27 protein-coding genes and 1 tRNA gene (2 of these 28 running past the window's edge) are annotated in these 57671 nt (G+C 35.5%); 23 read left to right on the forward strand and 5 right to left on the reverse strand.

Annotated elements, in window-relative coordinates:
• From ERX46_RS01825 to ERX46_RS01860, 8 genes are all read left to right on the forward strand, one after another.
• A protein-coding gene (locus ERX46_RS01825) for a cell division protein FtsX (RefSeq protein ID WP_130092125.1) crosses the window boundary here: on the forward strand, window positions 1–780 show its 3' portion. It extends 111 nt beyond the left edge of the window; 780 of the gene's 891 nt are visible here — the last part of the coding sequence; its start codon lies beyond the left edge, outside the window; its stop codon occupies window positions 778–780.
• A 12-nt stretch (window positions 781–792) separates the two neighbouring features.
• Entirely contained in the window at window positions 793–1056 is a 264-nt protein-coding gene (locus ERX46_RS01830; RefSeq protein WP_130092126.1) for a DUF3098 domain-containing protein, read from the forward strand.
• A gap of 16 nt (window positions 1057–1072) precedes the next feature.
• A complete protein-coding gene (gene truB / locus ERX46_RS01835; RefSeq protein ID WP_130092127.1) occupies window positions 1073–1792 on the forward strand; it encodes a tRNA pseudouridine(55) synthase TruB in 720 nt (239 codons plus the stop codon).
• A gap of 9 nt (window positions 1793–1801) precedes the next feature.
• Window positions 1802–3691: a TIGR00341 family protein gene (locus ERX46_RS01840; protein WP_130092128.1), complete on the forward strand. Its 1890-nt coding sequence runs from the start codon at window positions 1802–1804 to the stop codon at window positions 3689–3691.
• 126 nt (window positions 3692–3817) lie between these two features.
• Window positions 3818–4867, forward strand: coding sequence for a tRNA preQ1(34) S-adenosylmethionine ribosyltransferase-isomerase QueA (gene queA, locus ERX46_RS01845; protein ID WP_130092494.1), 1050 nt, complete (start codon window positions 3818–3820; stop codon window positions 4865–4867).
• Window positions 4868–4946: 79 nt separating this feature from the next.
• A complete protein-coding gene (locus ERX46_RS01850; RefSeq protein WP_130092129.1) occupies window positions 4947–5609 on the forward strand; it encodes a 2-C-methyl-D-erythritol 4-phosphate cytidylyltransferase in 663 nt (220 codons plus the stop codon).
• A 74-nt stretch (window positions 5610–5683) separates the two neighbouring features.
• The gene (gene metF, locus ERX46_RS01855) at window positions 5684–6634 is read left to right on the forward strand and encodes a methylenetetrahydrofolate reductase [NAD(P)H] (RefSeq protein WP_130092130.1); all 951 of its coding nucleotides are present in this window, start codon (window positions 5684–5686) and stop codon (window positions 6632–6634) included.
• A gap of 13 nt (window positions 6635–6647) precedes the next feature.
• Window positions 6648–7193 (forward strand): hypothetical protein, encoded by a 546-nt coding sequence (locus tag ERX46_RS01860; RefSeq protein ID WP_130092131.1) that lies wholly within the window; start codon window positions 6648–6650, stop codon window positions 7191–7193.
• A gap of 306 nt (window positions 7194–7499) precedes the next feature.
• On the opposite strand, the gene ERX46_RS01865 is transcribed toward ERX46_RS01860, so the two are convergent.
• Window positions 7500–8087, reverse strand: a complete 588-nt coding sequence (locus ERX46_RS01865; RefSeq protein WP_130092132.1) for a riboflavin synthase — start codon at window positions 8085–8087, stop codon at window positions 7500–7502.
• 14 nt (window positions 8088–8101) lie between these two features.
• Window positions 8102–8956 carry a pantoate--beta-alanine ligase gene (panC, locus tag ERX46_RS01870; protein WP_130092133.1) on the reverse strand — a complete coding sequence of 285 codons (855 nt, stop codon included), beginning with the start codon at window positions 8954–8956 and terminating at the stop codon, window positions 8102–8104.
• Between the two features lie 105 nt (window positions 8957–9061).
• Between panC and ERX46_RS01875 the strand changes: the two genes are divergently transcribed.
• The 11 genes from ERX46_RS01875 to ERX46_RS01925 all read left to right on the forward strand — a co-directional run bounded on the left by ERX46_RS01875 (window position 9062) and on the right by ERX46_RS01925 (window position 49542).
• Entirely contained in the window at window positions 9062–9886 is an 825-nt protein-coding gene (locus ERX46_RS01875; RefSeq protein ID WP_130092134.1) for a glycogen/starch synthase, read from the forward strand.
• An 86-nt stretch (window positions 9887–9972) separates the two neighbouring features.
• Complete coding sequence (locus ERX46_RS01880) at window positions 9973–11211, forward strand: DUF4270 domain-containing protein (protein WP_262708074.1); 1239 nt, start codon at window positions 9973–9975, stop codon at window positions 11209–11211.
• A 27-nt stretch (window positions 11212–11238) separates the two neighbouring features.
• Entirely contained in the window at window positions 11239–13086 is a 1848-nt protein-coding gene (glmS, locus tag ERX46_RS01885; protein WP_130092136.1) for a glutamine--fructose-6-phosphate transaminase (isomerizing), read from the forward strand.
• A gap of 6 nt (window positions 13087–13092) precedes the next feature.
• A complete protein-coding gene (locus tag ERX46_RS01890; protein WP_130092137.1) occupies window positions 13093–13875 on the forward strand; it encodes an SDR family oxidoreductase in 783 nt (260 codons plus the stop codon).
• A 684-nt stretch (window positions 13876–14559) separates the two neighbouring features.
• Window positions 14560–22008 carry a fibronectin type III domain-containing protein gene (locus ERX46_RS01895; RefSeq protein ID WP_165366119.1) on the forward strand — a complete coding sequence of 2483 codons (7449 nt, stop codon included), beginning with the start codon at window positions 14560–14562 and terminating at the stop codon, window positions 22006–22008.
• A 1009-nt stretch (window positions 22009–23017) separates the two neighbouring features.
• Window positions 23018–28591: a fibronectin type III domain-containing protein gene (locus tag ERX46_RS01900; RefSeq protein WP_165366120.1), complete on the forward strand. Its 5574-nt coding sequence runs from the start codon at window positions 23018–23020 to the stop codon at window positions 28589–28591.
• A gap of 179 nt (window positions 28592–28770) precedes the next feature.
• On the forward strand, window positions 28771–33222 hold the full coding sequence (locus ERX46_RS01905; RefSeq protein WP_130092140.1) for a fibronectin type III domain-containing protein: 4452 nt from the start codon (window positions 28771–28773) through the stop codon (window positions 33220–33222).
• A gap of 453 nt (window positions 33223–33675) precedes the next feature.
• Window positions 33676–37899, forward strand: coding sequence for a GEVED domain-containing protein (locus tag ERX46_RS01910; RefSeq protein ID WP_130092141.1), 4224 nt, complete (start codon window positions 33676–33678; stop codon window positions 37897–37899).
• A 1181-nt stretch (window positions 37900–39080) separates the two neighbouring features.
• Window positions 39081–41825: a GEVED domain-containing protein gene (locus tag ERX46_RS01915; RefSeq protein WP_130092142.1), complete on the forward strand. Its 2745-nt coding sequence runs from the start codon at window positions 39081–39083 to the stop codon at window positions 41823–41825.
• Window positions 41826–42237: 412 nt separating this feature from the next.
• Entirely contained in the window at window positions 42238–45744 is a 3507-nt protein-coding gene (locus ERX46_RS01920) for a GEVED domain-containing protein (protein WP_130092143.1), read from the forward strand.
• Window positions 45745–45948: 204 nt separating this feature from the next.
• Window positions 45949–49542 carry a GEVED domain-containing protein gene (locus tag ERX46_RS01925; RefSeq protein ID WP_130092144.1) on the forward strand — a complete coding sequence of 1198 codons (3594 nt, stop codon included), beginning with the start codon at window positions 45949–45951 and terminating at the stop codon, window positions 49540–49542.
• Window positions 49543–49932: 390 nt separating this feature from the next.
• Here ERX46_RS01925 and ERX46_RS01930 read toward each other — a convergent pair.
• The 3 genes from ERX46_RS01930 to ERX46_RS01940 all read right to left on the reverse strand — a co-directional run bounded on the left by ERX46_RS01930 (window position 49933) and on the right by ERX46_RS01940 (window position 52559).
• Window positions 49933–50014: transfer RNA gene (locus ERX46_RS01930), tRNA-Leu, on the reverse strand.
• 188 nt (window positions 50015–50202) lie between these two features.
• Window positions 50203–50829 carry a porin family protein gene (locus ERX46_RS01935; RefSeq protein ID WP_130092145.1) on the reverse strand — a complete coding sequence of 209 codons (627 nt, stop codon included), beginning with the start codon at window positions 50827–50829 and terminating at the stop codon, window positions 50203–50205.
• 308 nt (window positions 50830–51137) lie between these two features.
• Window positions 51138–52559 carry an SDR family oxidoreductase gene (locus ERX46_RS01940; RefSeq protein ID WP_130092146.1) on the reverse strand — a complete coding sequence of 474 codons (1422 nt, stop codon included), beginning with the start codon at window positions 52557–52559 and terminating at the stop codon, window positions 51138–51140.
• A gap of 659 nt (window positions 52560–53218) precedes the next feature.
• Between ERX46_RS01940 and ERX46_RS01945 the strand changes: the two genes are divergently transcribed.
• The 4 genes from ERX46_RS01945 to ERX46_RS01960 all read left to right on the forward strand — a co-directional run.
• Window positions 53219–53644, forward strand: a complete 426-nt coding sequence (locus ERX46_RS01945) for a MarR family winged helix-turn-helix transcriptional regulator (RefSeq protein WP_130092147.1) — start codon at window positions 53219–53221, stop codon at window positions 53642–53644.
• Window positions 53645–53721: 77 nt separating this feature from the next.
• Window positions 53722–55035 (forward strand): TolC family protein, encoded by a 1314-nt coding sequence (locus ERX46_RS01950; RefSeq protein WP_130092148.1) that lies wholly within the window; start codon window positions 53722–53724, stop codon window positions 55033–55035.
• Window positions 55036–55239: 204 nt separating this feature from the next.
• Entirely contained in the window at window positions 55240–56376 is a 1137-nt protein-coding gene (locus ERX46_RS01955; RefSeq protein WP_130092149.1) for an HlyD family secretion protein, read from the forward strand.
• 70 nt (window positions 56377–56446) lie between these two features.
• Window positions 56447–57671, forward strand: partial view of an MFS transporter gene (locus ERX46_RS01960; RefSeq protein WP_130092150.1) — the 5' portion only. 338 nt of this gene lie beyond the right edge of the window; only the first 1225 of its 1563 coding nucleotides appear in the window; the start codon lies at window positions 56447–56449; its stop codon lies beyond the right edge, outside the window.

Genomic DNA, 57671 nt, shown 5'->3' on the forward strand with positions numbered 1-57671 from the left:
TACTTTGGATTGGAGCATACTCAAAATGCGGCCAAAGAAAATATTGAAATTGATTTATTTTTCAACCCTGAGTTGAACGATTCTGATATTAAACTCATTGAACAAGAACTTAAAGGTTGGGAGAATATCAAATCTGTTTGGTTTGTTTCGCCAGAACGTGCGTTGGAGGTTTTTCAATCAAACGAAGTGGAAGCCAATGAAATTAAAGCAATATTCAATGATAAAAGTCCTTTTCCCCCTTCTGTTTCTTTCAATCCTATTGGAAGTATAGTTGATAAACAAGGATTAGATGCAATCAAGCAAAAAATTCTTTCCACTTACCCTGAACAGGTTGCTGAGGTGAATTATGATGAAAACAGAGTTGCACAAGTAAATCTTGGATTTCTACAATGGATTTATTTATTCGTTGCAATTGGAGTTTTACTTACTGTTATTGCTTTTGCAATGATTAACAATACTATTCGATTAGCACTTTATTCAAAACGTTTCACCATTAAAACAATGCAATTAGTAGGGGCAAAATCAGGATTTATTAGGAAACCATTTCTATGGAATTCGATTATACAAGGATTTTTATCTGCAATAATTGGAATGTCATTGCTGATGGCTGTTTTCTTCGCTTTAAAACGTTACATGGAAATCGTGAGCTCAACTTATAACTTTGAAACATTTTTGTTACTTTTCGGAGTTCTAATTTGTTTAGGTGTTCTAATTAGTCTACTTTCAACTTGGTTTGCATTAAATAAATACCTTAGAAAAAGACTAGATAACTTATACTAGAATATATTCATTATGGAAAAAGAAAAAACGAAATTCCTCTTCAATAAATCAAATTATACGCTCCTTATTATTGGTGTGGTATTGAATGTTGTAGGTTTTTTATTGATGATCGGAGGTGCCGCAGAAAATTTAGATGATTTTAATGCAGATGAATTGTTTTCACCTGTAAGATTAACTGTTGCACCAATATTAATTTTACTGGGTTACATAGTGATCATTTTTAGTATCATGAAAAAGCCGAAAATTACAAAGGACCCAAATTCAACGGAGAATTAAATTCCTTTATATCTGAATGGAGAATACAACTTATCAATTTCGAAAAGGTGAAGTTTTATTGGTCGATAAGCCTTTAGATTGGACCTCTTTTGACGTGGTGAATAAACTACGTTGGAAACTGAGTAAAAAATATGGTATCAAAAGATTTAAAGTAGGTCATGCCGGAACATTAGATCCTTTAGCTTCTGGATTATTGATTATTTGTACTGGGAAAAGCACAAAAATAAGTCAAGATTTAACTTCAGAAGACAAAACCTACACAGGTACTTTTTTATTAGGAAAAACAACACCTAGCTATGATTTAGAAGAGGAGTTCGATCAAGAATTTCCAATTGATCATATAACCGAAGAAGCAATAAAAGAAACTGCGGTTAAATTTACTGGTGAACAAAAACAAACTCCACCAATTTTTTCAGCCAAAAAAGTTAATGGTAAACGTGCCTATGAATCTGCAAGAAAAGGAGAAACTGTCGTTTTAAAAGAGAATGATATCCTTATTCATTCATTTACTATTACAGCAATTCGTTTTCCAGAAGTAGATTTCGAAATCAAATGTTCAAAAGGAACTTATATTCGTTCTATCGCTAATGATTTTGGAAAAGCATTAGACTCAGGTGCTACCCTGATTGCTTTGAGAAGAACGCAATCAGGAGATTTCCTACTAGAGAATGCTAAGTCTGTTGAAGAATGGGCTGAAATTATTGAGGTAAGCGAGATGGTGGATGAGTTAAACTAAAACAACTATATGGTGACCAATGAAAATATCTTTGTGCTTGCAGATCTTGAAGTATTAGACCAAGAGAGTGAAAAAACCAAAGAGTTTTTAAAGGAGAATTGTCCAAATATTCTAGATTTCAGTTTTTTTGATCTAAAATCTCTTAACGATACTGATCGTGTTTTTCTATTCTTAAGCGATGTTCAAATTAAAGAATACCTTCCAAAAGTAGCCGTAACAAATTGTGCGATTGGTTTTCTGCCTCATCCAGACGGGGCTCAAACTCGTTCGGGTTATCAAGTTCCAAAAGATTTTAAAGAAGCATTTAAAGAACTGGTTGAATCAAAGCGCGTTGTGGAAACCGGAATACTAAATTGTAATGGTGAACTGGTTCTTAATTATGTTGTAATAGGCACCATAGTTACATTTCTTACTAAAAAAGCAAAAAGCAGTAACATCTTTTACAGGTTAGGAAGGTTCTTTCGCTACCTAAAACGATTGGTAAATATTCGTTCTTTACCCTTTACAATTCAAACTGAAGAGAGAGAGCCTATAGTGACAGCTGCTTCTGACATCATGATTGTTCAGTATGCTCATAATTCAGTTGTATCTCGAATTTTTGCGACCAATGAACTTTCTAGTGAGAAACTATTTCATACATTCATTTTTGCGCCAAGAAGCGTTTTGCAATTGGTTAGGGCTTATATCATGAAGCTTTTACTAGGTGATGGTCAAAAAAACAAAGCTTTTACATTTTTAAGTAGGTTGAAAACAGAAGATTTAACCATTTCTTCTACTCAAGAATTCAATTGTCACATTGATGGTAAACACAATTCCGTTAAAGAATTAGTATTTTCATTTCAGCAAAGTTTTAATCAAATCCCTAGTGATTCCATTACTTATGAAATAGAGTCTAAAGACTCCAAAGGATCAAAAAGTTTTCAAACCAAATATCTTCCAAAAGGGAATTTGATTCAAGAAATGGTGCGCAAGAACTTGCCTTTTATTTCACATGCATCTGCTGATGAGTACAAGGAGTTGTTTAAGCAGTTAAGAGAAAATGCTAAGCCGACTCAGAATTATGTTGTGCTTATGATTCTATCTATCATTTTAGCAACACTTGGAGTTTTTGCTAACTCTTCTCCAGTAATTATTGGGGCAATGATTCTGGCTCCGCTAATGGCTCCAATCATCTCTTTTTCGATGGGTGTTTTAAGGCAGGATCGCCAATTGATGAAAAATAGCTTTATTACAATGTTGGTGGGGATAGGAGTAGGGTATTTGTTTGCCATAATTTTTACGCTCATAACTCCTTTAACACAAATCAATGCAGAAATCACATCTCGTATAAAACCCAATATCATTGATTTAGGAATAGCTGTCGTTTCTGGAGCTGCAGGAGCTTATGCGTATTCTAAGGAAGAAATTGCTAAAACACTCGCTGGAGTTGCTATTGCTGTAGCTTTGGTTCCACCATTGGCCGTTTCTGGAATTGGTATCGCTTGGCTTAATTTTGATATCTTTTTTGGAGCCTTTCTTTTACTGATTACCAATCTTACAGGAATGGTTTTGGCAGCGGCTTTAGTGTTTTTACTCACCGGATATAGCCCTTTTCAATTGGCAAGAAAAGGACTGTTGATTTCTTTGTTTGTTGTACTCTCAATAAGTATTCCTTTAGGTTACGGTTTTTTTAAAGTTGTTGAAGAAAACAAAATTATTCGTTCATTGAATGATACCGTGGTTAAAGGTATAACTTTAGAAAAAGTAGTTATGGAATCTAGGAAACCAATGGTTATTTCTTTAGACTTTGTGGTAGATCACACACCAAGTAATGAAGAAATTGATAACGTTAAAAATAAAATTGAAAAAATGCTAGATGAAGAAGTTACCCTCAAAGCTGCCATTAGAGTGAAAAGATAGTGTATTTATCACTCAATTTGTAGCCTTATATTACTATCTTGTACATTTGAAATTAGATTAGCAGAATATCATGGATATAATTGTTACATTTGTAACCCTTTAAAAAAAGAGTACGATTTGAATAAAATGAAACTTTCTGAGTTCGACTTCGAATTGCCCGAAGAGCTCATCGCAAAACACCCTGTTGAAAATAGAGACGAGTCTCGCATGATGGTTATACATCGTGAAACAGGTGAAATTGAACATAAATTATTTAAAGACGTCATCAATTACTTTGGTGAAGGTGACGTTATGGTGCGCAACAACACCAAAGTTTTTCCTGCTCGTTTGTATGGAAACAAAGAAAAAACTGGCGCTAAAATTGAAGTTTTCTTATTGAGAGAACTAAACAGAGAATCACTTCTTTGGGATGTTTTAGTTGATCCAGCTCGAAAAATCCGTATTGGTAACAAGTTGTACTTTGGAGATGATGAATCTCTTGTAGCAGAAGTTATCGACAATACGACTTCTAGAGGACGTACTTTGCGTTTTCTTTATGACGGATCTTACGAAGAATTCAAAAATAAAATTGATGAATTAGGTGAAACACCATTGCCTAAATATATCGATAGAGAAGTTGAACCAGAAGATGCTGAACGTTTCCAAACGATTTATGCTAGTGAAGAAGGAGCTGTTGCAGCACCAACCGCTGGAATGCACTTTTCTAAACAACTATTGAAAAGACTTGAGCTTAAAGGTATCGAGTTTGCAGAAATCACTTTACATGTTGGTTTGGGTACATTTAGAGCTGTAGAGGTAGAAGACCTTACAAAGCACAAGATGGATTCGGAACAAGCTGAAGTGACGCAGGAAAATGCAGATATCGTAAATAAAGCTAAAGAGAAGAAAAAACGTGTGTGTGCTGTTGGAACAACTTCAATGCGTACTATCGAAACTTCTGTTTCTACAGATGGAATGTTGAAACCTTACGAAGGATGGACAAATAAATTTATTTTCCCTCCTTATGATTTCAGTATTGCTGATTCAATGATTACTAACTTTCATATGCCTTCTTCAACTTTATTGATGATGGTGTCTGCATTTTTAGGTCATGAATTGATGTTGAGAGCATACCAAGAAGCAATTAAAGAAAAATATAGGTTCTACTCTTACGGAGATGTGATGTTGATCATATAACGCTATCGTAAAAGAACATATTTAAGAAATAATTTAAGTCCCGACGTAACTGTCGGGACTTTTCTTTTATCTTCGTTTTATGAAGCAATCTGTGATTATTACTGCTGGAGGAATTGGGAAACGCATGAAAAGCGATTTACCAAAGCAATACATTTCTGTTCAAGGACTTCCTGTGCTAATGCATACGATCAATAAGTTTTATGCATACGATGCGGAAATGCAAATTGTTATTTCACTGCCTAAGGATTTTATTCAAATGTGGAAAGACTTATGTGAAAAGCATGAATTCAATATTCCGCACGAAATTACAGAAGGAGGAATAGAGCGCTATCATTCCATTAAAAACGCATTGCAAAAAGTGAAGGGCGAAATTGTGATGGTTCATGATGCAGTTAGGCCTTTAGTAAGTATACAAACGATTTCAAATGTAACTGAAAAAGCAAAATCTAAAGGAGCTGCAATTCCTGTTTTGCCAATAAAAGATACTTTAAGAAAAGGCGATAGCGAAAATAGTCAGCACCAAGACCGATCAGAGTTTTGGATTGTTCAGACTCCACAAGCCTTTAAGTTAGATTTACTTCAGGAAGCTTATCAAATTCCATATTCGTCTGCTGTTACAGATGATGCTAGTCTGGTGGAGGCAATGGGGAAACAAGTTTTTCTAACTGAAGGGAACGAAGAAAATATTAAAATCACAACTCCATTCGATTTAAAGTTGGTGGAATTTCTTTTGGAAAAATAAGTATATTGATTTTAAATAAAACACCTATATTCTCAAGGCTATTCTTAATTTTGCCTTGCTAAAATTATTTAAATATGAAGGTAATAGATCACATTAATGAAGCTAAGGATACATTGTTTTCGTTTGAGATTCTTCCTCCACTAAAAGGAAAGAGTATTCAATCAATCTATAATGGTATCGATCCGTTAATGGAGTTTAAGCCGAAGTTTATCAATGTAACTTATCACCGTGAAGAATACGTTTATAAGGAACGCGACAAAGGTTTACTAGAAAAAGTTTCCATTCGTAAAAGACCAGGAACTGTTGGGATCTGTGCCGCAATCATGAATAAATATCATGTTGATGCTGTTCCTCATCTTATTTGTGGTGGATTTAGCAAAGAAGATACTGAAAATGCTTTAATCGATTTGCAATTTTTAGGTATCGATAATGTTCTTGCATTAAGAGGTGATCCCATAAAAACAGAGGTGACTTTTAAAGCGGCCAATAAAGGACATAAGTACGCCGTAGAATTGATCGAACAAATTCAAAGCATGAACAGAGGTCAATATACCATGGATGAAATTCAATTAGAACCCACCGATTTTTGTGTTGGAGCTGCTGGATATCCTGAAAAGCACTTCGAAGCGATGAATATGGCAACAGATTTGCAATACCTGAAACAAAAAGTGGATATGGGAGCAGATTATATTGTGACCCAATTGTTTTATGATAACAGTAAGTATTTTGAATTCGTTAAGAAATGCCGAGAAATTGGAATTACGGTTCCAATTATTCCAGGACTAAAACCAATTTCTAACTTGAGACATATTTCATTTCTGCCAAAGTTTTTTAATATAGATTTACCTTTGGAGCTTTCGACTGAATTGTTGAAATGTAAAACCAATGAAGACGTAAAACAAGTAGGAATAGAATGGGGAATTCAGCAATCAAAAGAATTAAAAGCTGCTGGTGTACCATGTATCCATTATTATACAATGACCAATTCTACTGAAGTAAGAAAAATTGCTTCTGAATTATTTTAAAATTATGAAAACCATGAAGAATTTATTTTTGATTACACTGTCAGCTATGTTTTTAAGCCTCAATATGTGGGCGCAAGAAGCTGAGCCTCTAAATCTTAGGAATGTACTAGTTGTCGGACAACAAGATGATTTATCAGACCGATATATTCTTGAAGTAGGGCTTTTGCAATTGTTTAGTGAATATAAAATCAAGACCAAAGCATCTTTGAATGTTGTGAAACAAAGAGGAACGGATGAACTTTTATTGAATGATTCAATCCATCAAAAATTAAAATCTGAAGGAATTGATACTTATTTATTGGTTTCAATTAGAGGGTATAATAAACGTTTCAAACCTTCAGATAATGCAAATCCAATCGAAGAAGAAATAAACGCTGGACATTTGTATCCATTGTACAGAGAGAGTGCATCAACAGTAACGTTTTCATTCACTTTTTATCGCGATATGAAGCCTGTTCATTATGAATTAATTAAAACTGGAACAGTTGGTTCTAAAGAAGCCGTGATGAAAAAACTGCTTAAGAAGGTTGAAAAGAGATTAGAGAAGGAGTGGTTGTAAAAATAGGTAGTATGCAATTGGCCTTAGGCTATGTACCTTATCTTCAGTTTAATAGAGTTTATTTGTTGAATCTCTAATAATTCATTGGATGTGGGATTTGCGAATTGACACTTCACAAATCTTTTAATTATTTATTGGATGTTGTTTAAATTATTTGAGTCTTTGAATAAAAATCATCATTCACAATGGAAATGGACGGTTTGCTAATCGTCCCTAAATTGTATATTTGATTGATTGTTATCTTTGATTTTTTAATCTTTAAATCCATTGAATTTTTCAATTCCTAATTAACCATTCGTAATTGAACTATTCGGCATTCCTTCTAAACATCTTTGCAATGTATTTCCCTAAAATGTCAAATTCCAAATTCACGGTATCACCAACCCTCAATGCGTGAAATTGAGTATGTTCATACGTGTAAGGAATAATATGCACAGAAAACTGATTGTCTTTTGAATCTACGACAGTCAAACTCGCTCCATTAACTGTAATCGATCCCTTTTCAACTGTCATATCTTCTGATTTATATTGAAACGTGAATACCCAGCTGCCGTCCTTTTCTTCGACAGCAATGCACTCGCCTGTTGTGTCAACATGTCCTTGAACGATATGTCCGTCAAAACGACCGCTTGCTGGCATGCAGCGCTCCAAATTAACTTTGTTGCCAATCTTCCAGCTTGAAAGATCCGTTTTATTCAAAGTTTCATCAATTGCAGTAACAGTGTAGTCTTGGTTGTCGATTTTAACTACTGTCAGACAAACACCATTATGGGCCAAGCTTTGATCAATTTTTAATTCACTAACAAACGAACATGTAAGGGTGAAATGAATATTAGTTCCTTCTCTTTCAATGTTCTTTATTTCTCCAAGATCTTCGATTATTCCAGTAAACATAAGCGTTTTTTATTTTAATTTTCTTCAGTGGAAACCATTTCCATATTGTCAATAAGCCTCACTTCTCCACAAAATGCAGCAATACACGCTGTTGCTCCAGGAACCCAATATTGGTTCAAATCATTTAGGGTTTCAGGGTGAACAATTTGTAAGTATTCCAATTTCAAAGCGCTGTCTTCGAAATAACGTTTCATTTTTTCCAATGTAACTGCTGGCGAATATGTTTTTGCCCAAGACTGACCTTTATTCAGTACTTGTGATATTACAACAGCTTGCTCAAGTTCTTGTTCACTCAATCTTAAATTTCTACTGCTCATTGCTAAACCACTTGGGTTTCTCATGGTATCTACAACCACTATTTTTACCGGTAATTTCAATTGTTTTACCATTTCAATTACAACAGCAACTTGTTGAAAATCCTTTCTTCCAAAATATGCTCTTGAAGGTTGAACCAATCTAAAAAATCTAGAAACAATATTTACAACTCCATCAAAATGTCCAGGTCGGTGTTTTCCCTCCATCGTGTTTTCGATGTGATCAAGATCAACTTTTTCAGCTTTATAATCATCAGGATACATTTCTGATACCGCAGGAAGAAAAACAAAATCGCAGCCGTTTTTCTCCAAAAGTGCAATATCTTCACTTTCAGTCCTAGGGTATTGTTCTAAATCTTTAGGGTTATTAAACTGTGTAGGGTTAACAAAAATACTCACAATTACAAAGTCGCATTCTGCTTTTGCTTGCTTGATTAATGATATGTGTCCCTCGTGCAAAGCGCCCATGGTAGGCACAAAGCCAATTTTACGGTTTTTTTCTCTTAACGGTTGAAGATGGCCGTCAAGTTCATTTATGCTGTGTAATTTTACCAATATTTCTCTGACTAGATTAAATCTAAATCAACAAAACTATCTTTTTATGCTGAAATTCCGAATTTTTTTTTATATTTTTGTAAACGTTTTACCAAAATACATTTCATGGAGAAGAAGAAAATCCTTTTTGTTTCGCAAGAGATTAAACCATTTTTACCAAAGTCTGAAGTATCTACTGCAGCCCGTAAACTACCACAAGGAGTTCAAGAGAGTGGCAAAGAAATTAGAGTTTTCATGCCTCGATTTGGAGTGATTAATGAAAGACGTCACCAATTGCATGAAGTAATTAGATTGTCTGGAATGAATCTTATTGTGGATGATATGGATCATCCTCTAATTATCAAAGTGGCTTCTATTCCAACAGCTCGTATGCAAGTTTATTTTATAGATAACGAGGAGTACTTTAAGCGTAAGGGTGTTTTCTCTAACGATAAGGGGGAAGAGTTTGAAGATAATGACGAACGTTCGATGTTCTTCTGTAGAGGAGTTCTTGAGACGGTTAAGAAATTAGGCTGGAAACCAGATATCATTCACTGTCACGGTTGGATGACTTCTTTAATGCCTATGTACGTTAAAGATATTTACAAAAATGATCCGCATTTCTCAGATACCAAGGTTATTTACTCATTATACGATAATGAGTTTAACAAAAATTGGGAAGGAAGATTTGATGAAAAACTTAAATTTGAAGGCTTTAGCGATGAGATTATCGATTCGATAAAAGCAGGTGATTATACCAGTTTAAACAAAGCTGCAATTAACCACTCTGATGGAGTAGTTATGGGGAGCGCGTCTGTTAACGATGAGTTGAAAAAAGCTTTTGAGGAAACTGAAGCTTTTAAATTAGAATTTGAATCTGAAGAGATTCAACCTAAGGTGATGAGTGAGTTTTTCGATAAAGTGATAGACGAAGAAGCATTGATTCAATGATGATAAAGAATACAAAGATTAATAAACTTAAAACGTGGCGAAAAGTAGCAGTACTTTTCGCTGCTTTTTTTTGTTTAAGCATAGTGATGTCCTCTTGCAAGAAGAAAAGGAACCCTGTTGGTTCTAGTGCCCTTTCATCTGAGACACTAATGAATTCCAGTAGTGTAGATACTTTTCAGTTGAAAACATATACCGTTGAAGAAGATTCTATTTATTCAATGGATCCTAGTTTCAACCTTATCGGTAGTTACGTTGATGAGATCTATGGAAGAGTAGAAGCTAATTTCTATACGCAATTGACACTTTCTGGTTTTTCACCAGATTTCGGGAATTTAAGTGAAGTAGCAATTGATTCAGCAGTGATGGCATTTGAATACGGAGGATATTACGGTAATCTAACGGAACAATTATTTGAAGCTTACGAAATTTCAGATGAGTTGACACGTGATTCCAGTTATCTGAGAACCTCAGTTGCGGGTGTTATACCACAACAATTAGTGCCAACGTTGAATAACGAAGGATTAATTACACCAAATCCATTGAAAGCTTCTGTTGTTGGTTCAGATACCCTTAATCCACAATTAAGAATACCAATGGATACCGTTTTTGCTCGTAACCTTTTGTCACTGGCACAAAATTCAACCAATGATGCAGATTTCTTACAAAGCTTTAAAGGACTTCATTTTAAGGTGAATAATGGAATGCAGTCCGCTGGTGAAGGAACAATTCTTTATCTTTCAACAACAAAGCCCGCTTCGAAAATGACGGTTTATTATACCAAAAACGGAGAAAAGGGGAGTTATGATTTTATCGTGAATGGATCAGCAATTGATTTCAATCATGTTGAAACCGATTATTCTGGAACAAAAGTTGAACAATTGATCAATGATTCAACATTGGGTGAAACTGAGTTTTATGCACAGTCATTTTCTACAAGAGCAAAAATTGAATTTAGTTCAATAGATTCTCTTCCTAAAAATATTATTATTCATCAAGCAACTTTAGAGTTACCAGTAAACTATTATAAAGGCAGTAATTTTTACCCTAGTTCGGAAATAATTGCAAGTAGTGAGCCTTTTGGTAATGGTATAAAGTATTCAATTTATGAGGGTAAAACTAGTGTGCTCTATAATTCAACAAAGAAATCTTATGTCTTAGATTTAAGGAAACATATTCAAGGAATTATACAGGGAAAAATTCCAAATTCAGGTATATTTATTTCTCCTAAAAATTATAATTCAACAGTTGAACGTATTGTATTTAATGGTGTTAACACCCAAAATAAAAAGAAACCTAAATTAAGTATTGTTTACACGGTGCTTTAGTATTGATTAACTTAATAAAATTTAACTATGTGTGGAATCGTCGCTTATATCGGAAAAGAACAAGCTTTTCCAATCATCCTAAAAGGTCTTAAAAGATTAGAATATAGAGGTTATGATAGTGCTGGAATTGCAGTGCTAAATAATGAGCCAGCACTTAATAATTATAAACGTTCTGGTAAAGTTTCTGAATTAGAGGATTTTGCTTCTGATAAAGATACTTCTGGTACAATCGGAATAGGACATACACGTTGGGCAACTCATGGTTTGCCTAACAATACAAATGCTCACCCTCATGTTTCTACTGATGGAGAAATGGCATTAATTCACAATGGTATCATTGAGAATTACGATTCATTGAAAGAAGAATTGATGTCAAGAGGATATGTTTTTCAAAGTGAAACAGATACGGAAGTTCTAATTCACTTAATAGATGACATAAAGAAAAAAGAAAAAGTAAAGACAGCAGAAGCGGTTCGTATAGCACTAAATAGTGTTGTTGGCGCTTATGCAATTGTTGTTTTAAGTAAAGATAATCCAGATCAATTAATAGCTGCCCGTAAGTCAAGTCCTTTGGTTGTTGGAATTGGAAAAGACGGTGATTTCTATTTGGCATCTGATGCAACACCAATAATCGAGTATACAAATGAAGTTGTATATATGGAGGATGAGGAAATTGCAATAGTTGATAGAAATGAAGGGTTAAGAATTTTTAGTATACAAGATCAAGAAAAAGTTCCATATATCCAGCACTTAGAACTTCAATTAGAAGCAATAGAGAAAGGGGGATACGAGCATTTTATGCTTAAAGAAATCCATGAACAACCTCGTTCTATTAAAGATTGCTTTAGAGGTAGACTTAACGTTGATGAAGGTTGGGTAAAACTTGGAGGAATAAAAGATTATGAGACTAAATTAGCGAACGCTAAGCGTATTATCATGATTGCATGTGGTACTTCATGGCATGCTGCTTTAGTTGGTGAATATCTATTTGAGGATTTAACAAGAATCCCGGTAGAGGTAGAATATGCTTCTGAATTTAGATACAGAAATCCAATCATAAACGAAGACGATATTGTAATTGCAATTTCTCAATCTGGAGAAACAGCAGATACAATGGCAGCTTTGAATTTAGCTAAATCAAAAGGTGCAACAATTTTAGGGATATGTAATGTTGTAGGTTCTTCTATCTCAAGAATTACAGACGCAGGATCATATACTCATGCTGGACCAGAAATTGGAGTGGCTTCAACAAAAGCTTTTACGGCTCAAGTTACTGTTCTTACTTTAATGGCTTTAGCGATTGCACGTAAAAAAGGCACATTGGATGATTCACGTTTTAGAAGAATTATTACAGAATTGGAGCTTATTCCAAATAAAGTAGCCAAGATTTTAGAGAAAGCTCCAAAAATTGAAGAAATTGCTGCAGTATATAAAGACGCAACCAACGCATTGTATTTAGGAAGAGGAAACTCTTTCCCAGTTGCTTTGGAAGGTGCGCTTAAGTTGAAAGAAATTTCATATATCCATGCAGAAGGTTATCCAGCTGCGGAAATGAAACATGGTCCAATTGCTTTAATTGACGAGGAAATGCCAGTATTTGTTATTGCAACAAAAGGGCCGTCTTACGAAAAAGTAGTAAGTAATATCCAAGAAGTTAAAGCACGTAAAGGAAAAATAATTGCTGTAATTACAGAGGGCGATACGCAGGTGAAAGCAATAGCTGATCACTATATAGAAATACCGGATACAGATGAAAATTTGACACCGTTATTAACAACTATTCCTTTCCAATTAATCTCGTACTATGTTGCGGTAATGAGAGGTGCAAACGTTGATCAACCAAGAAATTTAGCTAAGTCTGTAACTGTAGAATAATAGAATATGAACATTGATTTAACAGGTAAACACGCAGTTGTTTGCGGAAGTACACAAGGAATAGGAAAAGAATCAGCTTTGGCATTGTCTAAGCAAGGTGCATCAGTTACTTTGGTAGCAAGAAATGAAGCCAAACTAAAAACTGTTCTTGCTGAATTAGAGCCAAATGCTAAAAACGATTATATCGTTGCAGATTTCTCGAATCCAAAAGATTTAGAAAAAAAAATTAAAGCTTGGGCTTCTAAAAATAAAGCTCACATTTTATTGAATAATACTGGTGGACCAAAAGGAGGACCGATTAGGAAAGCAAAAGTTGAAGAATTTACTGATGCTTTTACAAATCACCTTATTTGTAATCATGTTTTAGTTCAAGCGCTTTATCCTGGGATGAAAGAAGAAGGCTACGGTCGTATCATAAACATTATTTCAACAAGCGTTAAACAACCTTTGGATGGACTAGGTGTTTCTAACACAATACGCGGTGCAGTTGCTAACTGGAGTAAAACTTTGGCCAATGAATTAGGTCAATACAATATTACAGTAAACAATGTACTTCCAGGAGCAACAAACACTGTAAGATTGCAATCTATTGCTGAAAATAAAGCAGCGCAATCATCAGGTTTAAATTACGAAGAGATTCTAGGAAATATGGCTGCACAGTCTCCTATGAAAAGAATAGCTCAACCAGAAGAAATCGCTAATGCAGTTGCGTTTTTGGCAAGTCCAGCAGCAAGTTATATCAACGGAATAAATGTACCAGTCGACGGAGGAAGAACAAAGTCTTTATAGTACAATAAACTAATATTTAAGAAAATGAGTGTGCTTCGGTACGCTCATTTTTTGTTTTAGATACTTGCGATATGGTTTGTTCGTTTTTATTGGTCTCATAAATAGTTTAAAGTATGTGCTTTAGTGGATCTAGCTTTAGCTTCTGAAATATATTATATCAACAATAAATGTTAGATAAAACACAAAAAGTCTAATATCTAAATATTTTGATAACTACAAAATTTTATTCTCATTTTAACTATGGTACTTTCAGGCCGTAGTGGGTCAGTTTTGTAGCTTTTTTTAATATAAAATCTAAATCATATTCAGCGTAGAATTAACATAATTATTCTTCCCTAATAACTCTGTGTCCTTTGGTATAACCCTTTTTTATCGTGCAAGGAGTTGGAATTGAATAGTGTGATTACTAATAAAAGTTAAATTAACACTTGTTTAACAGATTTTTAATTTCTACATTGTACCACATTTAATCTAAACCAACACCTTATGAAAAATGTATTTCCAAATTTGAATTCAAATAAATCTGCTCATAATATGAAGCGATGGAAAACTTTTTCTAATCTCTTTCCCCCAATATTTCTAACAGGAAAGTTTAACAAAACTAGAGAAATTCGTACTACTCAAGAAGAGAGTGGTATGGTAAAAAATAATTTTACATCATCCCTAACCTATAAATCTAAATTTATGAAAAGTTTTATTCTCTCTATTTTTTCTATTTTAATTCTAACAATAGGAAACACCCAAGTTTTAACAGAAGGATTTGAAAGCGGTATTCCTGTGAATTGGTCTCAAGAATATGAATCAGGGTCTGCAGATTGGGTGCAAGCAGCTCAAAATAGTAATAATACTATTGCTCCACGCACAGGAACGGGTATGGCTCATTTTCAAACTAACAATTACACTAGTGTTACAAAACTCGTCACTCCAGAGTTAGACTTAACATCTTTAACAGTTCCAGAGTTGTCCTTTTACTTTGCTAACGTGAGTTGGGGGAGCGACATAACTGAGTTAAGAATGTATTATAAAAACACTGCTGGAGGTGCTTGGACTCAATTTGGATTGTCTTATACAACAGCCCATACTAGCTGGACACAAGTAGAAATTATATTGCCTAATCCTAGCAGTACATATTATATTGCTTTCGAAGGGTCTTCAAATTATGCTAGAGGATTAGAATTAGATGATATAATTGTTATAGAAGCTCCATCTTGTATAGCACCAACTGCTCTGACGACAACAAATATCACAGCTACATCTGCTGATTTAGGCTGGACGGATAATAATTCTGCTACAGCATGGAATGTTGAATATGGTGCAGCTGGATTTGGCCAAGGAGGAGGAACAATGGTAACTGGAACTACAACAAATCCTCATTCATTATCAGGTTTATCTGGAAACACTGCTTATGACTTTTATGTTAAGTCAGATTGTGGTGGTGGAGATGAGAGTGCATGGTCAGGACCTTTTAGTTTTACAACAAGTTGTTCAGCGGCAAGTGTGCCTTACACTCAGGATTTTGAATCTGTAACTATTCCTGGTTTGCCATCATGTACTTCACTTGAAAATACAGGAATTGGAAATGATTGGAGGACAGGTAATCCAACAGGATTTACGGGACAAGTACTAAACTATTCTTATCATGGTTCATCTCCTGCCGGTACAGCTAATTCTTGGTTTTATACGCAAGGAATTGATCTTGATGCTGGAGTAGCTTATTCAATTTCTTATAAATACGGAAATAATAGTACAACTTGGACAGAAAGTTTGAAGGTTGCTTTTGGTGCATCTCCAGTTGAATTGTCAATGACAAATTCTTTAGCAGATTATCCAGCTATTAATACTAGTACCCCTATCGATGCCAATATTACTTTTACGGTGGCTACAGACGGTGTATACTATTTTGGGTTTAATTGTTATTCAATTGAAAATCAAAATCAATTATATGTAGATGATATACTAGTTGATGTGGTTCCAACTTGTTTAGCCCCTTCTACACTAACAGCTGCCAACATTACCGCTTCATCAGCAGAATTAGGATGGACAGATAATGCATCAGCAACAACATGGAATGTTGAGTATGGTGCAGATGGATTTGCGCAAGTTGGTGGAACAACCATAACTGGAACGACTACTAACCCTTATTCATTATCTGGCTTATCAGCTAGTACAGATTATGACTATTATGTGCAAACAGATTGTGGTGGTGGAGATTTGAGCACTTGGGAAGGGCCTTTTAGTTTTACAACGCCTTGTGCAATTGAAGTACCTGATTATACAGAAGATTTCACAACCTTTTTAAATCCTTGCTGGAGTAAAGCAAAAGGACCAATTTCTGGGCCTACCTCTTTCGGTTCTTCCCAGTGGGTTTCTGATAACTTTGGGAATACAGGTTCAAACAATAGCGCAAGATTTAATTTATATAATACAGGAGGTCAAGAGTGGTTGATTACCCCAATGTTTGATTTAACAGGAGGTGGTTTTGAAATCAATCTTGATGCAGCACTAACTCCATGGTCAGGTACCGCGAGCTCAATAATTGAAGCAGATGACGCTGTTTATGTAATGCAATCAATTGATGGTGGTGCTACATGGACAACGATATATACTTGGGATGCGGCTAATTCGCCATCCAATATAGGTGATAATATTACTATAGATATTAGCGCTATAATAAGTGCAACAACACAGTTTGCTATTTTCGCTTTAGAAGGAAATACTTCAGGTGGTGATTACAGGTTCTTTATAGATAACTTTAAAGTGAGAACACCGCCTTCATGTAATGCTCCTTCTGCACTAACAGTAACAAATTTAACAGCTATATTAGCAGATTTAGGTTGGACAGAGAATGGAACAGCAACAGCATGGAATGTTGAGTATGGTGCAGATGGTTATACCCAAGGTGGAGGAACAATGGTTACTGCAACTACAACAAAACCGCATTCAATTTCTGGTTTGTCGGCAAATACTGCTTATGACTTTTATGTACAAGCAGATTGCGGGGGTGCTGGAACAAGTACTTGGTCTGGTCCTTTTAGTTTTACAACACCTGCTTCTTGTCCTGCTCCTTCAACTTTAACAGCAACAAACTTAACAGCAACGTCAGCTAGTCTAGGTTGGACAGAAAACGGTACAGCAACAACATGGAATGTTGAGTATGGTGCAGATGGATTTGCGCAAGTTGGTGGAACAACCATAACTGGAACGACTACTAACCCTTATTCATTATCTGGCTTATCAGCTAGTACAGATTATGACTATTATGTGCAAACAGATTGTGGTGGTGGAGATTTGAGCACTTGGGAAGGGCCTTTTAGTTTTACAACACCATGTGGTAGCATTACTCCAGATTATTCAACTGATTTCACTTCGTTTCTGCCATCCTGTTGGGATGAAGCGAGTTCAGGTACGCTTACCACAGGACCTACTTCAATTGGAACTGGATCATGGCATCAATCCGTTACTAGAGCTCGTATTAATCTTTACTCTAACAATACGGAAGATTGGTTATTAACGCCAGCATTTGACTTGTCGGTTGGTGGCTATGAGTTAGTTATTAATACAAATGCAACGGATTATGGTTCTACTACTTCATTTAGTGATATGGGGTCGGATGATGAGGTACAAATAGTTGTTTCAACTGACGGCGGTACGACATGGACTGCTATTTATACCTGGGATAATACAAATCCTTTACAATTAGCAGCCAATGATGTTTCCATTGATTTAAGTGCTTACACTGGCGCTAATACCTTGTTTGGAATTTGGGCTTATGAAGGTACTGTAAATGATACGGAAGACTATTATATATATATTAATAACTTTGAGATTAGAACACCTCCTTCTTGTTTAGCTCCTTCTACTCTAACAGCAATAAATATAACTTCTACATCTGCTGACTTAGGTTGGACAGAAAGCGGTACAGCAACTACATGGAATATTGAATATGGAACTTCTGGATTCATTGCAACAGGAACACCAAGCATCACAGGAACTACAACAAATCCGCATTCAATTTCTGGTTTATCAGCAAATACTGCTTATGACTTTTATGTGCAAGCAGATTGTGGTTCAGGAACAAGCACTTGGTCAGGACCTTTTTCTTTTACTACACCTTGTGGTGTGCTCACTCCAACTTATACTCAGGATTTTGCATCATTCTTGCCAGACTGCTGGGAAGAAGCTAAAGGAATTTTAACTGCCTCAACAATACTTACAGGAACTTCTTCTTCATGGATAGCTGATGGTTTCGCTAACGCTGGTTCATCTGGTGCAGCTAGAATGAACATTTATGCGACAAATCAAAATGAATGGTTGATTTCTCCTTCTATGGATTTAACAGGTGGACCATTTCAGTTAAAGTATGATGTTGCATTAACAAAATTTTCTGGGAATACAGCTTCAACAATGGATCTAGATGATTCTTTAGTTGTCGTTATTTCTACAGATAATGGTGCAACTTGGTCTGATGCAAACATTCTTAAAGTATACACAAGTGGCTCAGAACCATCGAATACTGGAAGTTTGGAAATATTAAATCTTTCCGCATATACTGGGACTATTAAAATTGGTTTCTATGCCTATTCTTCGCAAAACCTTAGCGTGGATAATAATGTATACATAGATAATTTTGTTGTGGAATTAGTACCGTCTTGTTCTGCTCCATCTACGCTAACAGCAACAAATATCACTTCATCATCAGCAGATTTAGGTTGGACAGAGAATGGAACCGCAACAACATGGAATGTTGAGTATGGTGCTTCTGGATTCATTGCAACAGGAACACCAACTGTAACGGGAACATCAACTAATCCTTATTCAGTTACTGGATTAAGTGCAACCACTACTTATGATTTTTATGTACAGTCTGATTGCGGTGGAAATCAAAGTTCTTGGACAGGTCCGTTTTCAGTCACTACTCCATGCGGAACATATACTCCTGATTACGCACAAGATTTTGCATCATTCTTGCCAGACTGCTGGGAAGAAGCTAAAGGAATTTTAACTGCCTCTACAATACTTACAGGAACTTCTTCTTCATGGATAGCAGATGGTTTCGCTAACGCTGGTTCATCTGGTGCAGCTAGAATGAACATTTATGCGACAAATCAAAATGAATGGTTGATTTCACCTGCTATTGATTTAACTGGTGGTCCATTCCAATTAGAGTATGATGTAGCATTGACTGTATATTCAGGAACTGGAGCAACAACATTAGATGCGGATGATTCATTGGCTGTAGTTATCTCTACTGATAATGGAGCAACTTGGTCAAATGCTAATATTCTTAAAACTTATACTTCAGGATCAGAGCCTTCAAATGCTGGTGAACATGCGACTATTGATTTGTCTGCTTACTCAGGTGTTGTTAAGTTTGGATTTTATGCAACTTCAACAGTAAACCTATCTGTAGATAACGATATTTTTATAGATAATATTCTGGTAACTAGTTTTTGTGCTTCAACTTCCGGAACAGACACCCAAGCTGCTTGTGAAACTTTCGATTGGATTGATGGAAATACATACACATCATCAAACAACATTGCAATGCATACATTGACAAATGCAGCAGGTTGTGATTCTATTGTAACACTAGATTTAACGATTAACAATTCAAATACTGGAACAGACACCCAAATTGCATGTGACAGTTATACATGGATTGATGGAAATACATATACAGCATCAAACAATACTGCAACACATACTTTAACGAATGCAGCAAATTGTGATTCAGTTGTAACGTTAGCTTTAACAATCAACAATTCATCAACTGGAACAGACACGCAAATTGCATGTGACAGTTATACATGGATTGATGGAAATACATATACAGCATCAAACACAACTGCAACGCATACATTAACCAATGCAGCAAATTGTGATAGTGTTGTAACTTTAGCTTTAACAATCAATAACTCAAGTTCTGGAACAGACACGCAAGTAGCATGTGATAGTTATACTTGGATTGATGGGATGACTTACAATTCATCGAACAATACTGCAACACATACATTAACCAATGCAGCAAATTGTGATAGTGTTGTAACCTTAGCTTTAACAATCAACAATTCCACAACTGGAACAGACACTCAAGTTGCTTGTGTAAGTTTGACTTGGATTGATGGAGTGGTTTATACGGCAGATAATAATACTGCAACACATACAATAGTTGGCGGTTCAATGCATGGTTGTGATAGTGTTGTTACTTTAAATTTGACGATGAACAATATAGTAACAGGAACAGATACACAAGTGTCATGTGATAGTTATACATGGATTGATGGAATGACTTATACTTCATCGAATAATTCAGCGATTCATACAATAGTTGGTGGATCAACTCAAGGTTGTGATTCAATTGTAACGTTAGATTTAACAATCAACAATTCAAATACTGGAACAGATACGCAAGTTGCTTGTGATAGTTATATTTGGATTGATGGAAACACCTATACTGCATCAAACACAACTGCAACGCATACATTAACCAATGCCGCAAATTGTGATAGTGTTGTGACTTTAGCTTTAACAATCAACAACTCAAATACTGGAACAGATACGCAAATTGCTTGTGATAGTTACACTTGGATTGATGGAAATACTTACACTGCATCAAACACAACTGCTACGCATACATTAACCAATGCAGCAAATTGTGATAGTGTTGTCACTTTAGCATTAACAATCAACAATTCATCAACTGGAACAGACACACAAATTGCTTGTGATAGTTACACTTGGATTGATGGAAACACTTACACATCTTCAAATAACACTGCAACGCATACTTTAACCAATGCAGCGAATTGTGATTCAGTGGTGACTTTAGCTTTAACAATCAACAATTCCACGACTGGAACAGATACACAAGTAGCATGTGATAGTTACACTTGGATTGATGGAAACACATACACATCTTCAAATAATACTGCAACGCATACTTTAACCAATGCAGCGAATTGTGATTCAGTTGTGACTTTAGCTTTAACAATCAACAATTCAACAACTGGAACAGACACACAAATTGCTTGTGAGAGTTATACTTGGATTGACGGAAACACTTATACTGCATCAAACAATACTGCAATGTTTACTTTAACCAATGTAGCGAACTGTGATTCAATTGTGACTTTAGATTTAACAATCAACAATTCAACAACTGGAACAGATACACAAACTGCTTGTGAGAGTTACACTTGGATTGATGGAAACACTTACACATCTTCAAATAACACTGCAACGCATACTTTAACCAATGCAGCGAATTGTGATTCAGTGGTGACGTTAGCTTTAACAATCAACAATTCATCAACTGGAACAGACACACAAATTGCTTGTGAGAGTTATACTTGGATTGACGGAAACACTTATACTGCATCAAACAATACTGCAATGTTTACTTTAACCAATGTAGCGAACTGTGATTCAATTGTGACTTTAGATTTAACAATCAACAATTCAACAACTGGAACAGATACACAAACTGCTTGTGAGAGTTATACATGGATTGATGGGATGACTTACACTTCGTCAAACACTGCAGCAATGTTTACAATAGTTGGTGGAGCAGCAAATGGATGTGATTCAATTGTGACCTTAGATTTAACAATTGATGACCTGAATTTTGCTGGAAATGATACTTCAATAGTTATTTGTATTAATCAATCAGTTGATTTAGGTACTTTGTTGAGTTCAAACGCTCAATTAGGAGGTACTTGGTTAACTCCTGCTGGAATTCCTATTTCAGGTACTGTTATCACTTCAAATGTGGCTAATGTTTTTGATTATAGTTATGAAGTTTCTTCGTTGGCTTGTCCAACAAGTGTGGCGACTATTTCAATAACAGTAGACCCAGGATGTGACCATTTATCGATCATAAAAGAAGCAATGGTGGATATATCAGTATATCCAAACCCTGCATCAAGTGTCTTGACGATTCTTAATCCATCTAATGTTTCATCTTTAAGAGTGGAAATGTTAGATATGAATGGTCGATTAGTGTTAGTTGAAGACAAAGCGTTGAATAATGCAACTAAAGCTACATTAGCAATTGATCGTCTTGAAACAGGAGTTTATACATTACGTGTATACAATTCCGAATCACAGAGAATCTTCAAGATTGTGAAAAGATAGTAGAATAACAATTGGTTTATAGTTTAAAGCGCTTCTCAATTGAGAGGCGCTTTTTACTTGATCTCTTTTCTTGCTCTCAGAAATAGTTGAAAATATGCACCTTAGTGTATCTCGCTTTAGCTTCTAAAAACCTTTATATCTAACATTAGATTTTGATATTAGAAAAAAGACAAAAAGTCTAATAACTAAATATTCCCTAGATATATAATTTTATTGGGCTACCAATATAGGTCGTTAATCCCTAATTTTAACGATGTGTTTTTTCAATAATACAGCCGATAATCGCATTGATTAATTTTACCCCACCCAAGCCAACGAAAACCTGTCATTCCGATGGAGTGAAACGACGAGGAATCTCTTTTTAAATAATAACGACTTAGCTTGGTAACCCAATAATTTTATTCTCAAATGAACCTATGGCAATTTTAGTCCATAATGATTCAGTTTGCGTGTTATCTTATATTCCAATTTTATCTTTCCAACACCCCATAGCTTTAGCTTTTTCACTTCCTCATTTCACAGAATAAATTAAACCTGCCGTTAAGTTTTGTAGCATCGGCGTAAATAAACATATTCTTTATGTGTCATTTGAAAGATATTTAGGGATTTGAAGTGGTTCTGTATCGTTCTATGAAATCATTTTCACACTCTTTTTTACTTCTACATAAAAATAGGTTGTGAAACTTTCCTTATGTACAGCTTGTAATAGTTTTCCAAAATATGTTACAAAGCGCATTCCGAAATGCCATTTTAATTACCATTCTAAATTGAAGATTAATGGTGATGGAGAGTTTGTAACAACATTTTTTTTAAAGTAAAGCATCATAAATGCATTTAATTCTAATCTTCCAATTATTTCTTGAGATTTATTTTTTGTTGAACCGCTGTATTTTCGGCTTGTCTCTTGATTTTAAGTGAGAAACAGTTTTTATTTTAAGTCATTTGATTTTTTGAACAAAAAATTAATTATGTTTGGAGCTAAAATTATTACTAATTAAAACTAATGAAAATGAATGCTTTATTCTTAAAAGGTATTTTGATTCTAACCGCTTTTTTTTGGGGGATCAACCTAAATGCCCAGTACTGTATGGTTTCAACGACCTCGTCAGGCGATTATCTATCCGCAGTAAGTTCTGTTGGAGCAACTTCAAATATTAACTATACAGCGTCATCTCAACCTGTTGGTTCTTATGCTGATCAAACAGCTCAGTCGCTTGTTACCTATGGGACTCAAACATTTGATGTTATTACTACCTATGTAGGAGGTAGTAACGGTGTAAATATTTGGGTAGATTGGGGTAACGATTTTACTTTTGATGCTACTGATTTAATAGCGTATCAAGCTAGTTCAGCTGCAACAAAGACCTTTACTATTACTGTACCAACTGGAATTCCGGCGGGTAGTTATAGAGCGAGAGTAAGAGGTCAGTATGGAGCTAATGCAAATCCAGCAGCGTGTGGAAGTGTGAATTTTGGATCTACTGTTGATTTTACAATAACGATTTCTACTCCTCCTTCTTGTCTTACACCAACAAATTTATTGGTGAGCAGTATCGTAGGAACAACCATGAATTTAGGTTGGACAGAAAATAATGCAGCAATTGAGTGGGAACTGGAATATGGTTCACCTGGTTATACTGCAGGAACTGGAACGACAATAAATGTTACTTCCAATCCTTATGCATTTACTTTTACGCTTGGAACTGAATATGACTTTTATGTACGTTCAATTTGTGGGCCTGGTGATGTTAGTTTTTGGTCCTCTCCGCTTAAATATTCGTACTGTGGTGTTGCTACAACAAATACAGGTGACCGTTTAAGTGTGGTGAATTCATCTGGAGCTGTATCGAATGTTTCTTATACTGCATCGGTTTTACCTCCAGGTTCTTATGCTAATGAAACAGCACAGTTGTTTGAGTCTTATGAAACACAAACGTTTGATATTAACACCACTTATGTAGGTGGTGGAAACGGTGTGAATATTTGGGTAGACTGGAATAAAAATATGGTTTTTGACGCTGGTGAACTAGTAGCAAGTCAAGTTAGTTCGGCTGCTTCAAAAACTTTATCAGTAACTGTTCCAGCTGGAACGGCTCAAGGAGATTATAGAATGAGAGTACGTGGTCAATATGGTTCTGCTGCAAATCCACCAGCTTGTGGGAGCGTAGCTTATGGAACAACTGTTGACTTTAAGTTGACAATTGGAACGCCTCCTTCTTGTTTATCACCTACGGCTTTTGTTGCGTCAAATATCTTTGGAACTTCAGTAGATTTAGATTGGATTGAAAGTGGTACGGCTACCGCTTGGAACATTGAATGGGGTTTATCTGGATATACTCCTGGTTTAGGAACTAATGTTCCTTTAACAGCAAATTCACATACATTGTCTGGATTGTCTACTTCAACTGGTTATGACATATATGTTCAAGCAAATTGTGGGGGTAGTTTAAGTAATTGGACAGGTCCTATTTCTATTACTACTGCATGTGGAACATTTACTGCTCCTTTCTATGAAGGATTTAATGCAGCCATACAACCAAATTGTTGGTTAAATGTTTCTTCAGGTACCGGTACAGGTATTAATAATACTTGGAACTTTAACAAGCAAGGTGAATATGGAGCGTTAGCAAATGGAAGAGCTATAGGGACATTTGTTAGTTCGGATGGTTCTACACCAAATCCAGACAGTATGATGTTAACTACACCTTGGATTGATCTTTCTGCACTTACTGTACCGGAATTAACTTTTGAATGGTTCAGTAACAATACAGATACACCAGGAGATAATGTGCCATTGCATATTGACATTAATAATGGAACAGCTTGGACAAATATAGCTACTTACCAAGGAGATAACCCACTGTGGCAAGATGAATCAATTATTCTATCAGCTTATGCTGGAGGTACAATTCAAATTCGTTTTAGAACGGATCAATCTGTTCCAGGTGTTGCATATCACAATGATATCTTATTAGATGAAGTGAGTGTAATTGAGGCTCCAACATGTCCTCAACCTGCTTCATTAATGGCATCAAGTATTACAGCTAATTCAGTAAATTTAAATTGGACGGAAACAGGATCAGCTACATTATGGAATTTAGAGTATGGTCCAGTTGGATATACTCAAGGTTCAGCTGCAGGGACTAATGTGCCTGCCAATTCCAATCCTTTTACTTTAACAGGATTAAACCCTGCAACTGATTATGATGTTTATCTTCAGTCTGAATGTGGAGTTGCTGATTTAAGTACGTGGGAAGGTCCATTTAGCTTTACCACATTGTGTTTAACGCAAATGGCCGGAAGCTATACTGTTGGTACTGGAGGTGATTTTATTGATTTTACAGCAGCGGTATTGGAATTGAATACATGTGGTGTCTCAGGTGCTGTAATAATCACAGCATTGACTGGTTCTGGACCATATAATGAGCAATTAATCATCGAAGAAATTGTAGGTGCAAGTGCTGTTAATACTGTTACTTTAGAGGGTAATGGAGAAACATTAACTTCTGTAACTACAACAGGCGATAAGAGCTTGATTTTACTTGATGGAACTGATTATACGACAATTAATAACTTTAATTTAGTAACACAATCTATAACAGATAACTATGTGATTCAATTAATCAATGATGCTGATTTCAATACTATTTCAAACAACAATATAGATCTTACATCTACATTGACAAGCACGAGTACTAGTAATGCAGGTGTTGTTGTTTCGGGAAGTTTGACAAGTGCAACTGGAACAACAGGTACATCAGGTTCTGACAACTCAATTACTGCTAACACGATTATAGGTGGTTATTATGGTATCACTGTGGTTGGTCAGTCTAGTAACCTTACTGAGAATAATATAATTTCAGATAATATACTAGAAGATTTCTATTACTATGGTATTTACTTACCTTATGGAAAGGACAACGTTGTTGCTAATAATGACCTCAGCCGTCCTAATAGAACATCAGTTTCTTCTTTTTACGCACTTTATTTTTCATCTGGTGGTGAAGGACACACAATTTCTGGAAATAATATCCATACTCCTTTCGGAGGAATAACTTCGGCATCAACAAGTGCGGGTTACGGTGTTTATTTTACAGGTATAGATTCTCCATTAGGGAACGAAAGTAAGTTGTATAATAACATCATTAACCTAAGTGGTAACAATGGTACAATGTATGGGATTTACAACAGCAGCAGTGATGGAGTTCATTATTACCACAATACAATTGTGATGGATGATGCTAGCTCAACCTCTGGAATCACTAGAGGTTTCTATCAAACATCTACTGCAACTGATATTGAATTTAAGAACAATATTATCAATATTACAAGAGCGGGTTCAGGTGCTAAACAATGTATGTATTTTAGTACAGCTGCATCTACAATTGTAAGTGATTATAATGTGTTGTATATGAACTCTGCTGCAGGAGCAAACGATATTGGTTATGTTGGTGGTGCACAAGCTACTTTAGCAGCTTGGCAACTAGCATCAAGTGGTGATTTGAACTCTGTTGGAGATGATCCAATTTTAACAAATATACCAGCAGCTAGTTATTTGCCTTCAAACCCAGCAGTAAATAATATTGGTGTGCCTTTGGCGAGTGTTACAACTGACTTTAATGGTAACTTGAGAAGTGTGACTGCGCCTGATCCAGGTGCTCACGAGTTTACACCTCCAGCTTGTCCACAACCTACTAGTTTGACTGCAATAAATATTACTTCTACTTCATTAGACTTAGGATGGATAGAAAATGGTACAGCAACTGGTTGGAATATTCAATGGGGTGCTGCAGGCTTTAACCTAGGTTCTGGTGCCAATTTAACTGCTGGCTCTAATCCATATTTATTATCAGGATTAAGCCCTTCAACTGATTATGATATTTATATTCAAGCAGATTGTGGAGGCGGGGATTTAAGTACATGGTTAGGCCCTGTTACTTTAACTACTGGATGTGTTGTGTATACTGCTCCTTTTTATGAAGGCTTCAATACTGCTGTTCAACCACAATGTTGGGAAAACATTTCTTCTGGGACAGGAACTGGTATAAATAACAACTGGAACTTTAATAAACAAGGGGAATATGGAGCATTGGCGAATGGAAAAACGATTGGAACTTTTGTGAGTTCAGATGGTTCTGTTCCAAATCCAGACAGTATGATGTTGTTCACTCCTATGATTGATCTTTCAGCATTGACTACACCAGCTTTAACATTTGAATGGTTCAGTAATAACACCAATAATCCTGGAGATAACGTTCCTTTTATTATTGATATCTATAACGGGACAACTTGGACCAATATTGATACCTTGAAAGGAGATAATGCACTTTGGTTAGAAGAGTATTATGATTTAAGTGCTTATGCTGGGAACACAGTTCAGATTCGTTTCATGACGAATCAATCAGTGCCAGTTACTGCTTATTATAATGATATCTTACTGGATGAGGTGAGTATTATTGAAGCTCCTATTTGTACAGATCCTACTGCATTAACAGCAACAAATATTACAGGAACTTCAGCTGATTTAAGTTGGACGGAAAATGGGACTGCATCATCGTGGAAAATCGAGTATGGTGCTACTGGATTTACAGCAGGTACCGGTACTATTGTAGTTGGTGTTTCTACAAATCCTTTCTCGTTAGTTGGTATTAATCCTTGTTCAGACTACGATTATTATGTTCAGGCTGATTGTGGTGCAAGCCAAAGTGCTTGGGTAGGTCCTTTCGCATTCTCAACGCTTTCTACTCCGGTTACAGGAACAGATACACAAGTTGCATGTGAAACATTTACTTGGATTGATGGAATGGTTTATACCGCTTCTAACAATACAGCTATGTTTACAATTGCTGGTGCTGCTGCATTTGGTTGTGATTCTCTTATAACATTAGATTTAACAATCAATACTTCAGTGACAGGAACAGATAACCAAGTTGCTTGTGAAACATTCACATGGATTGATGGAACGGTTTATACTGCTGACAACAATACCGCAACATTTACAATAGTAGGTGGAGCTGCTAACGGTTGTGATTCTATCGTAACATTAAACTTAACGTTCGATATGGCAAATTCTGCTGGAAATGATGATATGATTGTAGTTTGTATGAATCAACCTGTTGATTTAGGCGCTTTATTGAGTTCGGGAGCTGATGCAGGTGGTGTTTGGTTAGATCCAATTTATGCAACATTGCCTAGTTCTCAAATTACAGCTTCAGCTCAACCAGGTACTTATGACTATAGTTACGTAGTTCAATCTGGTGCTTGTCCAGCGGATACTGCTGTAATCACGATTAGTGTAGACCCTGGATGTGACTACTTATCAATTGAAGATCAAAAAATGATTGATATTTCAGTTTATCCTAATCCTGCAACAAGTGTGTTGACAATTCTTAATCCATCAAATACTTCATCATTAAAAGTAGAGATGTTAGATATGAATGGTCGAATTGTACTTGTTGAAAATCAAGCGTTGAATAATGCAACGAAAGCTTCTTTAGCAATTGAGCACCTTGAAAGTGGTGTTTATACGCTACGTGTTTATAATACTGAAGGACAAAAAACTTTCAAAATTGTAAAAAGGTAAACAAAAAAATAGTTTAAATTTTAAACAAAGCGCTTCTCATTTGAGAGGCGCTTTTGCTTTTATAGGTTTTTTATTATCATAATGATAATTAAGAATGATCTCTATTCATTAATAAAGCAACCCCTTTTCAAATTCTACGTTTGTATTAGTAATTAACTTACACTATTATACAATTATTTATGAAAAATCAATTCTTTAAAGTCGGTTCTTTTTTTATTCTATATTTTCTTTTTATTCAAAATCTTAGTGCGCAGTATTGCATTGGGGGAGGCCCTCAAACTACTGCGAATGCAAACATTGAATCGGTAACTATTACAGGTGAAAATACCACCAGTATTTCCTATATATCCAGCTGTCCAGGGGTAGTTGGGGTTGAAAATCAAACAACCCAATCAGTCAGTCTAAACGCTGGAGATACATACACATTTAATGTGAAATTTGGAACATGTGGAAGCAGCTCATTTGGTCGGGGTCAAGCTTGGATTGATTTTAATCAAAATCAAATTTTCGAGCCTTATGAATCAATTGGAACTTCTTCAGGAACTCCTGGAGTGTTTCCATGGGTGGGCAGTGTCTCACATACCTTTACAGTGCCAATTACAGCTGTGATAGGTCCTACCAGAATTCGTGTTATGCAACAAGAAATAATTAATTCATTAAGCCTAAACCCATGTGCTTCCTTTAATTCGGGTTCTGTTGTCGACTTTACAGCAGATATAGATAACACGATATGTACTCCAGTATTAGCACCTTTTTATGAGGGATTCAATAATGGTGTATTGCCAACTTGTTGGCAAAATCTTTCTTCTGAGGTGACTACAGATTTAGATGCGTTTTGGAAATTCAATCATGCTCCAAGTTTTGCTGCTGCTGCGAATGGCAAAACTGTTGGGACTTATGCGATGAGTGATGGTGCATTTCCTTACGCAGACAGTGTTATGTTGCTCACTCCTTTTATTGATCTGTCAACTTTAGCCAATCCTGAACTAACTTTTGAATGGTTTAGTAATAACGCAAATTCTCCAGGTAATAATGTCCCTTTAATCATAGAAATTAATGATGGCACTTCTTGGAATTACTTGGATACTTTGAGGGGTGACAATACCGCCTGGGTAAACGTGTTTTATGACTTAGCCGCCTATGCTGGAGATACAATTCAAGTGCGTTTTATGGCAAATCAAGATTTTCTGATTGGTCCTGCATTTTATAATGATATCCTTTTAGATGAAATAACTATTGATGAAAAGACTTCTTGTTTGCCAGTAGCAAATCTAGCAGCCACAAATATTTTAGGAACCACTGCTGTTTTAAGTTGGACTGAAAATAATTCTGCAACAACTTGGAATATTGAATTCGGAGCACCCGGTTTTATTCAAGGTTCAGGAACAGGTACTACTATCTCATCGGTAACATCGAATCCTTACACAATTAACGTAACTCCCTTAACAGATTATGAATTTTACGTTCAATCAGATTGCGGTGGAGGTGATTTAAGTATATGGACTGGACCTTTTATGTTTTCATCGCAATGTATTAATGTTGTAGCTCCATGGATAGAGGGCTTTGATAATGGAGGGGCAATACCTACTTGCTGGTATCAAGGTGTCGCAAATAATGAAGATTGGAGATTTAATGATTTAAATTCTCAACCTCCAAATAGTCATGTCGGAAACAATGGAGTTATAAATGGATCAACAACAAGTGGTGGTTATTTCGCATGGGTAGACGATTCAAATCCAAATAGCGCAGCAACAACATTGATCAGCCCTCCAATAGATGTGTCTGGTTTGGCTGCGCCAATGCTGAGATTTTTCCTTCTTAGTGACAATGAAGGATTTTCGAATGTTAACTTTTCTGTTGATATTTGGGATGGTACAGCATGGAACATAGCTATGTTTACAAGCAATTCCAACACATTAAATAATGCATGGCGAGAGATTGATGTTTATATGAACACACTTACGATCACGGGAGATATTCAAGTGAGATTTGTGGTAGATGAAAACAGTAGTATTAGTTCGCGGGACGATCTTGCAATAGACGATGTGGAGATTAGAGAAGCGCCAAGTTGTTTGATGCCAACGAATTTAACTGCACCTAACTACACATTAACTAGCGCTAATTTAGGTTGGACAGAAAATAATTCAGCAACGAGTTGGAATATTGAATTCGGACCGGCTGGTTTTGTTCAAGGATCTGGAGCAGGAACAAGTGTATCAGGTGTTGGAACAAATCCTTATACAATTAACACATTAGCTTTTACTGATTATGAATTTTACGTTCAATCCATTTGTTCATCAACTGATCAAAGTGGTTGGGCTGGACCTTTTGCATTCACAACAACTTGTAACGGTGTTATAGCGCCATGGGTTGAGGACTTTGAGAATGGGGGGGGTAGGCCTGAATGTTGGTATCAAGGGTTTTACAATAATAAAGATTGGAATTTTAATAATGTACCTCCTGTATATAGTCATATAGGAAGCAATGGGGTCTTAAATGGAAACACTGCAAGTGGAGGGTATTTTGCATGGGTTGATGATTCAAGTCCTCATAGTTTAGAAACATCTTTGTTAAGCCCTTTTATAGACATATCTTCTTTAACTGTACCAATGTTGCGGTTCTTTCTCATTAGTGACAATGAAGGAGACTCAAATGTTAACTTTTCTGTTGATATCTGGGATGGGGCAGCATGGAACATTGGAATGTTTACAAGTAATTCCAATACAGTAAATAATGCCTGGCAAGAAATTGATATTTTGTTGAATACGCTAAATATTACAGGTAAAATTAGATTGAGATTTGTGGTAGATGAATTGAATGGTAATGATTCTTGGGATGATGTTGCAATAGATGATGTTGAGGTTAGAGAAGCACCAACTTGTTTTAAACCAACATATTTAACTGCATCGAATATTGCACTTAATTCAACAGGTCTAGGTTGGACTGAAAATAATTCAGCAACTAATTGGAACATTGAATATGGCCTTGCTGGATTTGTACAAGGATCTGGAGCGGGAACAAGTGCTACAAATGTTGGAGCAAGTCCTTATATAATTAACACATTAGGTTCTACAAATTATGAATTTTATATTCAATCAGATTGTGGTGGTGGAGATTTAAGTGAATGGGCTGGACCTTTTTTATTCACAACGCCATGTGATAGTGAAATAGCACCATGGTCAGAAGATTTTTCGAATAATGGATATATACCAGATTGCTGGGAGCAAGGGGCTTCCAACGGTGAGGACTGGATTTTTGATGATGTTGCCCCTTTTCAAACGCACATCGGAAACTATGGAACAATGAACGGTTCAACAGCAAGTGGAGGTTATTTTGCATGGGTTGATGATAATCCGCCACATAATATCGGAACTTCTCTGTTAAGTCCAATGATTGATGTTTCGGGCTTAACAATTCCAATGCTTACATTTTATTTAATCAGTGATAACCAAGGCTATACAAATGTTGATTTTCGTGTTGATGTTTGGGATGGAGCAAATTGGAATATTGGAGCTTTTGCAAGCAGCAGCAATACTAACGGTGGCTGGGAAAAATTCTATGTTTTATTAAATACATTGAATATTTCTGGAGATATTCGTTTGAGGTTTGTTGTTGATGAAATGAATGGTTCAGGTTTTCGTGATGATATAGCAATAGACGATATAAGTATAACTGAAGGTGCTTGTAGTCCTGTATCAGCTTTGGGAGCAACAAATATTACAGCAAGTCAAGCCGATTTAAGCTGGACAGAAAACAATCTGGCTACAGCTTGGAATGTTGAATATGAGATAACTGGATTTATACAAGGAAACGGTACAGAGGAAAGTGGAGTTACTAATCCATACACATTGTCAGGTTTGGATATGAATACTACTTATGATTATTATGTTCAGTCGGATTGTGGAGGAGGACAAAGTACTTGGACAGGACCATTTACTTTTACTACACTTTGTGTTTCAACTACTGGAACAGATACACAATTGGCTTGTGAGAACTATACTTGGATTGATGGAATAAATTATACAACTGATAACAATACAGCAACGCATACAATAATAGGTGGTGCAGCAAATGGTTGTGATTCTATTGTTACATTAGATCTAACAATTGCCCAAGCAAACAATGCTGGATTAGATAATTCAATTACTGTTTGTTTAAACCAACCTGTCGATTTAGATACGCTTTTAAGTGCAGGAGCAGAAGCTGGAGGTGTTTGGTTAACACCAGCTGGAATTCCTATTTCAGGTTCTGTTATTACTTCAAATCTGGCTAACGTTTATGATTATAGATATGAAGTTTCTTCTTTGGGATGTCCAACAGTTTTCGCAGTTATTTCAATAACAGTAGATCCTGGGTGTGACTATTTATCAATAAAGAATGAGATTTTAACTGACATTTCAGTATTTCCAAATCCTGCAACAAGTGTATTAACCATTCTTAATCCTTCTAATATATCCTCTTTAAAAGTAGAAATATTAGATATGAATGGAAGAATCGTACTTGTTGAAAACAAAGCATTGAATAATACATATGAAGCTACATTAGCGATTGAAAACCTTGAAAAAGGAGTTTACACGCTAAGAGTTTATAATTCTGAAAACCAAAAGACTTTCAAGATTATTAGGCAATAAGCTATTCATTAATATGATTTTAGAAAAGCGCTTCTCAATTGAGAAACGCTTTTTTCATGAAAAACGCTATTAAATCAAAAAAATCCTATTCTATTTCATTTTTTGTTGAGAGAAATAAAACCCATATTTAACGTATTTTTCGATTTCCTTTCATACAAAGCTTTTTAATTTAGGTTTTATTTAAAAATTTAATTTGTCCAATTCTTTGTACTAAAAGTTGTAGAAAACGGAAAATAAAATTTAGGAATCTCATTCCACTATTATCAATAGAAATAGGGCTTGAACGTAATTAAGTCTAATGTATGAATGTATTTATATTGCTCTTTTAGCTGCTCGTCGAAATATGCACTTTAAGATTGATTCATAAGACATTATTAATTAATGTTAAATTAACTTTTGGTTAACCATCTATAATTCCGTACTTTTGAAAGTCAAATTCAAAAATTAGAACTTATGAAAAAAGTCAACCCGGAGAGGGAACCTCAATTATTTAAACCTGAGAATACACGATGGAAATCAATTTCCAATGCATTAGGTGTGCTACTTTTATTTATTGGAATATCAACTTCTGGTATTTCACAGACTATCCAGATAGGAAGTGGGACTGCAGTAAATTCCTACATACCACTATATTATCTTTATAATTATAATTATTCACAAACTATCTATACTCAAAGTGAGTTAACTGCTGCAGGTATGGATCCGACTCAGGGATTAATTACTAAAGTTAGGTATAAAGCAACTACAAGTCAATCTACTGCTAATTGGCAAGATTGGGAGATTTACATGGGAAACACTACTAAAGTAGGTTTCGATAGTGGAACCGACTGGATCGGAATTGCTAATATTACTCCTGTTTTTAATGGTACAATTGCTGCAAATGTTGTCGCAGGACAGTGGCTAGAAATTACTCTAACTACTCCATTTCAATGGGATGGAACAAGTAATATTGTGGTTGCAGTAAATGAAACAACTTCAACTTATGGAAATAATCCAGGGTGGTCCGCGTACACGCTAGCACCTTCTACAGGTCAGAAAGCTATTTACAAATACGAGGATGCTGCTCCTTATAGCGCAACAACGCCTCCTATAGGTGCATCACGATCAAATACGGTTGCTCAAATTCAATTTGATGGTAACCTTCAAGCGGGTTGTTCAGGAACTCCAGTAGTTGCTGCTATTACGGCTCCTGCTTCAGTATGTTTGGGTCTTGATGTTGATCTGGTAGGGTCATTAATTGCTTCAGCAGGTATTTCTTACCAATGGCAAGAATCTCCAAATGGTACAACATGGACAGATATTTCTGGTGCTACAAATGCAACTCATACAATTGTTGGTGGTATTACTGCTGATACTTACTACAGATTAAAAGTAACCTGTGCTAATGGTGGTACATTTGATACTTCGAATGAAGTGTTGGTCGATTTAACTTCGGCTTTTTTAGCTCCTTGGACTTATGACGTTGAAACGGCGTCAGAATCAACGAATTCTCAAATTGAAGATTGTTGGTCGTCAACACCTAATAATACAACTTCTGCTTACCGTTGGGATATAGAAGGAAACGGTGGGGGAACACCTTCATCAAATACAGGTCCTAATGTTCCTAATAGTGGTAATACTTATTTCTATACAGAGGCATCTTCTGGTGTTACAGGAGCCGTAGCTGAATTAATTACACCACAAATTGATGTGTCTGGATTAACTACTGCATCATTAAAATTCTATTTTCATATGTATGGTGTAGATATTAGTGAGTTGTCAGTTGGTGTTTCTACTGATATGGGGGCAACTTGGACAAGTGCGCTTACAATTACAGGTGCACAACAAACTGCAAGTACAGACCCTTGGTTAGTTCAATGGGTTGACTTGAGTGCATACACAGGAGTTCTTCAACTTCGTTTTAAAGCAATTAGAGGAGTAGGTTTTGAAGGTGATATGGCTATTGATGACATTTCTGTTATCGAGGCACCATCTTGTATTCCTCCATCGGCTCTTACGTCAGCACTTACATCAAGTACTTCAGCTGAGTTAGGTTGGACTCAAAGTGGTTCTGCTACAGTTTGGAATATTCAGTATGGAGCTCCAGGATTTACTATAGGATCAGGTACTCCTGAAAATGCAGTAACTAACCCTTATAATTTGACAGGTTTAACAACTGGTTCGACTTACGAATATTATGTTCAAGCGGATTGTGGAAGTGCTAATTTAAGTACTTGGACAGGTCCTTTTGAGTTTTCTATAGATTACTGTGAAGTTTCTACAACGAGTTTGTTTGAGTACTTAACTTCAATTACATCAAATGGTGCTGTTTCAAATATTTCATATACTGCAAGTTCATTCCCTGCAGGTTCTTATGCGAATGAGACTGCACAGATATTTGAATCTTATGAAACACAAACTTTCGATATTTTGACTAACTATTCATCAGGTATTAATGGAGTAAATGTTTGGGTAGATTGGAATAACGATTTGAACTTTGATGCAACGGAATTATTAGCTTCTGCTACTGGTGCGACTCAGCATACTTTATCAGTTACTGTTCCAACAGGTACGCCTCAAGGAAATTATAGAATGAGAGTTCGTGGTCAATGGGGCAGTTCTGCAAATCCACCAGCGTGTGGACTTGTTAATTATGGGTCAACTGTAGACTTTACTTTAACTATTACTTCGCCTCCATCTTGTTTGTCACCTACTGCCTTGACAGTTGCTAATTTAAATTATACAACTGCGGATCTTGGTTGGACTGACGTTTCAACAAATTGGGAAATCGAATATGGTGCACAAGGATTTACTATAGGATCTGGAGCCTCAGCATTTACAAGTGCAAATCCTTATGCTGTCTCTAATTTAACACCAAATACTAATAATAGTTTCTATGTGAGAGCAATTTGTGCTCCAGGAGATACGAGTACTTGGGCTGGTCCTTATAATTTTTATACAGGACCTTGTACTCCTTCACCTACTTCAGTAGATGGAATCGGTATTACAAATGTTACAATGGGTACTATAAATAATACAACTGGTGCTGAACCAAATAACTATGGTAACTACACAGCTCAGTCAACAAGTGTGCCTGCAGGTACTACGTTGCCAATTGATATTACTTTGGAAACAGGATACACATACAATTTATTTGCTTGGGTAGACTGGAATGGTGATTTAGATTTTGATGATGCCAACGAAGGGTATTATTTAGGAGAATCTACTAATGCAAACCCAACAACTTTTAATGCTTCTATCTTAATCCCGGCTGGTGCCGTTTTAGGTAACTATAGTATTAGAATTGGTGGTGCTGATAATGCTTTAGGTTCTACACTACCTTCTGATCCATGTTATACAGGAGCGTATGCTACATTTGAAGAATATACATTGACAATTACTGCTGCTCCGCCTTGTGCAGATCCATCAGCGTTAACAGCTTCAAATTTCACTACTAACACAGCTGATTTAGCTTGGACGGAAAATGGAACTGCAACGACATGGAATATTGAATATGGTCCTGCAGGATTTGGCCAAGGTACTGGGACTGCATTAGCAGCAGTTACCTCAAATCCTCATACTTTAACAGGATTAATGCCGTGTATGAACTATGATTATTATGTTCAGGCAGATTGTGGTGGTGGAAATTTAAGTGCTTGGGTAGGTCCATTGGCATTTACAACATTTGCTGCTCCTGCTACTGGAACAGATACTCAAGTTGCTTGTGATACATATACTTGGATGGATGGAAACACTTACACTTCATCAAACAATACAGCTACATTTACAATTGTAGGTGGTGGCTCTAGTGCTTGTGGAAATGATTCAATTGTAACGTTAGATTTAACAATCAATACTTCTGCAACTGGAACAGATACGCAAGTTGCTTGCGATACATACACTTGGATTGATGGAAACACTTATACGTCTTCAAACAATACAGCAACACATACAATTATGGGTGGAGCTGCTAATGGATGTGATTCAATTGTAACGTTAGATTTAACAATCAATACTGCTACAATGGGAACAGATACTCAAGCTGCTTGTGAGACATTCACTTGGATTGATGGAAACACTTATACGTCTTCAAGCAATACAGTAACATTTACAATAGTAGGAGGTAACGCAAACGGTTGTGATTCAATCGTAACGTTAGACTTGACGATTGATATGCCAACAAATGCTGGTGATGATGTGATGAGAACATTCTGTATGAATCAACCATTAGGTCTTGATACTTTATTGAGCGCTAATGCTGATGCAGGTGGAACGTGGGTAGATCCTTCAGGTAATGCAATTACAGGAACAATGATTACACTTTCTGGTCAGCCAGATGTGTATATCTATACTTATGTAACGGCTGCTAACGGAGCTTGTCCTGCTGCAACTGCAAGTATTGAAATAACTGTTGACGGAGGTTGTGATTACTTGTCAATCACTGATGAAGCTATGGTTGATATCTCAGTATATCCAAACCCTGCGACTAGTAACTTGACTATTCTTAACCCATCTAATACTTCATCTTTAAAAGTAGAGATGTTAGATATGAACGGAAGAATCGTACTTGTTGAAAATAAAGCATTGAATAATGCAACAGAAGCTACTTTAGCAATTGATTACCTTGAAAGAGGAATTTATACGCTACGTATTTATAATACTGAAGGTCAAAAAACTTTCAAGATTGTAAAACAATAAGGTAGATTTTTAAATTAAATATTAAAGCGTCTTTCTTCGGAAAGGCGCTTTTTTTTGTGCTCTATTTTTTTGAAGAAGAAATTAGTATTTTCATTTCTTAGTCTTTGTATAACAGCTTTAATAATAAATTGATTTAAATTATCACACCAATCATTGAAAAACATTTTATTAGATTGCTAGAAACTAGTTTCTCATCAAATATATAATTGTAAACCCCAGTAACTTCAGAAAAAGTGAATCCTCGGTGTTTTAATTCTTGGTAAGAATTAAAGCTTTCCCCGAGTTATAAATTCAACCTTTGTCATTCATTTCAGAGCAAAGCGACGAGGAATCTCTTTTAATTCATATAAGTATAACTGTTTCTAAAACAAATGGATAACTAAAAAAAAAGTATATTTGATTAAGTAAATTGAGTTTACTGGTAACTTTAATTGGAATCAATTAAATTAAACTACCCGCTAGTAGTGAATTTTGAAAAAGCTTCCTAAGCATTTCAATTCTTTAGTAAGAATTGGTTCTACCACTATTTTAATGGGAACTCATACAATATGGATTCTAAAATATTTATCAATAATTATTCATTCTTCAAATAACAAGCTCCAGAGGAGCGACATATTAATAGCCAAGTACACTAGTGTACTTGGTTATTAATAAACAAAAAACAAACTCACCGAAATCGGCATAATTGCATGCAATTATACCGATTTCGGTGAGTTTGTATAGAGATGGATTACATTCATATCTACTAATATGTCGTTCCTCTGGAACTGAAAATATTAAACCCATGTATTGCAGTTATTTGAACGTAAAAATCGAAACATCTATATAAAACCAGTTTTGATAAAATGGAAAGGTTAATGGTTTAACCATTAAAATAGTGGTAGAACCTAAGAATTAAAACTTAACTTCTGTCACCCTACAAAACACTGTGTCGAGGAATCTCTCCTTTTTTTTATTATACGTAATATCAGTTTTGTCAATTACACCTATTTATAAAAATGATTCATAAGCTTTAACTAGTTGAAAATTAAGTGTGCCTATTAAAATAGTGGTTGAAACAAGAAAAGAGATGGGTTGGTATATATTTTTAAAAATAAAACATAATAAATTTAACTTTTATTTATGAATAACAATTATTTGTTTTATATTTGATAATTAACACAGAACTAAAAATTAAACTTATGAAAACATTTTTACTAAAAGGTATGCTTTTTATAGCTGCTTTTGCATTTGGCTCAAATCTAAATGCTCAAAGCTATTGTGCCTATACAACGACTAATACAGGAAACTATATTACCTCCTTCTCCACTACTGGAGGGTTTCCTGATATTGTAAACAACAATACCGGACAAGGTCCTAATGGATATTCTGATTATACAACAATGATTGTTGGAGGTTATGAAACCCAGCAAATTACCTTTACAATTACTGCAACTGGTGGTACTTATGGTTATTCTGTTTTCATAGACTGGGATAATGACTTTGCTTTTAGTGCCGCTGAAAAAGTTTATGGTACATCAAGCTATTCTCCTACACCTAATACAGCTTCATTTATAGTTCCTACGGGTCAATCTTTAGGGAACTATAGAATGCGTGTTATTGCAGATTGGTTGAATGGTGCTCCTGGCCCTTGTACAGGTTCTTATGCTGAAGCAGAAGATTATACATTTCAGGTGATTACACCGCCAACTTGTTTGCCTGCTCAAAACTTAAACGTAAGTGGTGTAACTGCAACTACGCTCAATTTTGGTTGGACTGAGATAAATACAGCTACTGAATGGCAAGTAGAGTATGGACCAATTGGTTTTGTTCAAGGGAGTGCTGCAGGGAATCTTCAATCAAATGTGGTTGCAAATCCATATACTGCTACGATCGTTCAAGGAAATGAATATGATTTCTATGTACGTTCAGTATGTTCTATAGGAGATACAAGTGTATGGGCTGGACCATATGAATTTAAATATTGTGAGGTTTCTGCACAAAATACTTTCTATTACACAAGTGCTATTACTTCAACTAACGCTTTAGTGAACGTTAATTATTCTGCAGCTGGAATCCCACCTGGTTCTTACGCTAATGAAACAGCGCAAACGTTTGAATCATTTGAATCACAGTCTTTTAATGTTAATACAACTTATTCTTCGGCATCAAACTATACGAATGTTTGGGTAGATTGGAATAGAGATATGGTTTTCGATGCATCTGAATTGATGGCTGGATCAGGAAGTGCAATTGCTTCTCAATCATTATCTATTGTTGTTCCTGCTGCTACTCCTCAAGGCGATTACAGAATGAGAGTTCGAAGTGATTATGGAAATACTTCCAATCCATCAGCTTGTGGAAGTGCTGCTTATGGTTCTACTGTCGATTTTAATTTAACTATTGTTGCTCCACCTTCATGTTTACCAGTAAATAATATTATTGTAAACAACGTTTCAGAAACAACTGTAGCTCTAGGATGGACATCAAGTGGTACAGCTACAACTTGGAATATCGAATATGGTCCAGCTGGTTTTGCCCCAGGAACAGGGTTTCCTTTAACGGCAACAACTAATCCTTTTACAATAACTAATTTAACTGGAAATACTAATTATGATTTCTATATTCAAGCAGATTGTGGTGGTGGTGATCTAAGTTATTGGTCTTCAGTATTTGGTCCTGTCGTTACAGATTGTGGCCCTTACCTTGCAAACGGTTTGTGTGAAGGATTTGACATTAACTTATCTTCTACAATTGGATGTTGGAGAGTAAGAGATGAAAATAATGATGGAGATGCATGGGGTATGAGTACAAGTATACCAAATACTGGTGCTTATTCTGCAGTTTTCTATTCTGATTTGAACGCAGGTAATAACGATGATTATTTAATTTCTCCTCAATTGGTGATGACTGGAATTGAAGCAATGAAGTTTTCTTTTAGAGTGCAAAGTGCTAATGAGCCAAATGACTTCCAAGTATTACTTTCTACTACAGGAACTAACGTAGCTGACTTTACAGATACAATTATGGATCTTGCAGAGTATGCGAACATTGTTTATCAAGACACAGTTATTGATTTAACTTCTTACACTGGTCCAGTTTATATTGCATTTCATATTCCTCCTGGAGGAGTAGATGGATGGAACTTATTTATCGATGATGTGTGTTTTGGAGAATGTATTCCAACGCCTGGTCAAGATGGATCTGTTGATGTTTGTGTTTTAGAAAATTCTGTTGATTTATCAGATAACATTGTTTCGCATAACAATTCTTACGGACGTTGGGAATTTCCTGCAAACCAAGCATTAATTGTAGATGATACTATGTTTAATGTAGGTATGATGGCTGAAGGTTCTCATGAGGTAATGTATATTGTTGAAGGTCTTTGTCAAGAAGATACAACAATTGCTACAATCAATGTCTATAAAGCTTCTTCTGCTGGTATTGACGGTGTGATGGAAGTTTGTAAAAACACTCCATCAAACTTGTTCTCAGCATTGTCTGGTAATATAGATTTCGGAGGAACTTGGTATGATCCAGCAAACGTTGCTTTGCCAAATTCTCAACCAAATGCGCCAAGTATCCCAGGTATGTATCAATATACTTATATCACAAATAACGGACATTGTCCAGGTGATACATCTATTGTTACAATTACAGTTGACGGAGGATGTGATAATTTATCACTAGGTAATGATATCTTAACTGATGTCTCTGTTTACCCGAACCCAGCAACAAGCATTCTTACAATTGTTAATCCTTCTAACGCAACTTCTTTAAAAGTTGAAATGTTAGATATGAATGGTAGAATTGTTCTAGTAGAAAACAAAGCATTGAATAATGCTTCAGAAGCTACCTTGACAATTGATTATTTAGAAAAAGGAATCTATACTTTAAGAGTATTCAACACTGAAGGTCAAAAAACTTTCAAGGTTGTAAAACAATAAGGTAGATTTTAAGTTAAATATTAAAGCGTCTTTCTTCGGAAAGGCGCTTTTTTTTTTGATATTTACCCGCTATAGTATTTTAAAATCTAAATAATACTCCTAGATACCTTGGTTTAAATATCTCTGCTACCAATAGGTTTTCAAATACCAAAAAAAAATCTAAGAATATCAATAGCTACGGTTCTATTTTTTTTAAGAAATGGGAGAGAAAAAGAAACCGATGCTCTGCTATATTGAAGAGATATTTTGGCATTAATAGTAGCTCTCTATTAAAACGATAATTTTCTAAGCTAAATTGAAGATCATGAAATCATCTAGTTTTCAATAATCTTGATGAATAATATTAATATCTATTCAATTAACAAATATTTGTTTTATATTTGGGTTATAACTCAAAAATAATATTACGCTTATGAAAAAGAAATTACAATTACTCATGCTTACCTTCCTTTTAGCAGGGTTTCATGTTAGCTCACAAGTTCTCATGAATGAGGATTTTAACTCTTCAATCCCACCAGGATGGAATGCAGGGACTTATTCGCAAACGACATCTGATGCTTGTGATATTGGTTCAATTAGACATAACTTATATAGTTTTAGCGCTACAACCAATACTTCTAGTTATACACAGGTTGCAACAGGAAATGATATTGTGGTTTCATTAGACTACAAGGTTGTTGATTGGTCTGGTGGAGCAGGTACTTTAGGTAACTTTGGTACTATGAATTTGCAATACACTATAAATGGAGGAACGAGTTGGATAAATTATGATGTTATAGATAATTCAAATCATGTTGTTTCTAATCAGTGTGCTACAAGAACGTTTACAATTCCTGCAGCTAGTGTTCCAACTGGATCTAGTTTTGCTTGGAAATTAAATGGTACTTGGAATGCAGGAGATTACTATTTTTATATAGATAACTTCTCTGCTGTAGAACAAGTATCTTGTATGCCGCCTTCTGCATTAAATGTTACCAATGTTACTGCAACTACTTTAGATTTCGGTTGGACAGAAAACAATGGATCTGGTCAGTGGGATTTTGAATATGGGGCTATTGGTTTTGCTCTTGGTACTGGTACTCAATCCTTCATATCGGCTAATCCTCATAATGTTGCCATTACACAAGGAAGTGAATATGATTTTTATGTACGTTCAGTTTGTTCTGTAGGCGATACAAGTGCTTGGTCAGGCCCTTACCAATTCAAATATTGTGATGTTTCATCGCAATATACTTTCGATTATATTACTGGAATCAATACATTAGGTGCTGTAATAAATGTAAATTATTCTGCAGGTGCAAATCCTCCTGGTGGTTATGCAAATGAAACAGCGCAATCATTTGAATCGTTTGAAGCACAAACATTCGCTATTAACACTACATATACTTCTGCATACAACGCAGTAAATGTTTGGGTTGATTGGAATAAAAACATGGTTTTTGAAGCAACTGAATTGATGGCTGGTTCTGGAGCTACAGTAGCAGCTCAAACACACTCTATAACTGTTCCTACTGGAACTGCACAAGGTGATTATAGAATGAGAGTTCGTGGCGATTATGGAAATACAGCGAATCCACCAGCTTGTGGAAGTTCCACTTATGGTTCTACTATTGATTTCAACTTAACTATTGTAACTCCTCCAACTTGTTTGTCACCAACAGCTTTAACAGCTTCAAATATTACTGCAACTACTGCAGATTTAAGTTGGACTGAAAATAACGGATCTTCTTTATGGAATATCGAATATGGAATTACTGGTTTCACTCAAGGAAGTGGATTTATTGACAATGGTATTTCAGCAAATCCTTACACAGCTACTATTACAGCTAATACATCTTATGAGTATTACGTTCAAACTGATTGTGGTGGTGGTGATTTAAGTTCATGGGCTGGTCCTTATGCATTCTCTAATGTTTACTGCCTCCCGGTTTATACAAGCACAAGTGAATACTTATCTCTAATGGAGACAGTTGGTGCTATTGCAGATGTTTCTCATACAGCATCTGCCTTCCCTGCGCCAAATGGATATACAGATGAAACAGCTCAAATCTTAGAAGTTTATGAAACGCTTACTTTCGATTTGAATTCTGCTTACAACCCATCAAATTATTCTTATGTAGTTAGAATGTGGGTTGATTTTAATAACGATTTTGTTTTTGATCACGCTACTGAATTAATCTCTTCTGCTTCAGGTGGACCAGGTTCTTTTACGCAACAAGTTACAATTCCTGCTGGAACACCAGTTGGTACATACAGAGTTAGGGTGCGTGGTGAATATTCTGCTTCTGCAGATCCATTTCCATGTAGTAGTGAAACATGGGGTTCAGCAGCTGATTTCACAATGAGTGTAATTACACCTCCAACATGTCTTCCAGTAATGGATATTGATACAGTAAGTGTTTCTACAACTTCTATTGAATTAAGCTGGACTGAATTAAACTCAGCTACTTCTTGGACTATCGAATACGGTCTTGCTGGATTTACGCAAGGAAACGGAATGTTTGCAACTGCGAATACAAATCTTGGGTTTACAATTTTAGGATTAAATCCAAGTGCTCAATACGATTTCTACATTCAAGCTGATTGTGGTGGTGGTGACCTAGCAGCATGGAGAGGTCCATTCTCAATGTACACTGATTGTGGTATTGCTGTAGCTCCTTTTTATGAAGGATTTAGTAATGCTGTTCAACCACAATGTTGGGAGAATTTATCTTCAAATACAAGTACTAGTGTAAATAATTTCTGGAAATTTAATGGTCAAGCGGGTTATGCTGCGGCTAATAATGGTAGAACACCAGGTACATTTGCATGGGTAGATGGAGACTTCCCTTATGGTGATAGTGTAATATTGATTTCTCCGCAAATTGATATTTCACAATTAGCAACTCCATATTTATCTTTTGAGTGGTTCAGTAACAATACGAATACTCCTGGAGATAATGTTCCTTTAATTATTGAAGTAAATGATGGAACGTCTTGGACGTTATTGGATACTTTGAGAGGAGATAGTCCAAACTGGGAATTTGTAAATTATGATTTAAGCGCTTTCACAGGTAATGTTATTCAAGTGCGTTTTATGGTTAACAAATCAGTTACTACAGGTTTATCTTATTACAATGATATTTTATTAGATGAGTTTAGAGTTGCCGACTGTATCAGTCTTGGTGGACAAGATGGAATGTTTGATGTGTGTCGTTTAGACAGTACTGTAAATCTTGAAGCAAACATTATTGTGAAGCCAAATGGTGGAGGTATGTGGTCTTTCCCAGGTCAACCTGCTTATGTAGTGGATGACACAGTGTTCAATGTTCAATTTTTACCAGTTGGTTCTTATGAAGTTTATTATGTAGAAAGATACGTATGTTATGATACGACTACTGCAACAATAAACGTGTTTGGACCTTCAAGCGCTGGAATGGATGGTACAACTACTGTGTGTAAAAATGAGCCAATTGATTTATTCTCTGCATTGTCAGGTAATATTGATATGGGGGGAGAATGGTACGATTTCAATAATGCTATGTTAGCAAATGCACAACCTAAGGCGGAACCGATTCCGGGTCAATACAATTTTAACTATATAGTTACAAATGGTGTTTGTCCAGCAGATACTGCTGTGGTTGAGGTTTCTGTTAAAGCAGATTGTGATTGGTTATCTTTAGGAGAAGAGTTATTTACTGATATTTCAGTATATCCAAACCCTGCGACAAGTCAATTGATTATCTCAAATCCTTCAAACGCTACATCTTTAAAAGTAGAGATGTTGGATATGAATGGAAGAATTGTTTTGGTAGAAAACAAAGCATTAAACAATGCAACTGAGACTACGTTAGCGATAGGAAACCTTGAAAGAGGTATTTATACACTGCGTATTTATAATAATGAAGGACAGAAAACTTTCAAAATTGTGAAACAGTAGTTTTTGGTTAAAAACAGATTAATAGTTTTAATAGAAGCGCCTCTCATTGGGAGAGGCGCTTTTTTAGTGCCTAAATATTTAGTTTACACTGTTTACTAAATGTTCATTATCAGTGGGTTGTATTGAAAAAAAGCTTCCTGTAATTTTGTTGAGTAAACTGATTTAATTATTTTTATGGAATAATTAATTCAAAAAAACACTTTTATGAACAAATTTTACAAAAAGCTTAGGAATCTTGGGCTGGCTTTCTTGGTCGCCGGTTCCTTTGCCAATTATACTTCCGCACAATTTGGTTGTGCCACTGGAGTTGCAATAACAAATGGATATACAGCAACAGCAATAACAACTCCAGGGACAGGAGGTGTTGAAGATTGGAATATTAATCCTCCTGGATCTATTATTCCGGGATATTGGTGGGATGACGATGTGTATATGTTTGAGTATACTGCAGGAGCAACAGCAGAGGAAATTACAATGACTATTTTCACAAGAAAAACGTATACAGGTATAGGTGTTTTCTCAACTTGTACTGGAACACAATTTTCAAATCAACTGGATGCGGTAGGCGACTTTGCTGCGAATGCTCCAAAAACAGTAAGTGCAATTATTTCTCCAGCTCAAACAGTTTATATAGCTGTTGGTCAATGGGGAACTCCAAACGATTTGGATTTTGATGTAACTAATTTTTCTGTTACAACAATAACTTGTCCAGATCCAACAAATTTACTTTCTTCAGCAATTACTTCTGGAGGAGCAACAGTTGATTGGACAGAAAATGGTACAGCAACCACATGGAATATTGAATGGGGTCTAGCTGGATATACACCAGGGTCAATGGCAGCAATTGGTTCTGACATGGGGAATACAAGTCAAACATCAGTCATTACAGGATTGAATCCGGCAACTACTTATGATGTATATGTGCAGTCAGATTGTGGTGGTGGAGATTTAAGTGCTTGGGTAGGTCCTTTGACATTTTTCACAACTTGTCTTGCGGAAACTACACCTTGGTTTTATGACGTAGAAGCGTCTATAAATACGACTAGTTCACAAATTGGAAACTGTTGGTCATCATCACCTAACAATACAACTTCTGCTTACCGTTGGGATGTTGGCGGTTCAACTAGTTCAACTGCTACTGGGCCAAATAGTGCATATAGTGGAAGTAAATTCTTTTATACAGAAGCTTCTTCAGGTGTGAATGGTGCTACAGCGTATTTATACACTCCACTTATTGACTTGTCAGGTTTAACAGTTCCTCAATTAGGATTCTATTATCATATGTATGGTTCAGATATAAATGTACTAAATGTTCAAGTTTCAACAGATAATGGAGTGACCTGGACAACTGAAGGAACAATTACAGGACAACAACAAATTTCTGGTAATGATCCTTGGATAGAAGAATTAGTTCTATTAAATAGTTATTCTGGAATTATCTCGCTTAGGTTTGAAGGAATTAGAGGTGGTAGTTTTAATGGTGATATTTCACTTGATGATATCTCTGTTAAGGAAGCACCTACTTGTATTAAGCCATCTAATTTAGCTGTAACTAATGTTACCTCTACTTCGGTTGATTTATCTTGGACTGAAAACAATGGATCTTCGTTATGGAACCTTGAGTACGGTGTTGCTGGTTTTTCGCAAGGCGCTGGTACACAAGCGAATGCAATCACTACGAATCCTTATGCAATTACAATCACACCAAATACAGCTTATGAATTTTATATTCAAACTGATTGTGGAGGTGGAGACTTAAGTGAATGGGCTGGTCCTTTTGCATTCTCTAATGTGTATTGTTTGCCTGTTTATACAAGCACGTCAGAATATTTACCATTAATCGAAACAGTTGGTGCTATTGCAGATGTTTCTCATACAGCATCTGCCTTCCCTGCACCAAATGGATATACAGATGAAACAGCTCAAATCTTAGAAGTTTATGAAACGCTTACTTTCGATTTGAATTCTGCTTACAACCCATCAAATTATTCTTATGTAGTTAGAATGTGGGTTGATTTTAATAACGATTTTGTTTTTGATCACGCTACTGAATTAATCTCTTCTGCTTCAGGTGGACCAGGTTCTTTTACGCAACAAGTTACAATTCCTGCTGGAACACCAGTTGGAACGTACAGAGTTAGGGTGCGTGGTGAATATTCTGCTTCTGCAGATCCATTTCCATGTAGTAGTGAAACATGGGGTTCAGCAGCTGATTTCACAATGAGTGTAATTACACCTCCAACATGTCTTCCAGTAATGGATATTGATACAGTAAGTGTTTCTACAACTTCTATTGAATTAAGCTGGACTGAATTAAATACAGCTACTTCTTGGACTATCGAATACGGTCTTGCTGGATTTACGCAAGGAAACGGAATGTTTGCTACTGCAAATACAAATCTTGGATTTACAATTTCAGGATTAAATCCAAGTGCTCAATACGATTTCTACATTCAAGCTGATTGTGGTGGTGGTGACTTAGCAGCATGGAGAGGTCCATTCTCAATGTATACTGATTGTGGTATTGCTGTAGCTCCCTTTTATGAAGGATTTAGTAATGCTGTTCAACCACAATGTTGGGAGAATTTATCTTCAAATACAAGTACTAGTGTAAATAATTTCTGGAAATTTAATGGTCAAGCTGGTTATGCTGCGGCTAATAATGGTAGAACACCAGGTACATTTGCATGGGTAGATGGAGACTTTCCTTATGGTGATAGTGTAATATTGATTTCTCCGCAAATTGATATTTCACAATTAGCAACTCCATATTTATCTTTTGAGTGGTTCAGTAACAATACGAATACCCCTGGAGATAATGTTCCTTTAATTATTGAAGTAAATGATGGAACGTCTTGGACGTTATTGGATACTTTGAGAGGAGATAGTCCAAACTGGGAATTTGTAAATTATGATTTAAGCGCTTTCACAGGTAATGTTATTCAAGTGCGTTTTATGGTTAACAAATCAGTTACTACAGGTTTATCTTATTACAATGATATTTTATTGGATGAGTTTAGAGTTGCCGACTGTATCAGTCTTGGTGGACAAGATGGAATGTTTGATGTGTGTCGTTTAGACAGTACTGTAAATCTTGAAGCAAACATTATTGTGAAGCCAAATGGTGGAGGTATGTGGTCTTTCCCAGGTCAACCTGCTTATGTAGTGGATGACACAGTGTTTAACGTTCAATTCTTACCAGCTGGTGCTTATGAAGTTTATTATGTAGAAAGGTACGTATGTTATGATACTACTACTGCAACAATAAACGTGTTTGGACCATCTTCTGCTGGAATTGACGGAACGATTAATGTGTGTAAAAATGAGCCAGTAAACCTTTATGGTGTGTTAGGTGGAAATGTTGATATAGGAGGAGTTTGGTATGATTTCACCAATTCAGCACTTCCAAACTCACAACCAAAAGCAGAACCGATTCCTGGACAGTACAATTATACTTATGTTGTAACAAATGGCGTTTGTCCTGCTGATACATCAATAGTAGAAGTTGGTGTTCTAGATTCATGTGATTTCTTAGCAATAGGTGCGGAGTTATTTACTGATATTTCAGTATATCCAAATCCAACTATGAATATCTTGAATATCGTAAATCCATCAAATACTTCTTCTTTGAAATTAGAAATGTTTGATATGAACGGTAGACTAGTATTGGTTGAAAATAAAGCATTATCAAATGCTACTGAAGCTACGATAGCAATTGATCACCTTGAAAAAGGAATCTACACGCTACGTGTTTACAATGATAATGGTCAAAAGACCTTTAAAATTGTTAAGCAGTAATAGCTTTTAAAATACTTTTATGAAAAGCGTTTCTCTTCGGGGAAACGCTTTTTTTTGTGGGTTAGACAATAGTGTTCCTATTGAATTCGAGAAATCTTTCGGCTTTTTTGTAGGCTATTAATTTTTGAGGATCAAACATGAGATTTGGATTTAGTGTGGTCATGCTATCGAAGACACAAAAAAAATAGATCAAAGTAATAACGAATGCTTTTGTTTTTCTGGATTCCCCTTAATTTGAGTGAGAAAGAGTGACAGAAATGAAGAGTAAAGAGCTTAGTTTTTCCGTTTTCGGAGACTAGAAAATTTAGAATAAAATTAGAAGAGAAGGGTGTAAAAGAAAAAAGCAGAGTAGAAATTTTGCTTTCGCTCTGTTTCTCACTCTGCTTTTTGTACCCGGGGCGGGAATCGAACCCGCACTCCCGAAAGAACTGGATTTTGAATCCAGCGCGTCTACCAATTCCGCCACCCGGGCATATATTCGGATTGCAAATTTAAGTAAATTAATTTCAAAGACAACAAAATAAAATTGTTTTTGATTTTTATTTCGTAATCATTCTATAAATCAGGATATACCTAATAAAAAAACGGGAAATCTTTCGAAATCCCGTTTTAATATCTATTTGAATCTAACAATTATTAGTTGTTAGCATATTTACAATCCTAGAAGAATCTATATCCAATAGTCAACTGTCCCCATGTGTTCTTGTATCTTGGAGTATCAGAAGTTCCGTCACCTTTATTGTTCTGGAAGTCGAATCCAACACGTCCACCTACAGTTACGTGGTTGAAGTTTAAATTAACTCCTCCAACAAAACCTAAAATGTTTTTACGGATATTGTCGTTTTCGAATTGCTGTTCTTGATCGATTCCGATACCAGCATCGAATTCATTTCTTTCACTCAATAAGTAAGCGAATTGTGGCCCAGCAACGATTGAGAAGAACTCAGATGGTTTTAAAGCTACCAAAATTGGAACTTCTAAAAATGTAGTAGTTTTCTTATAGCTGTAACCTGCACCCAAGAAGCTTCCACTACCTTTAAATCCTTTTTGAGTTATAAGTACTTCAGGATGAATTCCTAAGTAAGTTCCAATTGGAATATCTATTCCTGCTCCAACTGTATAACCTAATCGCATGTTTGCATCGAACTCTTCTCCTTCAGAATCATAAACATTGGATGCAGTAGCTCCACCTTTAACTACAAATTTAAATTCTTCTCTGGCATCTTGTGCGAAAGAAAATAAAGCTGCTGTTGTAAAAAGGGTAGTTAATAGTATTACTTTTTTCATAATGTAAATTTTAAATAATTGTTAGTATTGTTGTCTGAAGTTTATTCCTTGAATTCCTTTTCGACAACTGAAATAAAGGTAGGTCAATTAAATATTATTTGTTAATCCTATTAACAGTAATTATCTTAAATAATCAAAAAACTGACTTTAATCACTAAAATTCGATGATTTATGGCGTTTTTCTTTAAATATTGTTGTTTTTTACGAAAAAAAGAAAAAATGAAGTTTCTATAAAACAATGTGGTTTTTTGATAAATAAATCAATAATTGACATGAAGTGGATAAGTGATTTGGGTATAAAAAAGCATTTATTTCCCATTGGTTAAACCTCTCAACATACCTTTAAAAATTAATCCATGAAAAGGCAAAACAGCATACCAATATAATCTTCCCGCTAAACCTAAAGGACGAAAAGTAGCTGTTTGTTTTAATTTCCCATCCACAATTTTAAACTCTAACCAAGCTTCTCCCGGAAGTTTCATTTCAGCAATAAGCAAAAGTCTACCTTCTTCTTTGTTTGCGTAAATCACACGCCAAAAATCTAATGCATCACCAACATCAATTGAATCCGTATTTGTTCTCCCACGTCTCAGGCCAACACCACCGACCAATTTATCCATAAAGCCACGAGTTTTCCACAGAAAATCTCCAAAATACCAGCCATTTTCTCCTCCAATACTCCAAACTTTTTCAATGCATTTTTCTCGGTCTTTATATTCCATTTCTCTTTCGTCTCTAAAACAACCATAAGTTGGAACTTGAATAAAGTCAGATATATGTCCTTTTAAACCGCTACTTGCATAAGCATCTTTCCAGCTTGAAACTATTTCATTACTTTCAATTTTCGCAAATGCTTTATTTAATGCTTCAATATATGTTATTGGTTCAATATCTAAAATTTCATCTATTTCATGATCTCTACAAACAACTTCGATTTTCATACTATTGACAAGCGCTGAAGCCAAACGAAAAGAAGTTGATGTTACAAAATACAACCAATAACTCGATAGTTTTGGTGTCATGATAGGAACCGTATGAATTGTTCTTTTTAACCCACGCACTTTTGCAAAATCCAAAAGCATTTCTTTATAGGTTAGAATGTCTGGACCTCCAATGTCAAAATTACGGTTGTATGTTTCTTCCTTGAATAAAGTTTCGGATAAGAATTTTAAAACGTCGGATATCCCTATCGGTTGACAACGGGTGTTCAACCATTTTGGCGTAATCATATAAGGCAATTTCTCCACCAAGTCACGGATGATTTCAAATGAAGCGCTTCCAGATCCGATAATTATTCCAGCACGTAAAGTGGTATTGTTATATTTTCCTTTGTCTAATTCAAGTTCTACAGCTTTTCTTGATGAAAGATGTTTCGATAATTCGTCCTCGTTTATAATTCCACTTAGATATACAACATGTTGAACGCTGGTTTTGTCCATGGCTTCACGGAAATTCGCCGCAGAATCTTGTTCTAATTTTGCATAATCCGCAGAAGCAGACATAGAGTGAACTAAATAATAAGCACCATCGATGTCTTTTGGGATATTCTCCAAACTTGCTTTATCTAAAAGATCAACCTCGATGACCTCGATTTTTTCAAGCAAAGATTTAGGTGGATTGAACCTGGCTTTATCGCGCACAGAGCAAACAACAAGATGACCTTGTTCCACTAAAAGAGGAAGTAGCCTTTTACCAATATAACCTGTTGCACCTGTAAGTAGAATTTTCATAATGTAATAATAACAAAGTTATTTGGGATATTGTTTTAGGAGGAATAAATATAGTTTCTTAGACTGGTTTTGGAATGAATTTCATTTCTCTAGACCGAATCTGGTTTTTAAATTGGTTTTCCTGATAAAATCGGTATTACATAATTGGCAACCACCTTTGACTCGTTTGATTTAATAAATTGAAAATACTTTTATTGGGTTATCGAGATAGGTCATTGATGGAAGCACATCTTTGTTTCGCCACAGACCCTTAGCCCAAAGAGTGGGTGACCTGTTAATAAAAAACGCATTACGTTTTAAAAAAAAGCCACAGAGAGTGGTTACGCGTTATGCATAAATCGCCAGCATTCTTTTGGACCAGGGTGTAGAATACTCACATGTCGCCACGCTGTGGCTTTATCCCATCGCCGTGTAGCTAAAGCTACTAACGTTTCAACACTCTGTGGCGTTTAAATTGTTAAAGCATGCTTTTAAAATAAATACTATTACTGGAGATTTTTAGTCGGTGACGATAAGTTTTCTATTAATAAATTATGGAATTTTAGATAACGACTTATCTTAGTAACACAACAAATTAAAATAAATTAACTCTTTTTCAATATTAGTTTGATATCTAACTAATGTTTATTTAACTTTGCAGCAGATTAAAGAATAATGAGATGCAAAATATTAAAAGCTTACTAGAGAATATTCAAGCCTTAAGTGTAAATGTAAGACATTATATGCACAAGCAAATCGCTATTTTGGATTTAGATATTACTTATGAAATGGTGAAAGTTCTATTTCTTCTGAACGATAACGAATCAATGAATCAGCAGCAAATAGCAGATCTTAGCTTGAAAAACAAAGCGAGTTTAACTTCTTTAATCGACAATATGCAGAAAAGAGATTTAGTGAATAGAACTGAAGATTCTGCAGACAGAAGAAATAAAATTATCACATTAACAAGCAACGGTAAGGAGACTTTGAAAACGGTAAGACCGGTACTTAAAAAACTTTTCGAAGATTTGTACCAAGATATTTCAAGCGAAGAAATCGAAATAATGAACAAAGCAATGCTTAAAATGAGTAAAGTAATAGAGTAGTGTTTTTTTATATTAATAGTTAGAAATCTAACTGTTAATAGTCAAACGGATTTTAAAAGAATAAAATAAATAAACAAATGAGAAATATAAAATGGTTCATATTAACAATGTGCATAGCAGGTTTCGGAATTTCTGGAAATGCACAGGAACCAATCGAGAGAGAGTTGAAATTGAGTGAAGCGATCCAATTAGGATTAGAGAATCACCAATTGTTAAAAATAGCGCAATCGAAAGTAGCGTTGTATGAACAACAAACCAGTGTAGTAAAACAACAAAGATTACCAATGGCAACACTTTCAGCAAATGCTTTTTATTTGGGTGATGCGCGAATTTATAATACTGATTTATCTCACGTTCAAACCGTAGATATGCCAAACTTTGGAAACACCTATGGAGTTCAAGCTTCACAATTATTATACAAAGGAGGTGTGATCAAAAAGTCTATTGAAATGTCGGAGCTACAAACGCAAATTGCCACGCTAGATTTAAGACAAAATGAGCAAGATATTAAATTCTTGATTACTTCAAATTACTTGGACATTTATAAGATCCTAAATCAAATTCAGGTATTGGAGCAAAACAAAGCCTTGTCTGAAGATCGATTAGAAAATATAAATGATTTGTACGCACAAGAAATGGTGACAAGAAATGAAGTGATTAGAGCTGAATTATTAATCAAAAATTTAGAACAATCCATTCTTACAATGAAAAATAATCATGCGGTTATTAGTAATCAAATGAGTTATGCGCTGGGATTACCGAAAGAGGTTTTAATTATTCCAACTGAAAAAGTAGAAGAGAAGCTGGTTTCAAATTTAGATTATTATATCGATTTAGCACATGGACAAAATCCAATTTTGAAAAGCGCCAAAATGAATATCGCAGTAGCTGACAAGAACATTAGTTTAACAAAAACAGATTGGTTTCCGGCACTGGCAGCTTTTGGTGGCTACAATATGCAGAGACCTTTAACGACAAGTATTCCAGTTTTAGATTTATACAACAATACGTATCAAGCAGGAATCAGCTTGACTTATAACCTTGATAATTTGTACAAAACGAAGAGAAAAATTCAATTAGGAGAAATACAAAAAGAAGTAACCCAAGAAGCTTTTACTTATGTTAACCAAAATATTGAAATAGGAGTTAACGCTGCTTTTGTGAAATACAAAGAATCCATTTTGCAAGCTGAATTGATGGAAGAATCAAAAATGTTGGCAACAGAAAACTACAATATTATTGAATCGAAATATTTGAATCAATTGGCAATTACTGCAGAAATGACAGATGCAACAAATGCAAAATTAGAAGCGGATTTACAATATGCGAATGCTTCGTTAAATGTGCTTTTCCAATATTACAATCTGTTAAAAAGTACTGGAACACTTTAGTTTTTGTCTATAAAGTCCGCTGGCTGCGTTCCACTCACTTTTTAAAACAGTTCCTTCGACGGGCTCAGGACATCGCATTGACATTTGTCAACTCCCTGATTTTAAAAAATGAGCGCGCCTAATCAGCAAACTCTCTAGTTCAAAAACTTACTTCGATGATGAAGATTTAAAAATAGAATAATCAACAGTATAACATTAAATAAAATGGCTCAAAAAGAAAATATAAAAAACGAAAACGAACTCTCTGTATCTGAAAAAGATTTAGCGATGGAGTGTGCGAATGAAAAGATTCAAGCGAAGAAAAAGAAAACCAGAGCGAAAACATTATTCGCAAACATCATGGTTTTTGTAATTATCGCAGGTGGATTTTTCTGGTTGGTGAGGGGTTATTTCCATATAGGTGATAAAAACTTCACGAATGCAGCGCAAGTGGAGGAGTTTATAAATCCGCTAAATTCAAGAGTATCGGCTTATATTCAAGAAATTCGTTTTATCGAACATGATCATGTTCAAAAAGGAGATACTTTAATCATTTTGGACAACAGAGAAATATTGACTCAAGTGGCACAAGCTGAAGCTGCTTATGAAAATGCTTTAGCAGCAAAAGGAGTGACTTCTTCTACTGTAAATACTGTTTCGAATAGTGTAAATGTAACTTCATCAAATATTGCCGGAGCAAAAGCAAGAATGGAAAATGCACAAAAGAATTTAGACCGATATGAAAACTTGGTGGAATCTCAAGCGGTGACACGTTTTCAATATGACCAAGTGAAAACAGAGTTTGATATGGCACAAGCTGGATATAATTCTCTGATTAGTCAAAAGGAATCTGCTGGACTTTCTGTAACTGAAGTGAAAGGTCGTTTATCATTGAATGATGCTGAAATTCAAAGAGCAAAAGCAGCTTTAGATATGGCGAATTTGAATCTTTCCTATACAATAATTACCGCGCCTTATGATGGGATTATGGGGAGAAGAACGATTCAAGAAGGTCAGTTATTACAGCAACCAGGAATGCCAGTTGGGTCAATTATTAAGAAAGATAATAAATGGGTTACAGCGAATTTCTTAGAAACGCAAATGCCAAATATTGAAGTAGGTCAGAAAATGAAAATGACAGCTGATGCAATTGGTGATAATGAATTTGAAGGTGTCGTGACTGCAATTTCTGGAGCAACAGGTTCTCGTTATTCAATGGTTCCAACAGACAATAGTTCAGGAAACTTTGTGAAAGTTCAACAACGTATTCCAGTGAGAATAGAGTTTACAGAAGATAACGATGTTTCTTTATTGGACAAATTGAAAGCGGGAATGAACTTGAACGTTTATTTAAAACTATAGGAAACAAAATGATAATAGCCTGTTGAATCTCGGTGGGTTGAACAGAATAAAAAACACTTAATAAAACAATATGTACAATCAAGGATTATTTAAAAGTTGGGTTCCGAAATTAGGAATGCTTTTATTGATCTTACTATTGTTGGTCGTCATTTTGCTCGCGAATCCTGTTTATACGGGAAACATAGGTCAGATGGTCAGCAGTACAGGATTAATGTCCGAACATTTTTTGTGGGCAAATTACGCAGGAACAATCGGAATGTCGGTGGCAATTCCATTAGTCATGCGATTAAAGTCACGCTTTCGTTCTAAAGAATTGATGATAGCATCTTTATTAATTATGGCACTCGGGACTTTTGTTATTGCAACAACGCAAGTCGCAGAGGTTGTTATTGCTGCAGGGTTTTTATTCGGAGCAGCAAAAATGGTGGCCATGATTGAAGTAATTATCCCAACAATGTTCATCATTAGTCCAACAGGAGACCGCGGTAAATTTTACCCAATTTTCTATCCACTTGTTATTATTTTAGCACAATTGGGTGGGATATTGGCATCGAATTTATCCTTAGTCATGACATGGCAAATGATTCATATATATTCTGCAGGAATTCTAATGCTGGTGGCAATGCTTTGCGTTATTGTAATGCATAATCAACGTTTTGCTAGAAAAATGCCATTCTACCAAATTGATTGGTTAAGTATTGGACTATTCACGACTTCATTGATGAGTTTGGCTTATGTTTTAACTTTCGGAAAGCAACAAGCATGGTTTGTTTCAGATAAAATTTCTTACTCTTTAGTTCTTTCTGTTTTAACAATGGGATGGTTGGTTTTTCGCCAAAGTGGAAAGAAACGCCCTTACATTTCATTCAAATTATTTAGACAAGGAAATGTTCAAGCAGGAATGATTTTATTAACAGCATTAGGAATGTTTATGGCTGCTGGATCGGTAGTATCAATTTACACGAATGCCGTTCTAGGTTACAACTGGATGATTAACGCCTCACTTGGATTAATGTCAATTCCCGGAATGATAGTCGGTGGATTTGTAGCTTTTGCATGGATGAAACATAAGTTACCTCTTAAAATGTACATTTTCTCAGGTTTCGGAGCGTATATTCTTTATTTAGTTGTGTTGTATTTCATGATGGTTCCAGGCTTAAATATTGAGAGCTTTTATTTGCCTCAGTTATTGAACGGTTATGGAATGAGCACACTATTTATCTCTGTTTGGATTTTCACTTTAGACAAAATTCCAATGAAAGATATGCTGCCATCCGTTGGGTTGGTAATGGTGT

The sequence above is a fragment of the Brumimicrobium glaciale genome, assembly GCF_004152935.1.
GTDB lineage: Bacteria > Bacteroidota > Bacteroidia > Flavobacteriales_D > Crocinitomicaceae > Brumimicrobium > Brumimicrobium glaciale.

Coding starts and splice junctions, on each gene's coding strand:
- ERX46_RS01850 (WP_130092129.1), top strand. CDS start 4,947: ATGAAGCAATCTGTGATTATTACTGCTGGAGGAATTGGGAAACGCATG.
- ERX46_RS01895 (WP_165366119.1), top strand. CDS start 14,560: ATGAAAAGTTTTATTCTCTCTATTTTTTCTATTTTAATTCTAACAATA.
- truB (WP_130092127.1), top strand. CDS start 1,073: ATGGAGAATACAACTTATCAATTTCGAAAAGGTGAAGTTTTATTGGTC.
- ERX46_RS01955 (WP_130092149.1), top strand. CDS start 55,240: ATGGCTCAAAAAGAAAATATAAAAAACGAAAACGAACTCTCTGTATCT.
- ERX46_RS01865 (WP_130092132.1), bottom strand. CDS start 8,087: ATGTTTACTGGAATAATCGAAGATCTTGGAGAAATAAAGAACATTGAA.
- ERX46_RS01945 (WP_130092147.1), top strand. CDS start 53,219: ATGCAAAATATTAAAAGCTTACTAGAGAATATTCAAGCCTTAAGTGTA.
- glmS (WP_130092136.1), top strand. CDS start 11,239: ATGTGTGGAATCGTCGCTTATATCGGAAAAGAACAAGCTTTTCCAATC.
- ERX46_RS01920 (WP_130092143.1), top strand. CDS start 42,238: ATGAAAAAGAAATTACAATTACTCATGCTTACCTTCCTTTTAGCAGGG.
- ERX46_RS01940 (WP_130092146.1), bottom strand. CDS start 52,559: ATGAAAATTCTACTTACAGGTGCAACAGGTTATATTGGTAAAAGGCTA.
- queA (WP_130092494.1), top strand. CDS start 3,818: ATGAAACTTTCTGAGTTCGACTTCGAATTGCCCGAAGAGCTCATCGCA.
- ERX46_RS01830 (WP_130092126.1), top strand. CDS start 793: ATGGAAAAAGAAAAAACGAAATTCCTCTTCAATAAATCAAATTATACG.
- ERX46_RS01910 (WP_130092141.1), top strand. CDS start 33,676: ATGAAAAAAGTCAACCCGGAGAGGGAACCTCAATTATTTAAACCTGAG.
- ERX46_RS01840 (WP_130092128.1), top strand. CDS start 1,802: ATGGTGACCAATGAAAATATCTTTGTGCTTGCAGATCTTGAAGTATTA.
- ERX46_RS01915 (WP_130092142.1), top strand. CDS start 39,081: ATGAAAACATTTTTACTAAAAGGTATGCTTTTTATAGCTGCTTTTGCA.
- metF (WP_130092130.1), top strand. CDS start 5,684: ATGAAGGTAATAGATCACATTAATGAAGCTAAGGATACATTGTTTTCG.
- ERX46_RS01890 (WP_130092137.1), top strand. CDS start 13,093: ATGAACATTGATTTAACAGGTAAACACGCAGTTGTTTGCGGAAGTACA.
- ERX46_RS01875 (WP_130092134.1), top strand. CDS start 9,062: ATGGAGAAGAAGAAAATCCTTTTTGTTTCGCAAGAGATTAAACCATTT.
- ERX46_RS01925 (WP_130092144.1), top strand. CDS start 45,949: ATGAACAAATTTTACAAAAAGCTTAGGAATCTTGGGCTGGCTTTCTTG.
- ERX46_RS01860 (WP_130092131.1), top strand. CDS start 6,648: ATGAAGAATTTATTTTTGATTACACTGTCAGCTATGTTTTTAAGCCTC.
- ERX46_RS01900 (WP_165366120.1), top strand. CDS start 23,018: ATGAATGCTTTATTCTTAAAAGGTATTTTGATTCTAACCGCTTTTTTT.
- ERX46_RS01935 (WP_130092145.1), bottom strand. CDS start 50,829: ATGAAAAAAGTAATACTATTAACTACCCTTTTTACAACAGCAGCTTTA.
- ERX46_RS01950 (WP_130092148.1), top strand. CDS start 53,722: ATGAGAAATATAAAATGGTTCATATTAACAATGTGCATAGCAGGTTTC.
- ERX46_RS01905 (WP_130092140.1), top strand. CDS start 28,771: ATGAAAAATCAATTCTTTAAAGTCGGTTCTTTTTTTATTCTATATTTT.
- ERX46_RS01880 (WP_262708074.1), top strand. CDS start 9,973: ATGTCCTCTTGCAAGAAGAAAAGGAACCCTGTTGGTTCTAGTGCCCTT.